The sequence below is a fragment of the Pantoea sp. Fr+CA_20 genome, assembly GCF_024520835.1.
GTDB classification, from domain to species: domain Bacteria; phylum Pseudomonadota; class Gammaproteobacteria; order Enterobacterales; family Enterobacteriaceae; genus Pantoea; species Pantoea allii.
In genome coordinates this window covers 57,672-115,342 of sequence record NZ_JALNPN010000006.1, presented here as the reverse complement: position 1 = coordinate 115,342, position 57,671 = coordinate 57,672, and the positions used below count along the sequence as shown (strand labels likewise).

The 57,671-nt window shown below is 50.5% G+C and carries 50 protein-coding genes (1 of these 50 only partly in view); 32 read left to right on the top strand and 18 right to left on the bottom strand.

The window, feature by feature from the left end:
* The 7 genes from sitC to NR177_RS10240 form a co-directional block, all read left to right on the top strand.
* Positions 1–269, top strand: partial view of an iron/manganese ABC transporter permease subunit SitC gene (gene sitC / locus NR177_RS10270; protein WP_096011668.1) — the end only. 589 nt of this gene lie to the left of the window's left edge; the window shows 269 of its 858 coding nt (coding positions 590–858); the start codon falls outside the window, past its left edge; it ends in the stop codon at positions 267–269.
* Complete coding sequence (locus NR177_RS10265) at positions 266–1,093, top strand: metal ABC transporter permease (RefSeq protein ID WP_370513222.1); 828 nt, start codon at positions 266–268, stop codon at positions 1,091–1,093. Before sitC ends, NR177_RS10265 begins: the two co-directional genes overlap by 4 nt.
* A 223-nt stretch (positions 1,094–1,316) precedes the next feature.
* On the top strand, positions 1,317–1,805 hold the full coding sequence (locus NR177_RS10260; RefSeq protein WP_096011666.1) for a (2Fe-2S)-binding protein: 489 nt from the start codon (positions 1,317–1,319) through the stop codon (positions 1,803–1,805).
* Positions 1,802–2,794 (top strand): xanthine dehydrogenase family protein subunit M, encoded by a 993-nt coding sequence (locus NR177_RS10255; protein WP_256852838.1) that lies wholly within the window; start codon positions 1,802–1,804, stop codon positions 2,792–2,794. Before NR177_RS10260 ends, NR177_RS10255 begins: the two co-directional genes overlap by 4 nt.
* A complete protein-coding gene (locus NR177_RS10250; RefSeq protein ID WP_082875121.1) occupies positions 2,791–5,127 on the top strand; it encodes a xanthine dehydrogenase family protein molybdopterin-binding subunit in 2,337 nt (778 codons plus the stop codon). Before NR177_RS10255 ends, NR177_RS10250 begins: the two co-directional genes overlap by 4 nt.
* 2 nt (positions 5,128–5,129) lie before the next feature.
* Positions 5,130–5,729, top strand: coding sequence for a nucleotidyltransferase family protein (locus tag NR177_RS10245; protein ID WP_306278015.1), 600 nt, complete (start codon positions 5,130–5,132; stop codon positions 5,727–5,729).
* A complete protein-coding gene (locus NR177_RS10240; protein WP_172896885.1) occupies positions 5,726–6,703 on the top strand; it encodes an XdhC family protein in 978 nt (325 codons plus the stop codon). Before NR177_RS10245 ends, NR177_RS10240 begins: the two co-directional genes overlap by 4 nt.
* Before the next feature lie 51 nt (positions 6,704–6,754).
* Here the strand turns inward: NR177_RS10240 and NR177_RS10235 are convergent, their stop codons facing one another.
* Both NR177_RS10235 and NR177_RS10230 read right to left on the bottom strand, forming a co-directional pair.
* Positions 6,755–7,891, bottom strand: a complete 1,137-nt coding sequence (locus NR177_RS10235) for an ABC transporter substrate-binding protein (protein WP_372340338.1) — start codon at positions 7,889–7,891, stop codon at positions 6,755–6,757.
* A complete protein-coding gene (locus NR177_RS10230; RefSeq protein WP_372340339.1) occupies positions 7,878–9,956 on the bottom strand; it encodes a TonB-dependent siderophore receptor in 2,079 nt (692 codons plus the stop codon). The genes NR177_RS10235 and NR177_RS10230 overlap by 14 nt, the downstream gene beginning before the upstream one ends.
* A gap of 552 nt (positions 9,957–10,508) precedes the next feature.
* Between NR177_RS10230 and NR177_RS10225 the strand changes: the two genes are divergently transcribed.
* The 5 genes from NR177_RS10225 to NR177_RS10205 all read left to right on the top strand — a co-directional run bounded on the left by NR177_RS10225 (position 10,509) and on the right by NR177_RS10205 (position 16,200).
* Positions 10,509–11,387: a MurR/RpiR family transcriptional regulator gene (locus NR177_RS10225; protein ID WP_241568038.1), complete on the top strand. Its 879-nt coding sequence runs from the start codon at positions 10,509–10,511 to the stop codon at positions 11,385–11,387.
* 295 nt (positions 11,388–11,682) lie between these two features.
* Positions 11,683–13,659 carry an autotransporter outer membrane beta-barrel domain-containing protein gene (locus NR177_RS10220; protein WP_256852835.1) on the top strand — a complete coding sequence of 659 codons (1,977 nt, stop codon included), beginning with the start codon at positions 11,683–11,685 and terminating at the stop codon, positions 13,657–13,659.
* A gap of 196 nt (positions 13,660–13,855) precedes the next feature.
* Positions 13,856–14,728, top strand: a complete 873-nt coding sequence (rluF, locus tag NR177_RS10215; RefSeq protein ID WP_063876980.1) for a 23S rRNA pseudouridine(2604) synthase RluF — start codon at positions 13,856–13,858, stop codon at positions 14,726–14,728.
* Between the two features lie 15 nt (positions 14,729–14,743).
* Entirely contained in the window at positions 14,744–15,256 is a 513-nt protein-coding gene (locus NR177_RS10210; protein ID WP_256852834.1) for a GrpB family protein, read from the top strand.
* Positions 15,257–15,528: 272 nt separating this feature from the next.
* Positions 15,529–16,200: a hypothetical protein gene (locus tag NR177_RS10205; protein WP_256852833.1), complete on the top strand. Its 672-nt coding sequence runs from the start codon at positions 15,529–15,531 to the stop codon at positions 16,198–16,200.
* Positions 16,201–16,262: 62 nt separating this feature from the next.
* On the opposite strand, the gene NR177_RS10200 is transcribed toward NR177_RS10205, so the two are convergent.
* Complete coding sequence (locus NR177_RS10200; protein WP_109717696.1) at positions 16,263–18,038, bottom strand: EAL domain-containing protein; 1,776 nt, start codon at positions 18,036–18,038, stop codon at positions 16,263–16,265.
* 692 nt (positions 18,039–18,730) lie between these two features.
* Here NR177_RS10200 and NR177_RS10195 point away from each other — a divergent pair.
* Complete coding sequence (locus NR177_RS10195; RefSeq protein ID WP_109717695.1) at positions 18,731–19,924, top strand: diguanylate phosphodiesterase; 1,194 nt, start codon at positions 18,731–18,733, stop codon at positions 19,922–19,924.
* 524 nt (positions 19,925–20,448) lie between these two features.
* The gene (locus tag NR177_RS10190; RefSeq protein ID WP_109717693.1) at positions 20,449–21,219 is read left to right on the top strand and encodes a DeoR/GlpR family DNA-binding transcription regulator; all 771 of its coding nucleotides are present in this window, start codon (positions 20,449–20,451) and stop codon (positions 21,217–21,219) included.
* 288 nt (positions 21,220–21,507) lie between these two features.
* On the opposite strand, the gene NR177_RS10185 is transcribed toward NR177_RS10190, so the two are convergent.
* A complete protein-coding gene (locus NR177_RS10185; protein WP_256852832.1) occupies positions 21,508–21,747 on the bottom strand; it encodes a hypothetical protein in 240 nt (79 codons plus the stop codon).
* 837 nt (positions 21,748–22,584) lie between these two features.
* Between NR177_RS10185 and NR177_RS10180 the strand changes: the two genes are divergently transcribed.
* The gene (locus tag NR177_RS10180) at positions 22,585–24,351 is read left to right on the top strand and encodes a sensor domain-containing phosphodiesterase (protein ID WP_256852831.1); all 1,767 of its coding nucleotides are present in this window, start codon (positions 22,585–22,587) and stop codon (positions 24,349–24,351) included.
* Positions 24,352–24,466: 115 nt separating this feature from the next.
* Here the strand turns inward: NR177_RS10180 and NR177_RS10175 are convergent, their stop codons facing one another.
* Together NR177_RS10175 and ascF are read right to left on the bottom strand one after the other, a co-directional pair.
* Positions 24,467–25,897, bottom strand: coding sequence for a 6-phospho-beta-glucosidase (locus NR177_RS10175; protein ID WP_256852830.1), 1,431 nt, complete (start codon positions 25,895–25,897; stop codon positions 24,467–24,469).
* Between the two features lie 29 nt (positions 25,898–25,926).
* Positions 25,927–27,375, bottom strand: coding sequence for a PTS cellobiose/arbutin/salicin transporter subunit IIBC (ascF, locus tag NR177_RS10170; protein WP_256852829.1), 1,449 nt, complete (start codon positions 27,373–27,375; stop codon positions 25,927–25,929).
* A gap of 312 nt (positions 27,376–27,687) precedes the next feature.
* On the opposite strand from ascF, the gene NR177_RS10165 reads away from it, so the two are divergent.
* Positions 27,688–28,695 carry a LacI family DNA-binding transcriptional regulator gene (locus tag NR177_RS10165; protein ID WP_256852828.1) on the top strand — a complete coding sequence of 336 codons (1,008 nt, stop codon included), beginning with the start codon at positions 27,688–27,690 and terminating at the stop codon, positions 28,693–28,695.
* Here the strand turns inward: NR177_RS10165 and NR177_RS10160 are convergent.
* Both NR177_RS10160 and NR177_RS10155 read right to left on the bottom strand, forming a co-directional pair.
* Complete coding sequence (locus NR177_RS10160; RefSeq protein WP_256852827.1) at positions 28,639–29,460, bottom strand: DNA-binding transcriptional regulator YciT; 822 nt, start codon at positions 29,458–29,460, stop codon at positions 28,639–28,641. The genes NR177_RS10165 and NR177_RS10160 overlap by 57 nt on opposite strands.
* Before the next feature lie 49 nt (positions 29,461–29,509).
* Positions 29,510–30,772, bottom strand: a complete 1,263-nt coding sequence (locus NR177_RS10155) for a DUF1479 domain-containing protein (protein WP_256852826.1) — start codon at positions 30,770–30,772, stop codon at positions 29,510–29,512.
* Positions 30,773–30,999: 227 nt separating this feature from the next.
* Between NR177_RS10155 and NR177_RS10150 the strand changes: the two genes are divergently transcribed.
* Positions 31,000–31,821, top strand: coding sequence for a Cof-type HAD-IIB family hydrolase (locus NR177_RS10150; protein WP_256852825.1), 822 nt, complete (start codon positions 31,000–31,002; stop codon positions 31,819–31,821).
* A gap of 290 nt (positions 31,822–32,111) precedes the next feature.
* On the opposite strand, the gene NR177_RS10145 is transcribed toward NR177_RS10150, so the two are convergent.
* Positions 32,112–32,798: a hypothetical protein gene (locus NR177_RS10145; protein WP_109717685.1), complete on the bottom strand. Its 687-nt coding sequence runs from the start codon at positions 32,796–32,798 to the stop codon at positions 32,112–32,114.
* A 170-nt stretch (positions 32,799–32,968) separates the two neighbouring features.
* Here NR177_RS10145 and NR177_RS10140 point away from each other — a divergent pair, with 170 nt between their 5' ends.
* Both NR177_RS10140 and NR177_RS10135 read left to right on the top strand, forming a co-directional pair.
* Positions 32,969–33,280, top strand: coding sequence for a hypothetical protein (locus NR177_RS10140; RefSeq protein WP_096011639.1), 312 nt, complete (start codon positions 32,969–32,971; stop codon positions 33,278–33,280).
* A gap of 204 nt (positions 33,281–33,484) precedes the next feature.
* Complete coding sequence (locus tag NR177_RS10135; protein WP_256852824.1) at positions 33,485–34,543, top strand: sensor domain-containing diguanylate cyclase; 1,059 nt, start codon at positions 33,485–33,487, stop codon at positions 34,541–34,543.
* 112 nt (positions 34,544–34,655) lie between these two features.
* Here the strand turns inward: NR177_RS10135 and map are convergent, their stop codons facing one another.
* Positions 34,656–35,441, bottom strand: a complete 786-nt coding sequence (map, locus tag NR177_RS10130; RefSeq protein ID WP_063876961.1) for a type I methionyl aminopeptidase — start codon at positions 35,439–35,441, stop codon at positions 34,656–34,658.
* On the bottom strand, positions 35,441–35,683 hold the full coding sequence (locus NR177_RS10125; RefSeq protein WP_063876960.1) for a ParD-like family protein: 243 nt from the start codon (positions 35,681–35,683) through the stop codon (positions 35,441–35,443). The genes map and NR177_RS10125 overlap by 1 nt, the downstream gene beginning before the upstream one ends.
* Before the next feature lie 486 nt (positions 35,684–36,169).
* Between NR177_RS10125 and NR177_RS10120 the strand changes: the two genes are divergently transcribed.
* From NR177_RS10120 to NR177_RS10110, 3 genes are all read left to right on the top strand, one after another.
* Positions 36,170–36,520 carry a hypothetical protein gene (locus NR177_RS10120; protein ID WP_082875119.1) on the top strand — a complete coding sequence of 117 codons (351 nt, stop codon included), beginning with the start codon at positions 36,170–36,172 and terminating at the stop codon, positions 36,518–36,520.
* Positions 36,521–36,636: 116 nt separating this feature from the next.
* The gene (locus NR177_RS10115) at positions 36,637–36,933 is read left to right on the top strand and encodes a hypothetical protein (RefSeq protein WP_063876958.1); all 297 of its coding nucleotides are present in this window, start codon (positions 36,637–36,639) and stop codon (positions 36,931–36,933) included.
* Positions 36,934–37,442: 509 nt separating this feature from the next.
* A complete protein-coding gene (locus tag NR177_RS10110; protein ID WP_256852895.1) occupies positions 37,443–38,492 on the top strand; it encodes a site-specific integrase in 1,050 nt (349 codons plus the stop codon).
* 59 nt (positions 38,493–38,551) lie between these two features.
* On the opposite strand, the gene NR177_RS10105 is transcribed toward NR177_RS10110, so the two are convergent.
* Positions 38,552–38,947, bottom strand: coding sequence for an H-NS family nucleoid-associated regulatory protein (locus NR177_RS10105; protein ID WP_063876956.1), 396 nt, complete (start codon positions 38,945–38,947; stop codon positions 38,552–38,554).
* Positions 38,948–40,124: 1,177 nt separating this feature from the next.
* Here NR177_RS10105 and fhuE point away from each other — a divergent pair.
* The 4 genes from fhuE (at position 40,125) to NR177_RS10085 (ending at position 44,371) form a co-directional block, all read left to right on the top strand.
* The gene (gene fhuE / locus NR177_RS10100) at positions 40,125–42,338 is read left to right on the top strand and encodes a ferric-rhodotorulic acid/ferric-coprogen receptor FhuE (RefSeq protein WP_256852823.1); all 2,214 of its coding nucleotides are present in this window, start codon (positions 40,125–40,127) and stop codon (positions 42,336–42,338) included.
* Positions 42,339–42,555: 217 nt separating this feature from the next.
* Positions 42,556–43,116, top strand: coding sequence for a non-canonical purine NTP pyrophosphatase (locus NR177_RS10095; protein WP_063876954.1), 561 nt, complete (start codon positions 42,556–42,558; stop codon positions 43,114–43,116).
* Complete coding sequence (locus tag NR177_RS10090) at positions 43,113–43,907, top strand: SIR2 family protein (RefSeq protein WP_063876953.1); 795 nt, start codon at positions 43,113–43,115, stop codon at positions 43,905–43,907. The genes NR177_RS10095 and NR177_RS10090 overlap by 4 nt, the downstream gene beginning before the upstream one ends.
* A gap of 137 nt (positions 43,908–44,044) precedes the next feature.
* Positions 44,045–44,371: a YebG family protein gene (locus tag NR177_RS10085; RefSeq protein WP_063876952.1), complete on the top strand. Its 327-nt coding sequence runs from the start codon at positions 44,045–44,047 to the stop codon at positions 44,369–44,371.
* Positions 44,372–44,709: 338 nt separating this feature from the next.
* Here NR177_RS10085 and NR177_RS10080 read toward each other — a convergent pair whose 3' ends face one another.
* A complete protein-coding gene (locus tag NR177_RS10080) occupies positions 44,710–45,048 on the bottom strand; it encodes a cupin domain-containing protein (protein ID WP_256852822.1) in 339 nt (112 codons plus the stop codon).
* A gap of 159 nt (positions 45,049–45,207) precedes the next feature.
* Between NR177_RS10080 and NR177_RS10075 the strand changes: the two genes are divergently transcribed.
* Entirely contained in the window at positions 45,208–47,139 is a 1,932-nt protein-coding gene (locus NR177_RS10075; RefSeq protein WP_256852821.1) for a methyl-accepting chemotaxis protein, read from the top strand.
* A gap of 58 nt (positions 47,140–47,197) precedes the next feature.
* On the opposite strand, the gene NR177_RS10070 is transcribed toward NR177_RS10075, so the two are convergent.
* Positions 47,198–48,472, bottom strand: coding sequence for a Glu/Leu/Phe/Val dehydrogenase (locus NR177_RS10070; protein WP_063876950.1), 1,275 nt, complete (start codon positions 48,470–48,472; stop codon positions 47,198–47,200).
* A gap of 903 nt (positions 48,473–49,375) precedes the next feature.
* The gene (locus tag NR177_RS10065) at positions 49,376–50,269 is read right to left on the bottom strand and encodes a LysR family transcriptional regulator (RefSeq protein WP_109717679.1); all 894 of its coding nucleotides are present in this window, start codon (positions 50,267–50,269) and stop codon (positions 49,376–49,378) included.
* A gap of 104 nt (positions 50,270–50,373) precedes the next feature.
* On the opposite strand from NR177_RS10065, the gene budA reads away from it, so the two are divergent.
* The 4 genes from budA (at position 50,374) to NR177_RS10045 (ending at position 54,333) form a co-directional block, all read left to right on the top strand.
* The gene (gene budA, locus NR177_RS10060; protein WP_256852820.1) at positions 50,374–51,156 is read left to right on the top strand and encodes an acetolactate decarboxylase; all 783 of its coding nucleotides are present in this window, start codon (positions 50,374–50,376) and stop codon (positions 51,154–51,156) included.
* A gap of 15 nt (positions 51,157–51,171) precedes the next feature.
* Positions 51,172–52,851, top strand: coding sequence for an acetolactate synthase AlsS (gene alsS / locus NR177_RS10055; RefSeq protein WP_063876947.1), 1,680 nt, complete (start codon positions 51,172–51,174; stop codon positions 52,849–52,851).
* A 31-nt stretch (positions 52,852–52,882) separates the two neighbouring features.
* Positions 52,883–53,656 (top strand): (S)-acetoin forming diacetyl reductase, encoded by a 774-nt coding sequence (locus NR177_RS10050; RefSeq protein ID WP_256852894.1) that lies wholly within the window; start codon positions 52,883–52,885, stop codon positions 53,654–53,656.
* A 224-nt stretch (positions 53,657–53,880) separates the two neighbouring features.
* Positions 53,881–54,333, top strand: coding sequence for a hypothetical protein (locus tag NR177_RS10045; protein WP_063876945.1), 453 nt, complete (start codon positions 53,881–53,883; stop codon positions 54,331–54,333).
* A 258-nt stretch (positions 54,334–54,591) separates the two neighbouring features.
* Here NR177_RS10045 and NR177_RS10040 read toward each other — a convergent pair whose 3' ends face one another.
* Both NR177_RS10040 and NR177_RS10035 read right to left on the bottom strand, forming a co-directional pair.
* Positions 54,592–55,065, bottom strand: a complete 474-nt coding sequence (locus NR177_RS10040) for a nuclear transport factor 2 family protein (protein ID WP_256852819.1) — start codon at positions 55,063–55,065, stop codon at positions 54,592–54,594.
* A gap of 87 nt (positions 55,066–55,152) precedes the next feature.
* Positions 55,153–55,587 (bottom strand): 6,7-dimethyl-8-ribityllumazine synthase, encoded by a 435-nt coding sequence (locus tag NR177_RS10035; protein WP_063876943.1) that lies wholly within the window; start codon positions 55,585–55,587, stop codon positions 55,153–55,155.
* Positions 55,588–56,019: 432 nt separating this feature from the next.
* On the opposite strand from NR177_RS10035, the gene NR177_RS10030 reads away from it, so the two are divergent.
* A complete protein-coding gene (locus NR177_RS10030; protein ID WP_063876942.1) occupies positions 56,020–56,727 on the top strand; it encodes a phage antirepressor KilAC domain-containing protein in 708 nt (235 codons plus the stop codon).
* Positions 56,728–56,776: 49 nt separating this feature from the next.
* On the opposite strand, the gene NR177_RS10025 is transcribed toward NR177_RS10030, so the two are convergent.
* Complete coding sequence (locus tag NR177_RS10025; RefSeq protein ID WP_096011626.1) at positions 56,777–57,574, bottom strand: MetQ/NlpA family ABC transporter substrate-binding protein; 798 nt, start codon at positions 57,572–57,574, stop codon at positions 56,777–56,779.
* Positions 57,575–57,671 lie beyond the last annotated feature (97 nt).

Below are 57,671 nucleotides of genomic sequence, written 5' to 3'. Positions count from 1 at the left end.
TTCTGGTCATCTGTCTGGTTGTCACACCGGGGGCAACGGCATGGTTACTGACCGACCGGTTTCCCCGTTTACTGGCTATCGCTGTCGCCATCGGTAGCATTACAAGCTTTCTGGGCGCGTGGGTGAGCTATTACCTTGATGGCGCGACGGGCGGAATCATTGTTGTAGCGCAGACATTACTGTTTTTGCTGGCCTTTGTGTTTGCGCCTAAGCATGGTCTGTTGGCGAACCGCCGTCGTGCCCAAACGCAGTCCATTCGGGAGGCATGATGATGTGGCTGGAACCGTTTCAGTTCGATTTTATGAATCATGCTTTACTCATTGCCGCTGTGGTCGCGGTGCCTTGTGCGCTGCTGTCCGTTTTTTTGGTGCTGAAGGGCTGGGCATTGATGGGGGATGCCATGAGCCATGCCGTTTTCCCCGGCATTGTGTTGGCCTGGATGCTGTCGTTACCTCTGGCTGTTGGCGCATTCAGTGCCGGTTTTTTCTGTGCTGTTGCCAGCGGTTATCTCAAAGACAACAGTAGAATCAAGCAGGATACGGTCCTGGGCATTGTTTTTTCCGGTATGTTTGCCGTGGGTTTGATCTTATATATTGCCGTGAAACCAGCGATCCACCTCGACCATATTTTATTCGGCGATATGCTCGGTATCAGTCGCAGCGACATATTCCAGACCCTGGGCATTGCCGCCGTAATTGTTGTCATGGTCAGCCTGAAGTGGCGCGATTTGATGCTGTTTAGTTTTGATGCACAGCAGGCGCAGGTCTGTGGTTTACCGGTGCGCTGGCTGCATTATGGGCTGTTATGTATGGTCTCTCTGACCATTGTGGCGACATTGAAAGCCGTCGGCATTATTTTATCGATTTCTCTACTCATCGCTCCAGGTGCCATTGCCGTTTTGCTGACCCATCGATTCTCCCATGCCCTGATGCTGGCGACGCTGATTTCGCTGATTGTGTCACTCTGTGGTGTTTATCTGTCTTTTTTTATCGACAGTGCCCCCGCGCCGACGATTGTCGTGTTGTTTGCGCTGGTCTTTATCGTCAGTTTTCTGATAACTAACCACAAACTACCGCGCTTACCCCATTCATGATGCTGATGAACGCGCTGGCCGCCGTGTAAACCCAGGCGGCTGGCGCGCCCTAATCACGCCAATCTTCGTATTTTTACCTCGCCTCCTGAAAATAAGTGCTAAACCTAATGACGTACATACGCATGTAAACATCAGGGTTATCCGACTTTCCCCGTTCTTATCTCGCCCGTTATGTATAAGCAACAGATCACCTAACCGGCTCTGCAATCATGGGAAACAGACAATGTCAGAAAAAATACCGTTAACGATGCAGGTCAATGGTCAGACCCGACAGGTAAACGTCGATCCTCGCGTAACCTTATTAGATGCGCTGCGCGATCATCTTAATCTGACCGGCACGAAAAAAGGCTGCGACCAGGGGCAATGTGGTGCCTGTACCGTCCTGGTAAATGAGCAGCGGGTGCTGAGTTGTCTGACGCTGGCTGCGCAGACGCAAGGTAAATCCGTGACCACGATTGAAGGTCTGGAACAGGCTTCAGGTGAACTGCACCCGGTGCAGCGCTGTTTTGTTGAGCATGATGGTTTTCAGTGCGGTTACTGTACGCCAGGGCAGATTATGTCTGCGGTTGCCTGCATCAAAGAAGGCCATACCGGCTCCGACGATGAAATTCGTGAATACATGAGCGGCAACCTTTGTCGCTGTGGTGCTTATCCTTTCATCATTGATGCGATTAAGCAGGCTGCGGCTGAAATGGCGGAGGAGGCACGATGAATGAATTTCACTGGCAGGTTGCGCATTCCATCGAGGATGCGGCAGGAGCCAAAAATCAACCCGGAAACCATCTTATCGCGGGTGGCACGACGCAGCTCGATTTAATGAAATGTGGTGTCTTTACGCCCTCACGCCTGACCGATATTGCTGGGTTATCCGGCCTGTCTGACATTGATTTCAGTCAGGATACCATCACGATTGGCGCACTGGTTACCATGAGTGACCTGGCTAGTCATCCGGCCTGTGAGCGAGAAGCGCCCGCGCTGTATGGCAGCTTATGGCAGGCGGCATCGCCGCAAATTCGTAATATGGCCACGCTTGGCGGTAACTTATGCCAGCGTACCCGCTGTGCCTATTATCGCGATCCGGCAACCTTCTCCGCGTGTAACAAACGCGTTCCTGGCTCTGGCTGCGCCGCGCTACAGGGCGTCAATACCAATCATGCCATTCTGGGAAACAGTGAGCACTGTGTTGCCGTCTATCCCGGTGATTTTGCTGTTGCCCTGACGGCATTCGATGCAACGGTGGTGGTGCAAAACAGCCAGCAACAGAGACGACGTATTCTGGTTGAGGATTTCTTTCTGCTGCCAGGGGACACACCGCATCATGAACATGCTCTCCTGGCTGATGAAATTATCGTGGCCATTGAAATCCCGCAGTCTGCCGCGCTGAAGCACTCCCACTATTTAAAAGTCCGCGATCGCACTTCCTACGAATTCGCCAGTGCCAGCGCAGCCGTTGGACTGACTCTCAATCAGGGCCGGATTGAAACGGTTCATATCGCTTTGGGTGGTGTGGCAACAAAACCCTGGCGCGCACGCCGCATTGAGCAGGCGCTGGCAGGTCAGCCTTTCGAGCAGCAAACGCTTTATGCGGCTGCCGAGTTGATTACTCAGGAAACCCAGGCGCTCTCTGGCAATGCGCACAAAATAAAGCTTACGCCACGGGTCATTGCGCGCGCCTTGATGGCGGCAGGAGAAATGGCATGAAACATGACAAAAACGACCTGCCAGGCAATGAGAAAGATGTCTCCGCAGCGGGCGAGCATAACGATCACTATCGCCGCGCGCCCGCCAGCCTTTCGGGCCTGGGGACGCCACGATCCCGCGGTGATGGCAAGGTAAAAGTGACGGGAAAAGCCCGTTACGCGATTGAGCATAAACCTGAGAATGCTGTGCACGGTGTTGTGATTCAGTCCACTGTCGCCAGTGGGCGAATCAAACATATGGATACCGCCAAAGCCGAACGCGCTGATGGCGTTATTGCGGTCTATACGCACCTCAATACTTTAAAGATTAACAAGCCAACGCCCATCGCCGACGGTGGCGCTGCCCAGACAACTTATACGCCGATCCAGGATGATGTCATTATCCATAATGGTCAGAATATTGGCCTGGTCGTGGCCGACACGTTCGAGCAGGCAACATACGCAGCCTCACTGATCGAGATTGCCTATGAGACGTCGCCTGCGCTGATATCCCCGACAGATGAGGGTGTAGAACCTAAACCACTGACGTCCCAGGATATTAATCTGGGCGACGCGCAAGCGGCAATGCGTAACGCCGAGGTCCGTATCAATCAGCGTTACACCACACCACGTGAATACAATATGCCCATGGAGCCTCATGCCTGTATTGCCCAGTGGGATAATGGCCACATGACGGTCTGGGAACCCAGCCAGTGGGTGATGGGTGCCCAGGTGGAAATTGCGGAATGGATGGGCATTACACCAAAGCAAGTGCGTATCATTTCACCCTATGTTGGCGGCGGCTTTGGGTCTAAACCCGTGCCCTATACGCATGTCGCGCTGGCCTGTGTGGCATCACGCGCGCTTAATCGCCCGGTTCGTGTGTCACTGACGCGTCCACAAACCTTTACCGGTCTGGGCGGGCGTCCGGCGACCTCACAACAGCTTGAAATGGGCGCGACGCGGGAGGGTAAAATCCAGTCCGTCATCCTGCGCAGTTTCAGTGAAACGTCACTTATCGATGTGTTCGCCGAAAACTGCAGCAAGGTGACCGGCCGCATGTATGCCATCGAAAATCTCTCTGCCCAGCATCAGGTCAGGCCTGTCAACATGGTGACGCCAGGCTGGATGCGCGCGCCCGGTGAAAACCCGAGCGCATTTGGTTTGGAAGTAGCGATGGATGAGATGGCCTATGAACTCAATCTTGATCCGTTGGCTTTTCGTCTCCTTAACTGGGCCGATCGTGATTACCAGAAGGATCTTCCGTGGAGTTCGCGCCGCCTGAAAGAGGCGTACCAAAAAGGCGCTGAGGCGTTTGGTTGGGACAAGCGCATCATGGCACCGCGATCGATGCGCGAAGGCCGAGAACTCATTGGTTGGGGAATGGCTTCGGGTACCTATCCGGTGAATACCATGCCGGCGGAAGCAAAAATTCTGCTGTCTTCTCAAGGACAGCTCGTGGTGCAGTGCGCCGGCGCGGATATCGGCACCGGCACCTATACCATACTGGCGCAGACCGCCGCCGATATACTGGGCGTTGATTCACAACGCATTGACGTTGAATTAGGGGATACGCAACTGCCTCGGGCGGGCGTGGCGGGTGGATCTCAGCTGGCAGGAAACCTGACCGCCGCCGTAGACGATACCGCGAAAAAGCTGCGTGCGCGTTTACTGGCGCTGGCCAGCCAGACCCAGGGTTCTCCACTTGCCGGCGTACCACAGGATCGGCTCACGCTGGCGAACGGGGGGATACAGCTCACCGCCAAACCTTCCCAGGCCGTTAGCTTTAGTGAACTGATTAAGCTGGCTCACCTGGACGGGCTCAGCGTAGAAGGTGGCACCTTCTCTCCGGAGATGTCAGCGCAGGAGCGGGACAGCGTCACCGGTAGCCTGAATGAAATGAGTCGACCACAGGACGTGTCGGCTCACAGCTGGAGTGCGCAGTTTGTTGAAGTGAGGGTAGATGAAGATTTTGGCACCATACGTCTAAAGCGCATGGTCGCGGCTTTCGACAGTGGCCGGCTCTATAATCCCAAACTCGCCCGAAGCCAGTGGGTGGGCGGCATGATTATGGGCGTAGGTCAGGCATTACTTGAAGGCGGAATTATTGACCCGCGTAATGGCAGAGTGATTAACAACAACCTGGCCGACTACCTGATTCCAGTGAATGCAGATATTCCCGCCATCACCACCATTGATGTTGGCGAACCTGACTACAAAGCCACCAGCATGGGCGGCAAAACGGTGGGTGAACTGGGCATCGTGGGCGTTGCTGCGGCCATCAGCAATGCGGTTTATCACGCTACCGGTAAGCGAGTCAGGGATTTGCCCATTACGCTGGACAAGATCCTTTAAGCATGCACGGCGATGTTGGCAGGAGTGCGGATGTGAAAACGGCGATTGTGCTAACGGCGGCGGGAATGAGCCGCCGGTTTCGACAGGGAAATGGCCACCACAAACTGCTGGCGATGCTGGAGGGAAAACCCGTTTTGCAGCACACGCTGGAACAGGCAAAGGCAAGCGGTATGGATGTCATTGTCGTCACGCGTCCGGAAGATAAGGCCATTCATGCGTTACTGCACAACATAAGACCGGTATTTTGTGTCAGTGGCGGTTTGGGTGAGTCGATAGCGGCAGGCGTCAGAGCCTGTCTGGACTATGATGCGGTCATCATTGCACTGGGAGATATGCCTTTTCTCACCGCTGAAAGCTATCAGGCGGTGAATCAGGCTTTGCATTTTTATCCGCTTGCGCGCCCGCAGGTTGAAGGCCAGCCCGGTCATCCGGTTGGCTTTCAGCGATCGTTTTTTCCCGCGTTGCAACAGCTGACAGGCGATGTGGGTGCACAAAGCGTGCTTAAACATCAGCAAATCCGCTATGTGCCGCTCAGCGATCGGGGTTGTCTCGACGATATTGATTACCCGGATGACTTACGGCACGTCAGGAGCCACTTATGATTACATTGGATCAGCGGGTTATCGACACGGCCTTGCGCTGGCATCATGCGGGGCAGGCGGTCTGGTTGTGTACCGTACTGCGTACCTGGGGCTCTTCGCCCCGGGCGCCCGGCACGATGATGGTCATCAACCAGGAGGGCGAGTGTTGTGGCTCGCTTTCGGGTGGCTGCATTGAAGAGGATTTTTTGGCGCGTCTGGCAGAAGGACATTACCGGGTAAACAGCCAGGTCATCCGCTATGGCGAGGGTGGACGGCAAACCCAGGTACAATTGCCCTGTGGCGGCAGGCTGGACGTGCTGGTGGAATACCTGCTCCCTGATACTGTCAGCGGCGCGCTGTTACAGGCCATGCATCAGGCGCTCATCGGTAAATCCCGGCTGATAAAAACCTTGTCTGCAGGCGAACGTGCATCCTGGGACGTTGTGGCCCTCTCGGCCGTGTTACCTGTGCTCAGCTATCAGGACCCTGACATCGTGTTGCCCGTGGGCGCCATTCCCGAACTGTTGGTGGCAGGCTATTCTGCCGTCGCGTTTGAATGCATTCGTTTTGGCCAGCTGTTGGGTTTTCATGTACGGGTCTGTGAACATCGTCCGGAGATGTTAAGTGAGCTGGAACGCCACTTTACGGGTGAAGATAACATCACGATTGTGCCGCAGCATCCTGCACGCTGGCTGGAGTTAAACGGTGCCCATGCTTCAGTCGCCATCGTATCGTTAACACACGATCCCCGTATTGATGAGTTAACCATGATGGAAGCGGTCAACACGCACGCATTTTATATCGGCATCATGGGATCGGAAAAAAACAGCGCTAAACGAAAAGCTCGCCTTCAGGCGATAGCGGGATTTGATCAGGAGGAACTCGCCAGGATTAGCGCGCCGATTGGCATAGCCATAGGCAGTAAAACGCCTGCGGAGATTGCGTTGTCGGTGATGGCAGATATCGTACGGATTAAAAACCAACACGGAGCTTAGGTCAGCAGAGGGGCCGGCGGCGCTACGTGCAGCTTGCCGCCGGTTCGCAGGTTACTGCGACTCTTTCTTCAGCGAGTAAAAATAGGTGCCTGAATAGGGAACGGGAAGGAAGTCGCTAAAGATCTGCCGCAGGGTTTGTTCCGGATTAACGTCATTAAACAGGTCTGGATAAAGGGTTTTGGCAAAAAACTCTGCTGCGGCAACATGCCAGGGGCTGAGATAAAAATTATGCCACATTGCCGCGGCATGACCGTTATGCAGCGCACGCAGCTGTTTCAGGCCATTTTGTTGCGCGGTGAGCTGCTGCAGGGACGCACGCGTTTCCGACTGACTGATGGCGGGACCGATACGAAGGTCTGAAGCATCGTCGCTACCACCGCTACCGGTCGCGAAATAATAATCCGGATTCGCGGTAATCACCGTTTCTTCATTCAGCCGACCGAACACGCCAGGCACCTTCTTACTGGCAATATTGTCTCCGCCCGCAAAGGACAGCACATCGCCAAGGCTTCCATTCACGGCGGTCACGCAGCATTCATTTCGGCGGCCCAGGTGAAGCTGTAACAGCACGGTGGGTTTATGGCCCTGAAAACCGGCAAGGCGCTGCTGAATAGTCTGCATATGTTGCTGATAAAACTGATTGAAAGCCGTTGCCCGCTGACGCTGATTCAGCACCTCTCCCAGAATGGCAACACTGCGCGTCGTGTTTTGCAGGAGATGTACCCGTAAATCGATTTTCACCACGGTAATATTGGCTGCTTTTAATACCGCTTCCAGCCGTTGCCCCGCCTCACTGCTGCGAGCCAGTTCGGGCAGGATCACCACGTCCGGTTTTAACGCAATCACCCGCTCAGGATTGATATCATTGGTGCCATCTAACCCTATTGACGGTATGTTCAGCATCTCGGGAAACTGGTGCGCGAAAATATCCCAGGTCTGCCGGTCGTACTTTTTCAGGTCCTGCGGCCAGCCAACCAGCCTTTTGAAAGGATTGCCGGCCTCCAGCATGGCAAAGGTGTACAGCATCCTGCTCTCACCCAGGACGATTCGCTGGGGATGATCGGGCACAGTAACCCGAGTGCCATTGATATCGGTAATCGTTTTGCCCCAGGCGAGCGTGCTGATTGTCACGGACAGCAGCAGGAGCGTGCGCAGCCAGAACTTCATAAAAGAATCAGAATTCAACACGGGCTTGTACCATCAGGTTGCGGGTTTCACCTTCACGTACGCGCAGGTTACCGCCGCTCGACGTGTAATAGTGTTTGTTAAACAGGTTATTCAGATTAAGCCTCAACTGGGTTTTTTTGCCCAGCAGGTGGTTGTTCCAGGCAATGAAGCCGTCAGCGACAACGTAATCCGGTAAAGTAAAGCTGTTGTCAGGATCGCCCGCACGACTGCCGACATAGCGTGCACCACCACCGACACGAAAATCGCCGGGCAAACCCGGTATGACCAGGTTATGACTCAGGTAAAGCGCACCGGCATGTTCAGGCGCATTTTGTAAGCGGTTGCCGTTGTTGGCCGGATTAATCGTGTCATCGACGATCTCGGCATTGTCATAACTGTAATTGGCACTGATATCCCAGTCGGGCGCAACTTCGCCATTCAGCTCAACTTCCACGCCCTGAGAGCGCGCTTTGTTAACAGGACGAGTCGTGCCATTAATGCTGAGTGACATCTGCTTTTCATCAATTCTGTAAAGCGCGACGGAAGCGAACAGGCGAGGGGAGATTTGCCATTTGCTTCCTACTTCCCAGGTCGTTCCCTGCTCGGGCTTGCTGACATTCCCTTCGTCATCCACATCCGTTGAGGGCGTGAAGGATTTACTCATGCTGGTGTAAAGCGAAATATCAGGTGTTAGTTTATAAATCAGCCCGGTTTGTGGCAGGAATTTATTCCCTTCATCATCCAGTGTCTGAATCACCGGGTTGAAACCTTTCGAAGCCCGTTGCTCGTAATGTTGGTATCGCCCGCCAACCACCGCGATCCAGTCGGGACTCAGCGAAATGCTGTCTTTCAGATAAACCGAACGGCTGTGAATACGGTTCAGGTTGTTGGCATTCGCGCTATTTTCAGTGGTGCTGTCGGTTACGGGAGACAGCATGTCATAAACCGGATTGAAATAGTTGAAGCGCCGGTCATTCTTGCCCTGATACTGATGCGCACGATAGGTTTGATTCATTTCATAATCTGTGCCGAATACCAGCGCATGTGTCATGCCAAAAAGTTCTGGATTACCCAGCACATCCCACGACAGGTAGTTGGTTTTTTGATTAAATCCGCGGTTGGCATCGGCACGCCGCGTAACCACGCCGCTGGCAGGATCAATCGCCGTCACCCGCACTTCATTATTGTCATAACGGCGCTGATTCCAGCCAAGGGTCAATCGCGTACTCCAGCTGTCATTAAACTGCCAGTCGTAATGAGCGTTGAGTGCCTGATTGCGTCCCCAGGCATGATTGGCTTTGTCATCCAGTCTCTGCTTGTAGGGCAGGTCGACAGGAGAGCCGTTAATAAAGGCGGTGCCGCGGTCGTAGGGAATGTCATAACGATAATCGCTGTAACTCACTAACAGGCTGGCTTTTTCACCATACCATTGCAGCGACGGGGCCAGCAGCGAGTGTTCATCACTGCCAAAATTACGCCAGTAATCCTGACGTTGTTTTTCTGCGATCAGCCTGAAGGCAAAGCCATTGCCCAACGGCCCCGTCACATCCAGCGTACCGGCACCGCCGCCTTCACTCGCGTAGCGACCGCTTACCGAGGATTGCCATGAATATTGAGGCTTTTTGCTGATGACGTTGATAATCCCACCAGGATTCTGAATACCGTAGAGCAAAGACGCCGAGCCCTTGAGCACCTCAACGCGTTCCGTCGTGGCATCCAGATTCAACCCCTGGCTGCTGCGGATGCCATCACGATAAATGGAACCATCGGAATTGCTACCGAACCCACGGCGGACAAAACCATCTTCTGTTCCCGCCAGTGTGTTTGCCTCAGCAACGCCACTGACAAAACGCATCGCGTCGCTCAGGCTGCTGGCCTGGTAGTCGTCGAGCTGTTGCTGTGTCACGGTACTGACAGATTGCGCCTCATCCAGACGAGACACAGGGGTTTTCGTGCTAACGCTGCTGGTGGAGGCGGCATAGCCGTCATTGCTGTTAGCGTCGCTGGTTACTGTCACCGTATCATCACTGGTCGCCGCCAGGCTTTCACCCGGTGCAAGCAGCGCGCCAGAACAGATCGCCAGCATCACCGCCTGCTGGATTCCCAGGTGTTTAATATCGTTGGAACGTTTTTTCATTATTTGTTTTCGCTGATCATCAAAGAGAGAAATAAAGTAAATAACCACATTGACTGCGCGTATTTATTCAGCGACGAAGGAAAAGCATAAAGGATCTGTTCACGCGCTGATTTGTAATTGATAATCATTCAACCATTGCACGATGTAGTAGTAAACAGAAATACCGGAATTTTTACTACATGCTAAAATGCACGCCGCAATGCGTTGTCCTGGCTGGTTTTTGCTTGTTACTTAATGAAATTAAAGGTAATTATCCCTTTTCCAAAACGGATTTCGGCAGGCGATGGGTGGTAAGCAGACGGCTGCTTTCCGCATTGCTGGCTTTCTGACTACAGTTTGCAGGTTTACTATCTGTGGAAAGCGAAAGAGTAAACCGGGTCCTTAAAAGCTTTACTGAGCCTCAGGCAAGGGGATTTTCTCACCTGTGCTTAGTTAACCGGGAAAACGAAAAGGGTATGTCGCAGTGTTTTTGCTATTTAAAAAAGGCGGACGATCATCGGAATGCAAGCTAAAAGCCGCGTTGACATATTGGGTGAGCGTTTACGCTCACGTGAGCAACAACTCTCTCCACGCCTTCTGGTGGTCGCACATTATATAAATGACAACCGGGAAACGGTGATTGACAGTACGGCAATGGAAATTGCTACTGCTAACCATACGTCTGACGCCACCGTTATCCGTGCCATCCAGGCGCTGGGTTTTTCAGGTTTGCGCGATCTCAAAAAAGTGCTGCAGGCCTGGTTCGGGCCTGGCATGTCTTCTGAAGAGAAGATGATCACCACGGTGAATGACGTGACGCGTGATGTCTCCTCCTCAATAGACTTTGTTTTGCAGGGACATCTTCATGCGTGCCACGTTTTATCTTCTGAGCACAACCGTCAGGCGCTGGCTGATGCGACTTCATTGATGATCGAAGCCCGTCAGGTTGCCATTTTTGGGATCAATGCCTCAGGCATCCTCGCTGATTACAGCGCCCGGTTGTTAAACCGCATTGGCTTACCGGCGTTTTCACTTAATCGTGCAGGCATTGCGTTGGCGGAGCAAATGTTGGCTTTGCAACGGGGCGATGTACTGGTGATGATGGCGCAGAAGTCAGCGCATCGTGAGGGCAGTACCGTGATACGCGAAGCCAAAAGGCTCAGCATTCCTGTTATTTTACTCACCAATGCCACCGACTCGTTTTTTGCCCGGGAAGCTGACGTGGTGATCCACGTTCCGCGCGGGGGAGAAAATGGCCGCATCCCACTACATGGCACCGTCATGGTTTGCCTGGAGATGATGATTTTATCGGTTGCCTCTTCCCTGCCAGACCGCACAGTGAAAACGATGAAACGTCTGCAGGATCTCTACAGAGGGCTTAAGCCTGCGACGAAGAAATAGCACATCCGTTTTGATGTAACAAAGCTGGACGATAATCTGGCAAATCCCGCGTTGCCACGGCCCAGGGCTGAACAGTCGCCCTCAACCGTTAAGGCGCATTTTTGAACGTATCCCGGCATCAGCGATGAGCAGGGGGCTGGCATTTTTCGGAATTTTAAAAAAAATTTCTGTTTTTGCGAGCGCACGCCTGCTTTCGCCTGGAGCGTTCTTCAATCAACGGCTATTACTCTGCCGTGACGTTATTTGCTGTTCTTCGATTTATCCATCCTTGTTACGTCCCTGAACGGAGCTAATCATGAAGAAAGATCGTGCATGGTTTCCTGTGTCGCTAGTGGCCCTTGCCACCATGAGTGCCCTGATAACCCCGCTGCCGGTAATGGCATGGGACAGTCTTACCGTATTTGGTGACAGCCTGAGCGATACAGGAAACGTCGGCCGGTTTACGTATAATTCCGCAAATAATCTGCTTTATGATGAAATTATCGCTCGCGAAGCAGGGCTGACATTGCAACCCTCTTCCGCTGGCGGTAGCAATTACGCAGCAGGAGGCGCCGTTGCTGTGCCTGCCCTTAATCCACAATTTAATACTCAGGATCAGGTTGCCCGTTATCTGGCTTCTACCAATGGTCGGGCCGATCCCAATGGCTTGTATATTCACTGGATAGGCGGCAACGATCTGGCGGCGGCGGTTGCCCTTCCGCCATTGGCCACATCGATTGTTGATAACAGTGCAGGCGCGGCAGCCAGCCAGGTCAAGGCGCTACTTGATGCTGGCGCGGGCACCGTGATTGTGCCGACGGTACCCAATGTGGGGGCGACACCCGCATTAATAGAGGCGATTCTTCAGCCGTTCAGTTCCGCTGCCGTGACTGCTGCGTTTCAGTCTCTGGACGCGGCAGCCACGCCTGATAATGCAGCGCGACAGCAGGCCATTCAGGCTGCGTTTAATCAGGCCGCCGCGCAACTTTCAAGTGTACCCGCCGTTCGCGACCTGATTGCGCAACAGTTATTTGCAGCATGGCAGCAGCTGAGCGGTCAGGCGGCAGCACTGACCGCGCGGTATAACCAACTTGAAGAAAACGCACTGGCAACCACCCAGGGAAATATTGTTCGGGTGGATATCAATGGACTCTTCAGTGAAGTCATCCAAAATCCCGCCCTGTACGGGCTGAGTAATACGGCAGGCATGGCCTGTCCACCCGGCACTTCTTCCGTAAACTGCACCTCAGCAACAGCGGGTTTTTCATCCCAGCAAAATTATCTGTTTGCCGATCGTCTTCATCCCAGTCCTGCCGTACATGCCATTATCGCTGACTACATCCAGTCGATTCTGGATGCGCCCGCCCAGGTGGCTGTGCTGACCCAGGCACCCCTGGCCATGCTGCATGATATGCACAACACACTGGATGGTCATTTACAGCAACAGCGCAAGCAAGCTTCAGAAGCAGGTCAGTTCACAGTGTTTGGCGGTTATGCCGGTCAGCACGCCCGCAACAAAGATGATGTTTTTAACGATGGCGACACCGATACCGCTAATCTGTCTGTTGGCATCGGTTATCAGCTCACTGATAACTGGCAGGCGGGGGCATTGCTGTCGACTGCCAGTCAACGGCAGCAGCCCTCTGATCGTTATGATTACCGGCTTCGTGGCAACATGGTCGCGCTCTGGAGCCAGCTTCAGCTATTGGATCAGCTGTGGGTGAACGCCGATGTTCACTATGCGGATCTGGATTATGACGGGATAGAACGTCAGATTAAACTCGGGCCCGCTACCCGCACAGAACAGGGAAGCAGCGCAGGAAAACTCATGGGGATGCGGCTGCAAACGGGCTGGGATTTACCGTTAGGCGATGTGGTCACCACCGGGCCCGTTGCCAGCTATGCGCTGGACTATGTTAAGGCGGACGGTTACCAGGAGCTCGGCGGCAGCAGCAGTGCGATGCGGTTCTCCGGGCAAACCCGGCACTCACAAGTTGGCGCAGCAGGCTGGCGTGTCGACACCAAAGGCTTATGGATCAATCCATGGGCGCAGGTGAGTTATAACCATCAGTTTGGAGATACTGACTCCTCAGTGAGCGCAGGTTTAAAATCGACCCGTACTGCCTTCCGACGTACCAGTGCTGGCCAGGATAAAGACTGGGTGGATATGGCTGTTGGCGCGAACGTACCCTTCGGCGATACGGTAACCGCTTATGCCGCCGTATCGACGGTGGCGGGTGCCAGTGATTATCATGAAGTCACATGGAACCTGGGTCTGAGCGCACGCTTTTAGAGTGAGTGATTCGCAGGGACGCGAGACATTTCAGTCTTACTTATCAGACTAAGCCGGATCAATTCATCCATTGCAATGACGTTATTGCGTGCAATGATGACTTCCGGCGTGACGGGGCAGGTGGCACAGAAAGTTTGACGCCACCCGCTTCGCAAGCGTGTTTTGGTAAGGTATAGTTCGCGTTTTTGGAGGAACCATGCTGACCAATTCATCTACACGGCTCAATAAATACATCAGTGAGAGCGGAATATGCTCTCGTCGCGATGCCGATCGCTTTATCGAACAGGGTAACGTTTTCATCAATGGCAAACGCGCCGCGGTGGGCGCCCAGGTTTTTGCCGGCGATGTCGTAAAAGTGAATGGTCAGTTAATTGAGCCACGTGATGAAGATGATTTAGTGCTGATTGCACTGAACAAGCCCACCGGGATTATTACCACCATGGAAGAGGGTGAGCGCGATAATATAAGTGACTTTGTTAATCACAGCAAACGCGTTTTTCCTATTGGTCGTCTTGATAAAGATTCTCAGGGCTTAATTTTTCTGACCAACCATGGCGACCTGGTCAATAAAATTTTACGTGCCGGCAATAACCACGAAAAGGAATATGTGGTTACCGTCGATAAACCTGTTACCGATGAGTTTATTGCGGGCATGGCGGCAGGCGTTCCTATGTTGGGAACGGTGACCAAAAAATGCAAAGTAAAGAAAGAAGCGCCTTATGTGTTTCGTATTACGCTGGTTCAGGGTCTTAACCGGCAAATCCGTCGCATGTGTAAACACTTTGGCTATGAAGTGACGAAGCTTGAACGCACGCGCATCATGAACGTCAATCTCAAGGGCATTCCCTTGGGTGAATGGCGCGATCTGACGGATGATGAATTAGTCGAGCTGTTCAAATTACTGGAAAACTCATCCTCGGATGAAAAACCAGCGAAGAAAACATCACAAAAAAGTCCGGCGGCGAAAAAGCCGATGAAAAGTGCACCTAAGCAGGGTGATAAGACCGAGGATAAATCTGCGTCGCGCAAGCGTTTCAACCAGCCCGGCCGTAAGAAAAAAGGGCGTTAACACAGGTACCTGTCAATGCGTCCACGTCCGCTAATTATCAGTGAATACCGGCCTGAATGGGCAGATCACTTTTTAACTGAAGCTGCCGCTGTTGCGGCGGCGCTGGGCGACACGCTTGTGGCAATCCATCACATTGGCAGTACAGCTGTGGAGGGCTTAGCGGCAAAACCCGTCATCGATATGTTGACAGAAGTGTTAAATCATGACTCCCCGACTGCTGAGACGCTAATACAGATGGGCTACCAATCGCGCGGAGAAAACGGGATGCCGGGGAGACGCTATTTCACGAAAGGTGCGGAGGCGCGGACCCACCACATTCATGCTTTTATCTCTGGCAGCCCCGATATCAGGCGGCATCTCGCCTTTCGGGATTATTTACGCCACTCTCCAAAGGTACGGGATGAATATGCGGCGGTTAAACGCGCTGCACAACTTGCCTGTCAGGGCGACATCAAGATTTACGTTCAATTGAAACATGATTTTATTGCCTGTCATCAGCAACGGGCATTAGCCATATTCCCATTCTGATTTATCCGCTCAAATTTTAACGCTATATCCGCTGACGCCCGACAACCGTTTCAGCCCTGCGTGTGCTTGCCTGCTCAGGAAATAAGCGCGCCTGAAATCCGTAGCCTCATACAAAAACAACGGACAGGATGGGGTGAAGATACCTGTGTAGCGCGCGCGAGTGATTAAAGCATTACTGAAGCCGTGCTTAACGCCGCACAATCAGAGGACGCCACCTTTTCAGGATGAAAACGGCATGGCAGGATAAGCCAAATAACAAAGGAGTGGGCCTGATGTTACTGAAAGGTATGAATGATCCGTTGCTTAAGGCGTATCAGAACCCGAAATCAAGGTTGATGATCAGCCGTTTCAGAGGATTAGCCGGGGATCGACGGCTCAGTGACTGGCAGGTATTTTGTATTCTCGTGAATGGATTTACTAATTACTGGTATGTGCACTCAGGTCATTTCACCATCAACGTTGAATTAACTAAAACCCGACAGTTCGATTTCATGCAGGATTTTTTGCATTTTTCCGTCACGCTGGAAGGCTTATTGAGTGATGAGAATTTTCGCTGTCCCGATTTTATTTTGCCGCATTATGATGTGCCTTATGAATTTTGCCGTTGGCGCAACAAGCGTGGCTACGATTCACAGGTGACGTATGTGGGCAACCACGGTGTAAAAACACATAAAGGCCTGTTTATTGCCACCCATGATGTCGCCCGAGATGAATATCATATGAAATGGGAAGGTACTATTACCGTTTTTGATAAAGCCTTTTTTAAAATGGGAAGTTTCAATACTACGAGCGACTTTTTGGTCAATGACATCACCAAAAACATTCGTGAAGGCGTGATTAAACATCTGGGCCTGTATCGTGACCTGTTTAATTATATTTTCCCTTCGCCAACGGCCGCGCGTATTCAGGCTCGTGACAGTAAACGTTACCTTGCGAGGAAATAAAAAAACGGTGAGCGCGGAGTGGGCAGAAACCTGCTCTGGTTAAAACGTCATTATCCAGGATCTCAGCCAGGCAGCTTCCATTTAAGCCAGGTATCAAGCTCTGTCTCAGCCATTGGCTTTATATTAAAATACTCACGTGCAACATCGTCACGGTCTTCTAAAGGCGGAGAAACCGATGGCGGGTAATCTTTTCCATCGGCCAGCACGAGGGTATTGAGCGCTTTTAAGGTAGTAAAGATGCTGTGGGCAATCAGACGTGACGTGATCCTGGCATTAAGTTCTTTTGCCAGTACGTTATCAAGTTTTATGACTTCAGGCGGGCTCTGTCGTAGGTAACGTATTTTGCTGTAGCCCTTAGCCGTATCTTCCCATGACATGCTGAAGCCTGAAAGCCTGAGCATTTCCAGTCCGAGCATAGCGGTTGGACTGTCAATCATATGCTCGGTTTTCAATATGTTGATGATAAGCATTGATGTGGGAAGGGCTGCCTTGAGCATTTTTTCAGCCAGTTTTTCTGCAAACGTGCTGTCAGCAATATCTCGCTCATTAATACTGATTGTTATTGGCAACTGGACAGGATGATGTCGTAAACGTTTAAGACGGGAAATGGCGCTGTCGACCTGCCAGGTTGTCAGTTGCGTATCAAGTTCCGTTCCTTTAGCCAGAGCGACAAAGTGATCTGCTAACAGCTCACCGCGTAACGGATGATGCCAACGCACCTGTGCTTCAAGACCAACGGGTTTACCACTTTTAATACAGACTTTGGGCTGAAAAACCAAGAATAAGCCGTGATTGTGCCGTAAGGCTTCTGCCAGGTCGCTCATCAAGGTGACATCAGTCGCACAGCTTATGTCGCTGATTTCATCAAAACGAACCTGCGATAATGTCTGTCCGCTGATGTACTCCAGCGCATTGACTGCCCGCCGGAGGACTTCATAAGGCGGCGCATCGCTGGCAATAAAATCAGTTTGCTCCGTATAGGTCGTCAGCGCCATGGTCAGACCGTCGCCCATATCAGCGCTAATCGCTCCCAGCCGCTCAGCCACCCAGGTTGCACTCACGGGGCTGTCAGCCTGGGTTAAAATGGCAAAACGTCCTGTTGCGATAGTGTAAAACTGGCAGCCATTAGTTGGCCGAAGGCGTAACAGCAATAGTGTCGCGACATCTTTCAGCAGTGACTCCAGCGCGGCCATGCCCAACGATCGGGATAACTCAAACGCGCGTGACATATCGATACAATCAATCAACACCAAACGGCGCAGCGATTTATCCTTTTGGGTGGCAAGGTGCTGTATATCGCGAATAAGACGTTCGCGGTTGGCTAACCCGGTAACCGGTTCGATGAAAGCTGCGGAGTGCCAGGCATCAAGAAAAGCGATGATTAACCCAGCCAGGGATTCTGTTATTTTTTTTTGCTGGTCATTGAAAGGGCGCGGCACCGTATCCGTCAAACACAGCGTGCCCAGTATCTGGCCATTGCGGTTTTTTAGCGGCGTACCTACATAAAAGCGGATGAAAGGTGCATGCCTGATCAGTGGATGATGGGCAAAACGTGAATCGCAGGTGGTGTCCGGTACAATGACCGTTGCGCCGCCTTCCACAACATATCGGCACAGCGCTTGCTCGCGTGACGTATCCTGCAGCTCAATATTATAGTTGGCGCGAACAATATGCTGGTCATCGTTCAGAACAGTAATGTAACTTCCATTGATACCCAGCAGTTGACTGGCCAGACGCAAGAATTTTTTCAGCACCTCATCCCGGCCCCGATCGGAAAGACTAAGTGCTTTTGTTGCACTGGTGCGGTGATGTTCCTTGTCGCTAGATTCCGTAGACATTTCCGCTCCTGCCCGTTTGCTCAATGAAACTGCAAAAGAAGAGTGTACGATAAATAGCGAAAATAAAGCCCAATCATTATAAAAGGCAAAAGCAATTAAATTAATTTTTCTTTAGAAGGGTCAAGGCGTAATTATTTTTTTATCCCTGCCCACTTAACGCAAATTAAAATTATCATTGGCGTCAGTGTCATTTTTAAAAGGTTTTTTCTGGCCAGTAAGGTTAAATAACATTGCAGTTATTTAATTAAACAGGGTCGCGTTCACTTAATATTGTGCGCTAAATTAAATTAACTCTATAGTTTGCTTTTGTTAATGTATGATCGGGCGTGAGAATAACCGGGTAAACGTCATAAGTTAGTGTACCACATCGCCGCATTCTGGGGTTTTTGTGAAATTAGCTGGTAATACAAGGGATTAATCATGATTAACAGCGGGCAGGGGGTTATGAACAGCCCTGAGCCGCAGCATTATCTCTGAATGCGTGAAATGGGAAATGCGACATTAAATAAATAAAATTAATCATTGAGGTGATAACCTTTTTACAGGGCCAACCTGTGCGTTGTCTTACTTGAGAATCATTTCTGTTGCATATTAATGTAAATTATCGTGCTCATCTCCCAACCGATACCTGCATATCAGGACAATAACTGATAAGCTAACAGCCTCAATCACGATGACGTTGGAGCTGCCCTTTGCTGACCACAATTATTTATCGCAGCCACATCTCAGATGACGTGCCCGTTAAGACGCTTCCTGACATGGTGGACGATGCCAGCATATTCAATGCTTCCCATGAAGTGACCGGCATTTTGCTCTTTAATGGCACCCATTTTTTCCAGTTACTGGAAGGCCCTGAAGAGGGCGTGCTTGCCGTTTACCAGCGCATCTGTGCCGCTCGCCGCCATCACAACGTGGTTGAATTGATGCGTGACTACGCACCATCCCGTCGGTTTGGTAATGCCGGTATGGAGCTGTTTGATTTACGCCAGCACGATCGTTCAACCGTGCTTCAGGCTGTACTCGATAAAGGCACGTCTAAGTACCAACTGACCTACGCTGACAGGGCGTTGCAGTTTCTGCGTACCTTTGTCGAAGCGCGTGAGAAAGAAAACTATTACGAGGTTTTGCCATCCGAATACTGGGAGTTTATTCCCGATCGTCCTGCGGTGAGTACGGCAAAACCCGCTTCCTCCGGTATTAGTTTCCGCCCGGTGGTCGATCCCCTTGCCAGACAGGTCACAGCGATTGAGGCAATCACGGATACGCGTCATCGTGGCACTGACCAGAACGGCTCCGAGCAAGCGTTACATGATGCTGACCTCGAGGCGGTGATCAAGGCTTTCGATATGGCGGGCAGGGCCTGTCCGGATGAAATGACCCTGTATGTGAGCCTGCTTCCCATGACGCTGGTGGTGGTACCGGATGCGGTTGCAAAGATTGTCTCGACAATCAATGCGGCCGGATTAGTCCCGGAACAGGTGGTGCTTGGCGTGAGCGAAACCGAAGTCATCTCCAGACTCGAAGCGTTTTCCGTTGCCGTCAGGCAGCTCAAAGCCGCAGGTATCAGTTTGTCCGTCGATAACTTTGGTGCGGGATCGGCTGGCCTGTCGTTACTGACACACATCCAGCCCGATCGCATTCGTATCGATTCCAGTATTACAACGGATGTTCATCGGAGCGGCCCTAAGCAGGCGGTTGTCCAGGCGATTATCAAATGCTGTTCTGCCTTAGAGATCACGGTGATCGCAGCTGGTATCGTTAAGGCCGAGGAGTGGATGTGGCTTGAAGCGGCGGGCATTATCAACTTCCAGGGCAGTCTGTTTGCCTCCGCAGGTTCGGGTCATGCCGATGCGGTTGCCTGGCCTGAATATCGTGATGCTATGTAGTGTTGCCCTATCGCCTCGCGGCGAATAGCGCAGCTATTAAACGCTTTGCGATATATCAACAGCAGCATGGATCGCTGCTCTCATTCCCCTTTGACTTCAATCATGATGCTCCCCACGTTGTACGCGCTACATTCCCCTTTGATACCCAGATAAAACCTGCTCTGGATATAACGTTCGCCCGCCTGTTTACCGAGATAGCTGTCTTTATTCGTGCGTTATAAGCGTTATAGGAAAAGACATACAGCTGAGAAAATACCGGACTTTTAAACGGCAAATAAAATTAGCCAGGCGCACCGACATTATTTACGGGATTAATTTTCCTGAAAAGAGCGGGATGTTTTCTCTTCGCTGCACCTAATGCCGTCTTTCGCATTTTGCGAATGAGCCGTTGTGCCAAAACAACCATTCACACTTACAAATGCGTCGGCGTAATCCTCTTTTCCGAGATTGCCTGGACAGAAAAAGCACAGTTTGCGATCATAGCGGCATTACGGAAAATAAAAACCTTATCGGGCATTTATAATATGAAAGAAAACAGCCGTTTAGAATCGATAATGAATTACCTCAAAGGGAATAATCTGGTCACAGTTGAGCAGCTTGTTACGGTAACGGGTGCCTCACCGGCAACGATCAGACGCGATCTGATTAAACTCGATCACGAAGGTGTTGTCAGCCGAACACATGGCGGTGTGACACTGAATCGGTTTATCCCTTCTCAGCCGACCACGCTGGAAAAGTCCTCGCGTAATCTGGTGGAAAAACATGCTATCGCGCGCGTGGCGGCCAGCTTTGTTAAAGCCGGCGATGCTGTCATTCTGGATGCGGGCACCACGATGTTTGAACTGGCCCGGCAAATTACCCATATGCCTTTGCGCGTGATTACCAATGACTTACACATCGCCCTGTTTCTCTCAGAGTTCAAACAAATCGAAGTGACAATAATCGGTGGGCGCATTGATGAGAGCAGCCAGTCCTGTATTGGCGATCACGGGCGTAAAATGCTCAACAATATTAATCCTGATATTGCGTTTCTGAGTGGCAACGGCTGGGACCTCGCTAAAGGCGTAACTTCCCCGACAGAAGAAAAAGCGGCACTGAAACACGATCTGATAATGAACGCTCATCGCCGGATTTTACTGGCGGACAGCTCAAAATATGGGGCATGGTCACTCTTCAATGTGGTGCATTTAAATGAGCTCACCGATATTGTCACCGATGCTAATCTGGACGTTGAGATCAGGCAAGCACTGCAGTCAAACCTGACGCCGACGCTGACCATCGCAGATCCGTTATAAACAGCCTCATTGTGCTAATCAGGCAGCCTGCGCAACAGGTATTCGGGTAGCCTGAAGCAGTGACGGCTCTCTTGCGTGAATGTCGCTGAAACCTTCGCGCCCTGGTGTAATCCTCGTCTGTAAAAGCGAACGGCAGCATAGCGCAAGGCGTGAATGGTGATGGTGAAATTAATGGGCAATCTGAAAGATGCATGCCTTCTCTGAGCCTGAAATAAGCCATCTGTCATGGCTACTCTGTCCTGACGTACGTGGCGCATAGGTACAACGATCAGCATCGCAGTGTCACCACTAGGCTTCGATACGGGGTTTCAGATACAGACAGGTGTCACCTTCTTCAACATGTTTTGGATGCCAGACCATCGCCGCATTTTCGTCGCCAATATAGGTCATTCCCAAAGGCTCTATGACCGCGTAAGGATGTGCAAAAGCGGCACGGTACGCGAGTAACTCTTTCGCCATTGCCACAACCTGATGTGAAACATCATCCGGGTGACTGACAATATCATTCAACTGTTCTTCGGTAAGCATACTTCCATTCCTGAACAACCCTGACCAGCAACCCTGAGGAGGCGCTGGGGGTTTAAATCAGTTAATCGTGGTCAAACAGGCGCCCGTGAGTATTCGTCGTTGCAGAACGGTCAGGGGAAGATAGCCCATGTTGGCTGTAAGGGCGTAGCTTACTACGTGAAGGGAAGATTTCGAAGTCTGTTCACACAGAGATCTAAAGGAAAGTGAGGGGCGATGACAGAAGGGCTGCTACAGTCTGCATCGACAACCGCCGCCGCGCACAATGGAAAAGCCGCCTTAAGCGGCCAGGCCTTGCTCCATCCGCAAATTATTTATGCAGCTATGCACACACAGGGACGCGGTTATGGATGTTGGCTTCACTGATCCTTTACTGCGCGTTGTGATCGTGTCACTGAGCGACGATTTTGACTTCAGCAACGCAATGAAGATGTAACGGTAACAGGTTGGGCAACACGACCCAAAGAGATCAATTGCACAGAATTAACAACTTGAATTAAAAGGATTCTGGTATTATTTCTCAGGCCATCAGGATTAGCGGCAGCGCCTTTAAGGGATTGATGATAACCATAAGAGTAATAACAATTGTTATTATTTGCGCGATTATTTAATTACCGCTTTTAGGGGTTATTAATCGCTCCTGTTGTTCAGAGAAACGACAAACCCGATGCTGGCAGCACGGTATCATGTTAAAAATTTCTGAAAACAGTTTCGCGCATGTTATACAGTCGCACATGGCCCCTGTTTGCTATAAATTGTCGGTTAATATGGCGCTAAATATTTAAATTTAAGCTAAATTGTTTTTCTGCGTTTTTTGCACCCGCACAAGGGGAGGCTGTTGTGCACGATAATCAAAGTGGCAATGACGAAAATCGTCTTAAAGCGGTTAAAGCACTTTTGTCACCTGATATTACCAGGGATGAGGTGCTGGAAAAATTTGTTCATCTTGCCGCGCAGGCGCTGGGTATTTCAGGCAGTTTTATTTCAATTATTGATGATAAAAATCAGTATATTAAGGTTTCCCGCAACTTTAACCTCAAAGAATCAGCACGCGAAGTTTCCTTGTGTCGTCATGTTATTGATGGCGACGGGCAGCTCGTTGTACAGGATACATTGCAAGACAGCCGCTTCACTTTTCATCCCTTAGTTGAGGGTGAACCTCACATTCGGTTTTATGCGGGCGTGTCGTTATCCAATCTGGAAGGGCTGGTGTTAGGGACGCTTTGCGTGACCGATACGCAGCCTCATATGTTTAGTGATGAGCAGTTGGAAACACTGAAGTCGCTGGCAAGACTGGTGACATCCTTTCTGGATGCATGGAATCTTGCCAGTTTCACCGATCTGATTACGCATCTACCGAACCGGCCACGCCTGATTCGCGACATGCAACAGCTGGCCGTCAGCAATCCCGATCGTCGTTTTCGCATGATCCTTATCGACTGTATTGATATTCCCCAGGCATATGAGTTATCACGTACCTTTGGCATTGCGCCAGTGGAAAACTTACTCAGGCAAATTGCCGGGCTGGTCAGCGCTCGTCTTCAGCTTCAGCCAGATGACATGCTTTATTCATTTGCACCGGGGCGCTTTGCATTAATCCAGCCTTATTTTGGCGGCTATAGCGCGCAAAGTACCATTGAGGTGTTAACCAACCTTAAAGCAGATTTAGCGGATAACATCACCATTGATATCGACGTTTATGCAGGCGAGACCGAGTTTGTTTCCCGCGATATTGATGCAAATGAAGTTGTCCGTCAGGCGGTCAGTGCGTTGCACGAATGTATTCACCAGAACGGTGGTGCTATGACGTTCGATCATGCATACGATTCGCGGCGCACGGAAGATTTCTTGATTATGAACGATCTGGCCCAGGCGCTTAAAAAAGACGAAGGCCTGTACCTCGCGTATCAGCCAAAGGTGTGCTTAAAGACGGGAAAAACCGTTGGGCTTGAGGCATTAATTCGCTGGCACCATCCGGAAAGAGGCGAGCTGTTTCCCGTCGACTTTATACCGTTGGCCGTAAAAACCAACCTGATTTCGGTGTTGACTGACTGGGTTATCGATCGCGTCATCATTCAGCTAACGCAGTGGAATAAAGAATTTGAATTAATCCCAGTATCCGTCAACGTCAGCGAACGTGACTTTTCCAGAGCGGAGTTTGCTTCCAGTTTAGCCAGTAAGATGCAGGCTGCAGAATTGCCAACATCATTAATGGGCGTGGAGTGTCTGGAAAATGAGCTGATAACGGAAAGCGATGTGGCGATTAATGGACTCGAAGCGCTTAAAGCCCACGGGTTTATTATCTCACTGGACGATTTCGGTACAGGCTACAGCAACATTAGTTACCTGCAGGAAATTCCGTTAGATGTGATTAAGGTCGATATGTCTTTAATCAGTCGGATGGATAGCGATTCTGCCTCCAGAATTATCGTCAGAAGCATTATCCAGATGTTGAAGGAGTTGGACTATACGGTGTTGGCAGAAGGTGTAGAAACAGAAGCCACGCTGAGTTTGCTGAAGCAATACGGCTGCGATCAAATCCAGGGCTACTTCTTTTCGAAACCGCTTCCAGCCAGCGATATCGAACACTGGTTACTGCAGAAGTAAACGCGATAAAGGCGACAGTATCTGTCGCCTTCTCAGTGCGGTCAGTCAAGCTGAGTACAGCGCGTTTTGCACAACGCGCACTCGGGCAGCAATAAGGTGAATGCGCGTTGTGCCGTCAATCCAGATCGCTGCCGTTACTGGCAATCACTTTTTTATACCACCAGAAGGATTTTTTTCGCCGCCGGGCCAGCGTGCCTTGTCCACGATCGTCACGATCGACATACACAAACCCATAGCGTTTACTCATCTCACCCGTTGAGGCGGCAATCAGGTCAATACAGCCCCATGTGGTGTAGCCGATTACGGGTATCCCATCACCTATCGCCTCTCCCATCGCCCGAATGTGCTCACGCAAATAGCTGATGCGATAATCATCAATAATTTCGCCTTCATCATTGACCTCATCGCGTGCGCCCAGGCCATTCTCCACCAGGAAAAGCGGTTTCTGATAACGGTCGTACATCATATTCATAGTGATGCGGAGTCCAAGCGGATCGATGCCCCAGCCCCATTCACTACGCTGAATATGCGGATTCGTAAGGGATTTCACCACGTTTGCCGCGCTGCTGTTCTGCTCATTCATATCGGCGGACGCACAACGGGAAGCATAGTAACTGAATGACACGAAATCGACGGTGTTCATGAGTACATCAGCATCATCTTCTGCCATTTCAATCTGGATGCCTTTCTCGCGGAAAAGGCGAGCAGAGTAGGCGGGATAGGCACCCCGCGCCTGAATATCAATGAAAAACAGATTCTCACGATCTTTTTGCAGCGCCGCCCAGACATCGTCAGGTTTGCTCGACCAGGGATAAAAATTGCCGCCAGCCAGCATGCAGCCAATCTGATTATCCGGGTTGATTTCATGAGCTATTTTTGTCACCCGCGCGCTTGCCACCAGCTCATGGTGAGCGGCCTGATATTTAACCTGCTCACTGTTTTCACCCGGTTCAAATACCAGTCCTGCGCCCGAAAAAGGGCTGTGCAGCATGATATTTATTTCATTAAAGGTCAGCCAGTACTTCACTAAACCATCAAACGCCTCAAAACAACTGTGTGCATAACGGGCAAAAAAATCGATCATTTTACGATTGCGCCACGAACCGTATTGCGTAACCAGATGCATAGGTACATCAAAATGGCAAAGCGTCACTAAGGGTTCAATGCCGTACTTGCGACATTCGGTAAACAGGTCGCGATAAAAAGCCAGCCCCTCTTCATTAGGCGTGACTTCATCGCCACGCGGAAAAATACGGCTCCAGGCAATCGACGTGCGAAAAACCGTAAAGCCCATTTCTGCCATTAAAGCGATGTCTTCACGATAACGATGATAAAAATCGATCGCAGTGTGGCTGGGATAGAATTCATCGTCCCGCAGTGCGTCACGTTTTTCCTGACCCAGCTTGACCGGCATACGTGCAGGCCCGATGGGGAGCATGTCAACGGTGGTTAATCCTTTCCCGCCTTCAAGAAAAGCGCCTTCTGACTGATTTGCGGATAAGGCACCGCCCCATAAAAATCCTTGCGGGAATCGTGATTCAGACATGAAATCCTCTTTAACACAGTCATTAATGATCAGCTAGCGTTAGCCGCTTTTGCTTTTTCAGGTGAAACCTTAGGTTGTGATGCTGCCAGGCTGGTGATTTCAGGAATATCGTCAAAGCCCAGAATCAGGGTAAGAATAAATGACAGCACCACAGAGAGCACCATGACCGCGACAACCCAAACAATGGACATCGGGTTGGCTGGATCAAAAAACTGAACGCTGGTAAACAATCCGGGTGATGCCATCGAATGGCTGGCCAAACCGCCTATGCCGGCGACGGCACCACAAATAAACCCACTGATCATACTGGCAATCAAAGGGCGTTTTAAACGCACAGCGACACCGTAAAGGGCCGGTTCAGAAATGCCGGCCACAATGGCAGAGGCTGCTGCTGCCAGTGCGGTTTGACGTAATTCCGGGTTTTTCGTTTTATAGGCGACGGCGAGCGAAGAGCCGCCAAGGGACAGATTAGCGCCAATTTCCGAAGGCATAACCATGCCCTCTTTACCTGTTTCAGCAATGGTCTGGATAATAGTGGGTGTGAAAACCCGATGCATGCCGGTCATCACCAGCAAGGGCCAGAGCGCGCCCATAATCGCAACCGAAAGCCAGCCCAAATAACCGTGAATGGTGTAAACCACGGCGGAGATTCCACTGCCGATCCAGATACCAATCGGGCCAATCAAAACAATCGCAATCGGTGCGGCGATCAGCACAATCAACATCGGCTTCAGAAAGTTTTTTGTTACCGCAGGCGTAATACGATCCACACCACGTTCAATGTGAGACAAAATCCACGTCATCACCAGCGCCGGTATTACCGTATAGGTATATTTCACCGCCGTTACCGGGATAAAAGCAAACTCGACGGGTTGTCCCTGCGCCGCTTTAGCCATCAGGTCAATAAAGTTGGGATGCACCAGGACGCCAGCGATGGCTATCGCCAGTGACATGTTCGTCTTGAATTTAAGCGCCGCTGACGCAGCCACCATAATGGGCAAAAAGAAGAAAGCACCATCTCCAATCACGTTCAATATGACCAGAGTCGATGAGCCTTTCTCAAACACACCGGCCATATCCAGGATCATGGCCAACAGCTTGACCATTGAACCGCCGATAATGGCGGGAATCAGCGGTGACATGGTGCCGACCAGCGCATCCAGAATACCGGCCCCCACGCTTTTTAGCGTGAGTCGCCGTTTCCTGGGCGCAGTACCGTCTGACTGCGGATCGCCCAATGCCAAAACTGCCTCATAAGCTTTCGACACATCATTGCCAATAATCACCTGCAACTGTGTATCGGTATGCACAACGCCCATAATGCCATTGAGGGTTTTTAATCCGGCAAGGTCAACCAGGCTATCGTCTTTCACCACAAAACGCAGGCGAGTCATACAATGCGTGACGGCACTGATATTGTTCAGACCGCCCAGCTTATTAACGATAGCCTGTGAAATCTCTGCATAATTTCCTGGCATGATTTTATCTCGTAGGGTAGAGGAAAATGCGCTCGGGTTTCCGCTGGAGCCGCCGCTTTATTGTTATACGCCTTCAGTCAGCCTGACTCAGGTTGCATCTGACCGAAGGGGCAGCTAAATAGGAAACCGGTTTCACAAAATCATGAAGATGTTTTACTGTTTAAACAAGAGCGTAAAATGACCATCTGTTATTTTTGTGATGGCAATCACTTGAAGTGGAAAAGAGCGCTATGCCGGGCTAAGGGCAAATATTTCAAATAATGAAAGGCTTAGGTAGACTGCATTTACTCTGAGGACACGGGCAGCGAGAACATGACAACAATATCTGAAGTAGCAAAACGCGCCGGCGTCTCAAAAGCGACAGTATCGCGAGTGTTGTCGGGCAATGGTTATGTGGGGCAGGAGAAACGAGATCGCGTATTACAGGCCATTGCAGAGACAGGCTATCGGCCAAATCTGCTGGCACGCAACCTGGCGAACAAAAGTAGCCAAACCATTGGGCTGGTGGTCACCAACACACTTTACAGCGGTAATATTTTTAGTGAGCTGATGTCGCACTCTGCCAGAATTATGGAGCAGCAAAATCGTCAATTGATCCTGGCCGATGGTAAACACACCGCGGAACAGGAGCGTGCGGCTATCCAGTTTCTGCTCGACCTGCGTTGCGATGGCATTATTATCTATCCGCGCTTTCTCAGCATTGACGAGCTGGACGCGATGATCTCGCAGCACAAGCAACCTGTCATGGTCATTAATCGTCGCCTGCGTATCAATGACAGCTTCTGCGTTTATAGCGATCAGCACATGGCCAGCCAGATGGCCGTCCGTTATCTGATGGAGCAGGGCCATCGTAATATCGCGTTTATTACGGGATCACTGGATTCACCTACCAGTCAGGAACGGCTTTCGGGCTACCAAACCGCGCTACGCGCGCAGGGAATCGCCATCAATCCGCAGCTTATTGTGCACGGAAAGTGGACCGCGCAAAGCGGCATGCTGGCGGTGAAAACCTTGCTCGCAAGGGGGCAATCCTTCAGTGCCATCGTCGCCAGCAACGATGAAATGGCTATTGGGGCCATCAAACAGCTGACGGAAAATAATATCGCTGTGCCAGGGACAGTCTCCGTGATTGGTTTTGACGATATCCCGCTGGCGCCCTACATTATTCCTGCGCTTTCCAGCGTGAAATTTCCCGTAACCGATATGATTAACGAGACCATTAACCGGCTGGTTTCGATGCTGGATGGCGGCGAGTTAACGACGTTAACGCCTTTTAAGGGAAGCCTTGTCCTGCGCGACTCCATCACTGTTGCCCCCTGACGTCTCTGCCTGCAAGGCGGCGATCCCGACCTGCATCAGCGCGATACCTTGCTCAGAAAGCCGGGCCACCACGTCCGGGGAAAGCCCATCCTCTGTAATAACGTGGCCAGGCTGATAACCGGACGACAAGGGATAAGGATGTATTTGCCCGAATTTAGATCTGTCGGTCAGAACATAACTGTCTGCGCCTTTCGCCAGCACGGCGTCAACCACATCACATCTCTGCATATCGCGACCGGTAAAGCCGGTTTCCGGATGCCAGCCATCTGCGCCAACAAAGGCTTTGTGAAAGTGAATCTGCTGAATACAGTAGCGGGTTAACGGGCCGGTTAAGGATTCGCTGCTCTTTTGCAACATGCCACCCAGAATAATCACGTCACAAGCCGCATCTTTAAGCAGGTGACCGATATAGTGGCTCACCGTGATTAACGTCAGGCTTTTGCGGCTGGCCAGTATGCGCGCCAGCAGGGCATTGGTGCTGCCGCCTTCAATCAGTACAGACTCGCCATCGTTGATCAGATCAGCGGCATAGCGGGCGAGAGCCAGCTTAATACCATAACGGGTGTTCATGCGCGTGCCAACATCGTCGCTGTCCAGCGCCTGGGCCGCGCCATGAACCCGACGCAGAACCCGCTGTTGCGCCAGTTGGTTGAGATCCTGACGTACCGTGACCTCTGAAACACCGACAAGCTGAGCCAGCTCACTGACGGCGACGCTGCCACGTGAATTAACCAGTTCAATAATTTGTTGCTGACGCGTATTCATCGTAGTTCTCTGCATCCATGGATTAAGCTGACATTAAGCGATACGGGTTTCAGGCTAAACCCAGCCCCCGTTTTCCGTTGAGATTAAGATCGGCGAGGGTAAAGCGATTTTTCCAGCCAGCTTCGTAGTGCTCAGGAGGAAAATCAGCAGGGGAATGGCCTTGCTCAAGTGCGCGCGCGACAAGATGCGCGTAGGCCCGGTTTTTATCACACATGGGCGCAGCGGGAATATACATAACATTGCCCCAGCCCTGCTGGTTTTCAACCGGTGCGACGGCGTGAATGAGGTCACAGTGCCACCAGACGGAGTCGCCCGCCGTTATAGCCGGTACCGAGCATAATCCCTTTATCAAATGTGGGTGCCATTTTTCATTTACTGCAAGCACGCGCCCCGGCTCAACGCCACACAATTCATCGTCAGCCACATCCGATAATAACGGTCGAAGCAGGACATAGGCGATGGCTTCCGGCACGGGAACCACGTGCAGTAAGCCCTGACCGGGCATCATATCGGAGAGCGCAGTCCATCCCTGAAACGTGCGGAAAGCCGAGCATTTTGTGGTATCGGGAACATCAAACTCGTTCACTTCGCTACGATGGGCTGCATTCCATGGGTCGTAACGCTCAACATTGCCGTCAAAAAGCGAGCGAAAGACGCGTTGATACGCGGGCAACAACCAGCGTTCAAGCGCACCGGAATCCGTATGCGCCCCCAACCCTTTCGACGTTGTTCCCGGCGGACGTCGGCGAATTCGGTCCGGATAGATAAGATTCACATCCGGATCGAACCATTGCTGACCTTCGGATTCGAATCGCCACAGGCGATTTAGAAACGACTGCACCTGTGCCATTTCATGACTCTGGCGCGCCTCCATTTGCGCCTGAGACCAGTAAATTGGATAAATTTCAGGCCGGGAGGCTTCGAGACTTCCAAAAAAATTGTCCCCGGGACCGCGATACTGTGCATCGAACTGATTGTCATCCAGATAACGCAACATGGCGGCATCCCATGCCAGCGCCTGTTCTCGGGGAAAATGCTGCTTTACGACCACACAGCCACGACGTTTTATTCTTTCTCGTGTCTCAGGGGGCAGCGTGCCATCTGTAATCTGTTCGGGTGAAATCACCGGCCAGGCACTGCCGCTCTGTTGTTCTTCCGCTTTGGCCTGGCTTATGGCCTGCTCGATTTTATTGCAAACCTCACTGAATAAGCCTTCAACATCGCCGATCTGCTGATGCACCTGCTGCTTAAACTGACGGATCGCTGCTGAAATATCGTGGGGTAACGGTGTGTGTTGAAGCTTCACAGTCATAATTGTGGCCCTTAACAGATAGTTTATATTTCAGATGAAGATTTTTTTCATTACATTCGAAAGATGAACTTATGTTTAACAGATTGCTGATGGGTAAAATCGCGACTGGCGCACAATGTGAGCTAACAGAAGGATATTTAATGATTGGAATTCTCATTAATCCCTGCAGCGAGTAAGCTTGAAGCAACAGTCAGCCTATTCAGGCCGGGAGACAAGGGGGAACGACAATGGCAGTAAGGATGATTGCAGTTGATATGGATGGGACTTTTCTGGACGAAAATAAGCAGTACAACGTTCAGCGTTTTTCACGCCAGTACGCCCTGCTAAAACAAAAAGGCATTCGCTTTGTTGTCGCCAGTGGCAATCAATATTATCAGCTACAGCGCTACTTTCCTGACATCAAAAATGAAATCGCCTTTGTCGCCGAAAATGGCGCGTGGGTGTCAGAAGGCGACCAGGAAATTTTTTGTGGTGAGCTGGCCAGGGAAAGCATGCACCGCGTGTTGGATATACTGGCAAAAGAGCCGGATATCAGCACGGTCGTTTGTGGACGTAAGGGCGCTTATGTTCATTCTTCCATGCCTGAAAGCGTTATTCAGATGCTCAATAACCATTATTATCGGCTCGAAAAGCGCGATAATCTTTATGATATTGACGACACCATTTTTAAATTTTCGCTTAATCTGGCGCACGAAGGCATTGAAAGCCTGATGGATCGTTTGCATAACAAACTCGGCGAGATCGATCATATAATGCATCCCGTATCGAGTGGCTATGGTTTTATCGACCTGATTATTCCTGGTTGTCAGAAAGCACATGGCATTGCTTTGCTGCAACAAAAATGGGGCATCAGCGATTGTGAGGTGGTGGCGATTGGCGACAGCGCGAACGATATTGAAATGCTGCGTCAGGCCTGTTTCAGTTTTGCGATGGCCAATGCCGTAGAGCCGGTATCCGCCGTGGCGCGTTTTAAAACTGAAAGCAATCAGGATGAAGGGGCGCTAAACGTAATTGCCCGGATTCTGGCGCGCGAGTTTCCCTTTGAATAACGCCTTAACGCCGGGATTTGTGCTGTGCCCATAAAGGCAAATGCCGTGTATTAGATCGGTGTGACAGTGTCACATCAATGATGTTATTAAAGGTGTATGATTAGCTTTTCACGACGCTGGCAGCGTAAGGTGCCAGCGTCGTGGGTGTACCAAAGCATCATAAAAGTTGTCGCTTATAGTTACAACATACTGTAAGTGACAGTAGTAAAAGCCCAGAGTCAGCATCCGCGTAGTTTTCAGGTCTTGCAGAATAGCGATCCACAGCCCGGCTTACACCGGGCTGATGGGGATTATTTGTCGGCTTTCTTCTCTTCTTCGGTGCCTGACGGTTGCGTTTCAGCATCCGATCGCCAGGGCTTCAGCAGCTGAATATCCAGAATCACATAAACCATCGTGCTGATAAACAGGGAAATCACGCTGCCAAATACGCCGCTGGTGGTGAAGGTCAGATAGTTATAGATAATCAACCAGGTCAGACAAATGAACATCGACAGGGCTAGCATGATGGACGAGAGCGAGTAGTTACTGGTGCCGGCACCTTGCTGATGCGTCAGTTTAAACAGGTTTCCAGTCGTGTATCTTTCTAAAATCAGGATGGTTTTTTGCCAGTTACGACGTTGTCGTGAACCCGTGCGTACAATAAACAGATACAGGACGGAGATAAAAAAGCCTGAAAACGCAATCAGGACTGGAACGGCTTCCAGCGCATACTCAATACTTTTATGGCTCGCCCCGGCTGGGCTCAGGTCCAGCGTCAACGAGGCACCCAGCGCGGCATAAAGGAACACGAACAACGCTAAAAAGGTTATCGTGCGTTTCCAGTCTGCCTCGGCTTCGCGGTTCTTTTGCTGAAGCGCAACGGTGAAAGCGCGTTCGATATGTTCAGCCTGGGGCGAGTGCATTTCAATCGCGTCAACCTTTTCATCCAGCAGGGCTTCGATAAAAGGCTTGTGGTCACTGTGCAGGGGAATATTCATTACGTGGATTCTCAGTAAAATTTCCGCTTATTTTAGTCTGCCTGAGAGGAAATGATACAAGCTTCACACGTTAAAAATCTTCAGGCTGAGTCAGTTAAGTATCAGGTAATGCGTTTTACGACAGCCGCATGATGTACACTGCTAGTGAACTTACCACGAGGAAAGCGATTATGAATGACAAGAAGATGATTTCCATCGATCAGTTCAGTGATGAAGAGCGACTTGCCGTTAACGAAGCCCTTCAAAATCTGATGGAAAAGCACCGTCAACGCACCGGCAAAGAGCCTGACAGCAAAAAAGAAAAAGAGCTTAACACTGAAGCCCGCCAGCAGGTGATGGCCGATAAACTGCTTAATGAAAAGTTAAAAGCAGAAAAAGAGAGCAAAAAACCGGTCAGGAAAAAGAAACCTTCATCAATGGCCGCGAGTGAAGTTAGCGACTTTAACTGGTCTGCTTCAGTCGCAAAAGGCCGCAGAAGATAACGACAGAATAATGATGCTGACGCCTGACGATATAATTCTGTTTATCGTTGGGCTTATGCCACTCTCACTAAACTGCCTGTACAAAATCAGCGTCGAGCAAAGTAAAAACAATAATAAATAAAGCGGTAAAACGCTTAAAAATTTATGCGGTTTACATTTTTTATGGATAAACTGCGCTGAATATACCGTCAATTACGCTTGCGAATGACTTATTACTCCCCCGAAGATCATCATCTTAAGATGCGATCCACGCGATTTGTCCGTCGCATGTTCGCCATGCGCCAACTGGGTACAATTTTATGCGCTTTACCGATTGCATCCGTTTTGATGGAGCTGGGCAAAAAACCCGCCATTTTGGTCTTACTGATTAGTAACGTTATTATCTGGCCCTGCCTGGCATATTGCCTTGCCATTACATCACGTGATTCAACCGCCAGAGAGCGAACCAATTTAACGCTCGATGCCGCCTTCGGCGGTATTTGGGTAGCACTCATGGCCGTGAGCCCGATGCCATCCTTTGTCATTATGGCGGTACTGGTCTCTGACCGTTATGCCGCCGGAGGCTGGCCACAACTTCTCTCTGCACTGCAGGCGTTTCTCTTTGCCTTTATCATGGTATGGACAATAGAGGGCGCGCCGGTTTTGATGGAATTTAGCATCCGTTCGGCATGGCTTACGATACCGCTGGCCACGTTTTATCTGTTGGCGCTAAGCGTGGTATCCCATAATCTGACGTTTAATCTGCGCCAGAAGAACCGGGAGCTGGAAAGGATCGCCTTGATGGACCCCAGTTTGCAAATTCCTAACCGACGCCTGTTTGAACGGCGGCTTGAAAGTGAATTCCTGCGCACCCGGCGTGGAGACAGCAAGGCATACCTGATACTTATTGATGTCGACCATTTCAAGAACGTCAACGATACCTTTGGTCATGAAGCAGGGGATTTTCTACTGGCTGAAATTTCCGGATTGCTGCGTGACAGCGTAGGCATGAAAGATATCCCGGCGCGCTTTGGTGGCGATGAACTGGGCGTGATCGTACGTGACTCAAATGACGTTGACATCGTCAGGCTGGCCGAAACCATTCAACGAAACATTGCGCAATTACGCTTGCCTGCTTCTGCAGAGTTCAGATGTTCAGTCAGCATTGGTATTGCCTGTGCGGAAAAAGCCAGCTCTATACATGAATGGCTGCGACGCGCTGATGAAGCCCTGTATGAGGTTAAGCGATCGGGGCGTAATGATCTCAAATTATGGCAGGCCTGAGGTTACATGAAGCGGTGTAGCACGGGCGCTTTTTTACTGGTTTAACATCAGCTTACCGATACTGTAATCAGCCGGAAATTAACGCCGCCTTATCTCAAGGCGGCTTTTGCTATCAGATTGCAGGATAGTCGCCAGTGCCTTCAGGCCAGGGCGTAAGCAAATCAAACCCTGTCTCAGTCACCGCCACCGTATGCTCCCACTGGGCTGAAAGCGATCGGTCTTTCGTGACCACAGTCCAGCCATCAGAGAGGACGCTGGTGCCGGCTTTGCCTGCGTTGATCATGGGCTCGATGGTGAAAATCATCCCTGCCTTCAACGGCATCCCTTCGCCTGGGGTACCATAATGAAGAACCTGTGGATCAGTATGATAAATCTCGCCCACGCCATGACCACAATATTCCCGCACCACCGAAAAACCGGCGTTTTCAGCAAGGCGCTGAATGGCGGCACCAATATCACCCAGGGTTGCGCCGGGCTTCACCGTTTTAATGCCCGCGACCAGGGACTGATAAGTAATATCGACCAGGCGTTTGGCGCGTACGGACGGTGTGCCAACAAAATACATTCGGCTCGTATCGCCATACCAGCCATCTTTAATAACGGCTACGTCGATATTCACAATATCGCCGTCTTTTAATTTCTTGGCAGCAGGGATACCGTGGCAAACCACATGATTCACAGAGGTGCAGGTTGTGCGCGTGTAACCGTGATAGCCGATGTTGGCTGGCGTAACCTTAAGTTCATTCACGATAAAATCGTGACAGATATCGTCCAGTTGTTCAGTCGTGATTCCCGGGCGCACATGCGGGGTAATCATTGCCAAAACCTGGGCTGCAGCATGTCCGGCAGCACGTGCTTTTTCAATTTCTTCTGCGGAATGGATCTTAACGGTCCCCATTACACTTCTCCTTGTGAGGCTAAATCGGCGTTATGTAGCACCTGGCGAATATCCGCGCCGCCGTTCATTTCGATACGGATCAAAGTTTGAGCCAGCTCATGTTGTGTCAGTTGAGGATACAGCTCGGCCAACATACCGAGTTTTAACCAGTGCTCAGCCTGAGCGTTGATCGAGCGGCTCATTGCCTGGCTGGCAATGCGCAGGTTTTCATGCATCAGATCGGATATTTTGACAATGCCCATACGAAGCCTATATGGAATATATACGTTTTGTATACAGGCTACGCGTTATGAAGGGAGAGTTAAAGAAAAAAATCACAGCGGGTCCGAACGTTTCAGTAATATTCATCCGCCAGCGCACCTGTGTCAGGCCCGTTTTCCAGATTGCGATTTTTAAGCCCTCTGGCAGATCCTGAACCATACTCTACATCTGAAAATCGGCAACAGAGACGCTGAGTGCATTATGTCAGCGGTACAAAGGTTATCCGTGAAGGCTAAATTTTTTATCACCGCTGGCCATACTGTCTGATTCGGCCAGGTCAGTGCTGGATAACGGTAACCGTCTTTTCAGCAATGGGCCGACTCCTGAGAATCCGCCTTCATTCGGCACATCAGTTAAAAAAGAAGCGGTTCAGATTAGTCAGGATGATTACGATAGGTGAGATGTTTAAAGGCAGATGATGATATTTTAATGACGGGCACGAAGGTGCCTGAACCGCATAAAACGGCATGATGAAACGGTCACGCTTATCCACTTCTTACTTCGTAATTACCGGGAACAACGTTATGAGAGCATTCTTCATCACAGGCCTGATGTTCGCGTTAACAGCATGCTCTAACTCAGTGGGACATAATTTTGATACAGCCACCGTTCAGAATATCAGGCCAGGTCAGACAACACGTGCGGAACTGATCGCGATGTTTGGCCCGCCTGATACGGAAACACCTTACCCCAATGGGCAGCAGTTACTGATGTGGAAATACAGCAAAGCCAGAGCGCTGGATACCTCTGCAGGTGAAACACTCACAGTGCAGACAAAAAATGGCAGAGTGTTTAACTACACATTTAGTAAAAGTTGACGTCCTTTTAGGGAGATATCAAGTCGCCTGACAGAAGCATGAATTTTTACTTTGTTCGAACGATTGCGGATTCACATATTGATTTACGCTATCCCTCTTAATTCAGGAGGGATGTGATGAAAAAACATTTCATTTTTACCTCATGCCTTATGGTGATGAGTTTACTGTGGGCCGAGAGTTCTGTCGCAAAGGCTCTCCGGCAGACGGATGACCAAATTCGTCAGCTGATTATTGAGGATTCAATCGCGTCCTATCCCGGTGTTTGCGCGTGCCCGTTTAATTCAGCGCGCAACGGTAGCAGTTGTGGCAAGCGTAGCGCATGGAGCAAGCCGGGCGGCTATTCTCCCCTCTGTTATAAAAAAGACGTGTCCCGGGAAATGGTGGAGGAGTGGCGTAAAAGTCATGGTGCCTGATGGCGTCCTGGATTATCGGTTCGCTTTGTTGTTTAAACGACATTTACCGTTGAGCATTGCTGTTCAGGTCAAACAGAGCGCGAGATCTTTTCTGACCTCGCCAGCGTCTCCTCAGTTTGGCACTCAGCGTCATAACTGAGAATGCAAAAACCGCATTTAAGAACGGGTCATCATAAAACGCGGTGATGATGACGTCTGTGCATCTAACAGGCGTGGTATGTGCGTATGTTAACTTCCTGTCGTTCAGTATTTAACGGGCATTTTTTCGTTTCCTTCTATCTTGTCAGCGTTGATCCGCTATTGCCATTCAGGGCTTATATCAGCAGCGCAAAATATCCCCTGCTTTTTTATCAGAATCCGCGTAGCGGCGTTATTGTGACTCCAGACTTAATAGGTCTGGAGTCACAATCATCTGAAGAGTAGAATCCGCGTTTCAGCTTTATCATCAGGGAAGGGCAGTGACAGAAATCCGCACAAAAACCGTTTCGCCCCATGTCGGGCATCACGTCATGGCGTGGCTTGATCAGGTCAGAAGTGCTTCATTATCTGAGGTAGATAACTTTGGTGATGAAGGTACGGTTGAGCAGGTTATGAAAGTGTGGGTAAAACTGTCATTACTTGTGACGCGTCGTCGTCCCGAAATTGCGGTGTCCTCCCTGCTCAGACATGTATTGCCGAATATCGGTGCGCTGCCGTTAAAAGATCTGACGCGGCTGCGGCTAAATCGTTTGTATAACATACTGATTTCAGAGGGTAAAAAAGAAGAGGCGCGCCGGGTCTTTGCTCTAACGAAACAGTTTTTATCCTGGGCTGAAATGCAGGGTTATCTTGAACATTCTCCCGTTGCGTCAATGAAGAAACGCGATATTGCCGGTCGCGCTGCGCCGCCGCGAAGCCGGCAGTTGTCGGATGCGGAGATCTGGGTGTTCTGGCATGGTCTGGACAACTGGGCGCTTTCTGAGCAGGCACGGTGGGCACTGCGCCTTTGCCTGGTCAGTGCGCGACGTCCTGATGAAATCGTCCAGGCACGCAAGTCAGAATTCAATTTGCAGTCAGGGCTCTGGAAACAGGGAACGCGTAATAAGTCTCATCGCGAACATACTTTGCCCGTCTCGGCATTAATGCGACTGTGCATCGAATCATTACTGAATGCCAGCGATCCCGCTTCGCCCTGGCTGGTGCCGGCACCGCGCGACGTGATGCAGCCACTGTCTAAAGGCGCATTAAATCAGGCTTTGCGTCGTATGCTGCGCGCACCGCGTGGGTTGGGGCTGGAACACTTTACGCCACGAGATTTACGTCGAACGGCACGCTCGAAATTATCTGCGCTGGATACGCCCAATGACGTGGCAAGAAAAATTATGAATCATGCGTTAGAAGGGATAGACCGGGTTTATGATACTCACGACTATCTTGTGCAAATGCGGGCTGCGCTGGACAACTATTCGGCATCGTTAGAATTAATTATAAACAGTGATGATTACCATTGTTTACGTCATCGTTTTGAGGGCGAACCGCTAAAATTAGACGGCTCATCTGTTATGGCTATGAGCCCGTAAAGCATGATTGATACGGTTTCCAATAAAAAGCGGTGTTGTTATCAACACCGCTTTTTTTATCAGATCAGGAAGTCATCAAGAGAACCGCCTGCATCCAGCGCCTTTTTAATTGGCGATGGTGTACGACCCTGACCTGTCCATGATTTAGTTTCACCGTTTTCATCGGTATATTGGTATTTAGCCGGACGTGGTGCACGTTTAGCTTTTGTTTTCGTTTCTGTTGGCAAATCCACCAGCTCAGAAATATCAATGCCGTCATTCATCAGCATTTCTTTATACTTAGCCAGCTTGTCTGCTTTTTCACGCTGCAGGGCTTGCTCGGCTTCTTCTTCTTCACGGCGTTCAGCGACAACGACAGAAAGCTTTTCGAGCATCTCATTTAACACATCAAGCTCAATTTCCCGGGCTTGTGCGCGTAAAATACGAAGGTTATTTAATGCTTTGAGCGCATCCATTGATTAATCCTTAAATTACAGCGAATATTTAAACAGGGTCATTCTACGAAAAATATTCCAGGAAGGAAATATCTCTTCAGTCTGAAATGTACAAATTTGTTACTGTTAGGATTATTACGACTTCTTTGAGGCGCAAACAGACATAACGTATTAAAAAAACATTGATGTTATAAACCCTATTTAGGCAGCACAGCCATGCTCAGGAGTGAGCATCTTCTGCGCAAGACGTATTATAAACTTTATTTATAAATAGAAAAATCAATTAAATCATAACCTAAAGCTATCTTGCCTCTGCCAATAGTAGTGCAGATCCCTTAAGATAACGGTTTTCATCGGCGCCGCAGAAAAATGATAACGTATAGTGAATAATATCTGCCATTTAATAGAAAAACATTCGCATCGTCAGAATGCACCAAAATGCCTGTCGCTGACAGTGACATTTGTCATAAGTAAACCCTGATATTCATGTTGGAATGTGCTTCAAATTTGCTTAGCCCATTGGCTCTTTTATCGCGGCTTTTTTTGAACAAGGTATAAACGTCTCATCCAGCCGGAACCCAATATCAATACATTTTTTGTGCCTAACAGAGGCGTCAAACGTGACATACATGACGTCTTATGCTGGCCTGACAGTTAATCACACTGTATCACAGCCATAAGTATGGCGAGCTAAATCATAAGCGAAGCGCCAATAAGCTTAAGACAGAATAAAAATTCAATCACTAATAACCGCTTTAGATAACGTTATACCTATATGGCAGCGGAAACCGGATGGGATTTTTCCTGGCATTTACCCAGGCATTCTACGGGGGATTGAAATCAAAACAGGAGTGGAACCCGGCAATCATTTTATTCATAAGATGACATCACTCGCCGTACAATAAATTACCAGCCTTTTAAAAACGCCTGTGTTGTTGTGGCCTTTGTCTGGTGACCCTACACCTCATCTTTCAGCAAAACTCCCGCGTTATCAATGCCGTACTCCTTTCAGCTTTTCTGGAATCATTACTTATAAATATTAACAATAACTTGCAATGATAATCTAAATGCGTATATTTCTCATTTGCTTTTGTGTTTGATGGCTTTTGACCTTATTCATTATGCTCAGGCTGTGCGGCAGTTTTTGGGGACTGATTCGCTGCAGCGGCAAATAAAAAACGAAAACGAGGCGTTTACAATGCTTTTGAGTACACTTCATGTTCAACGGGATCGCCTGCAGTCGATTTTCCCTCTGGTTCCCTCTCGCTATTCACTTTTGACGACGTTAATTACTGGGATCGTGTCACACAACGTGTTTGCAACGACAGCGCCTGTTTCGGCAGTGAATAACCAAACACTCATCGTCACGGCTGCTGAACCCCCTGTCGTCGAAAACACAGCATCGGATTACAGCGTTCCGGTAACCCGGGCGGGCAATAAATTGCTTTCGACAGTACGTGATATCCCCCAATCCGTCAGCATTATCAGTGAGCAGCGGATGAAGGACCAACAGCTCCAGTCACTGAATGACGTTCTGGATAATACGACAGCCATTCAGACCAGCACCGCGGATATGGATCGCAAGACCTATTATTCTCGCGGGTTTTTAATCGACAATTATCTGATTGACGGTATTCCCACCGTATTTGAAGAGCGCTGGAATCTGGGCGATGCACAAACCGATAGCGCACTGTACGAACATATTGAAGTGGTCAGGGGCGCAAACGGGTTATTAACCGGGGCAGGCAATCCTTCAGCGGCCGTTAATATGGTGCGTAAACATGCTGACAGCCGTCAGCCAGAGGGAGAGGTGTCTTCCAGTTTCGGCAGCAGGAATAAGCAGCGTTACGTCATGGACGTACAGTCACCGTTGACAGCGTCAGGCAATGTGCGGGGCAGAGTTATTGCCGGTTACCAGGACAATAACAGTTTTGTTGAGCGGTATGGCGCGGAAAAGAAATTTATCTATGGTGTGGTCGATGCGGACCTGAATAATGCCACCACCGTCTCTGTGGGCTATGAATTTCAGCAACTCAATACTGACAGCCCAATGTGGGGCGGACTGCCTCGCTGGTATACCGATGGTACAAAAACTGATTACCGTCGCGGCTTTAATACCGCGCCTGACTGGACTTATAACGATAAAGAGAGCAGAAAGCTCTTTGCCCGGCTGAAACACACCTTTGACAGCGGCTGGCAATGGACATTAAACGGAACGCACGACCAGTCCACGCTTAACAGTAAAATGATGTATATCGCTGGCTATTTCGACAAAAATACTGGCGCAGGCGTTTCGCCTTATGCGGATTATCCTGTCGTAGGCGGCACGGGATATAATTCGGCAAAACGTAAAGTCGATGCCGTCGACACCTTTGCCAGTGGCCCTTATCAACTCTTCGGACGTAACCACGAATTAATGCTGGGTGTCAGCTACAGCAGGCAGAAAAACACCTATTACGGTACCTTTGCCAATATCTCTTCAGCGGAATTAGGTGACTTCAATCTCTTTGATGGTCAGTTCCCGGAAACAGACTGGGAGCCACGCACGCTATCCCAACAGGATATTACCCGCCAAACTTCAGGTTACCTTGCGACACGTATTTCAGTCGCCGATCCGCTAAATCTGATACTGGGCGCGCGTTATACCCGTTGGAGCAAAAACACCCTGACCAATGATATGGAAAAAAATAATATCACGCCTTATGCCGGTTTGATTTATGACATTGATGAGAACTGGTCAACGTACGCCAGCTACACCTCTGTGTTTCAGCCACAATCCTATCGTGATATCTCAGGCGCCTATCTGGCACCCGTTATGGGTAAAAATTATGAAGCGGGCGTCAAATCTGACTGGTTCGACAGCCGTTTAACGACGTCGCTATCGGTGTTTCGTGCCGAGCTGGATAATGTCGCGCAAACAACGGGGCGTATTATTCCGGGCACCACTGAGTCAGCTTATGAAGGTAAAAATGGCACGGTCAGCCGCGGGGTCGAGTTTGAAATTAATGGCGCAATAACCGATAACTGGCAAATGACATTGGGTGGAACCCGTTATATTGCAGAACAGCGAGAGGGCACGGCGTTAAAGCCCGATCTGCCACGAACGCAGTTGAGCGTCTTTACAAGCTACCGTTTATCCATGCTGCCTGACCTGACGGTAGGCGGCGGTGTGAAATGGCAAACCCATGTCTGGAGTGATAACTCCGCACCAGAAGGCAAGGGGACATGGCGTGCAGAGCAGGGGAGTTATGCCTTAGTGAATGTGTTCAGCCGCTATCAGGTCACTAAAAATTTTGCTGTCCAGGGCAACATCAATAACCTTTTTGATAAAACCTATGACACCAACGTTGCGGGAGACATCGTTTACGGCGAACCTCGCAACGTGTCTGTCACCGCCAGCTATCGCTTCTGAACAGTCTACAGCCTCTTCAATACGCGCCTCATGCGAGGCGCTTTCAGCAATCGGTGTTTTGCTCGCCTTTGCCAACTGCAAATCCATGATCCATCACGTTTTGATGCAATCTTCACGTCAGAAAGCCACGGATTTGCGCTACACTGACCAGCGTTAACCCTGTGTTCTGCCGCTATCATGGTGCTGTTTGAGGCAAACTAATTAACCTGGAAGAAGTATGAAAATCAGATTCCTTTCGGCCAATGAACAAAAACTGGCAGAGGTTCGCGGAATACTGGAGCCAGTGGGCGTAGAAGTATTACCGATCGCACGTCGCATAGAAGAAATTCAAACGGAGAACGAGCTGGATTTAGTCCGCGATAAGCTGACCAAAGCTTTTTCTATTATAGGACGTCCTCTTTTCGTCGAGCATACCGGGCTTTATCTGGATGGTCTGAATGGCCTGCCAGCCGGTCTGACGCGTATTTTCTGGAACCGACTGGATGCCGACCGTTTTGCCTCCCTGGTTAACGGGCTGGACAGCCAGGGCGTCACGGCCAAAACGGTACTTGGCTATTGTGATGGGCGCAAAATGTATCAGTTTTACGGTGAATTGCGTGGGACGATAGCGCCAAAGCCTGCGGGTCCCCGGGGATTTCAGTGGGATTGCGTCTTTATCCCCGAAGGTTACGACCAAACCTTTGCTGAAATGGGCGACAAGAAAAACGAAATTTCAAACCGTCGCATTGCGCTGGACCGCTTCGCGTCCTTCCTGAAAACCGCACGAGGCGTGGCATGAAACCTGAACTAAAACGGGCTTATGATTCCGGTAAGCTGATACTGTTTGCCGGTGCGGGCCTTTCCCGCAATCTCGGCCTGCCGGAATGGCATGAACTCATCGCCCATCTGGCTAACGAGCTGGGTTACGATCCCAAGATTTTTAATACCTATGGGACGCATCTCTCTCTGGCGGAGTACTACAAGCAGAAAAAAGGATCGCTTGGCCCGTTAAGAAGTTGGATGGACCGCGAATGGCATCGACCGGATATCGATGTCCGTAGCTCTGAAATTCATACCATGATTACTCAGGGCAATTTCTCCCGTATTTATACCACCAACTATGACCGGTGGTTAGAGGCGGCGCACGAGGCGCACGGCGTACCCTATTTTAAAGTGGCTAACGCGGCTGACTTGGTCTCATTAACGGAAGACAAGCGCCATATCATCAAACTTCATGGTGATTTCGACGACGATACTTCCATTGTTTTAGATGAAAGTAGCTATTTTGAGCGCCTCTACTTTGATTCGCCACTGGATATCAAGCTGACGCATGATGTGATGGGCAATTCCGTATTATTTGTGGGTTACAGCATCAGTGATTTTAATATTCGTCTGTTGTTTTATCGCCTGACGAAAATGTGGGGACGCACCGGGCTGGCCACCGCGCGCCCTAAGTCCTACCTCTTTACTAATCGCAATAACCCGGTAGCAAAAGAGGTCTTGGGTCAGTGGGGCATCGAAATGATCGTGTCAGAAGAGGACGATCCCCGCAAAGCCCTGGCTGACTTTATGGAAGAGTTACTGGCTTGATAACCCAGACCGCTTCAACCGGTGCACGGTAAAAACGGCGGACGACCTCCGTCTTAGCGGTAGTGTTTATTCTTCTCTGGAAAACGCGGACTACTGTGATAGACTGTATAAATACACAGTACCTGAGGGCAAAAACTATGGCTGTCGAAACAAAATTTGTAGTGGTCAGAAAAGGTGAAGAGAAGATGACATTTGCCAATAAAAAAGAGGCTGATGCCTACGACAAGATGCTGGATATGGCGGAAGCCTTCACCGACTGGCTGCTGACGCATCAGGCTGATATGGACGAATCGCAGGCTGAATCATTAGGCTTGTTGCTGGCAGAACAAAAAGAGGCGGTGCAACATATCCTTCGCACCAGTAAGTTACCCGAGTCCGTAACGGTCGACAGCGCAACGGATGTCGCGGATGCTGATTCTCCTGCTCAAAACGACAAAAAGGTGCGTGCCGTTAAAGCCGCCTGACACTTACGCTGGAAGTCAGCTTCCAGCGTACCGCTTTACGTCTCTCGCGTTCTGATATCATTCGTAACTCGCTTCCGCGAAAATGTGTTGTATGCCAGTCATTAGCGTATCAAGTGCGTCACAGCAAAAGCATAGTGATGAAGATATCTGGCAATGCACGTCAGGCAAAGCGCATAGCCATGAAACCTGCCTGGTTTGTTAAGCATGGTCAATTTCCGGTTCAGGTATGTCCTGTCAAAGGGGTGACGTAAACTGACATATTATTCCTGATGCGGTATTGTTTCACATCAATACTATCGATGTTAGTAATGGATTGATGCGCATTTCCTGTCAGTAACTCAGGTTAAATCTGTGCGATCGCCCCGCGTGGTAGGGTGGGAGATGACTAAAAAAGTGACGCTGTCACTGCTATCGTTTCGCGCCTGGTGCCGGGCTCCCGGCGGAATTTCAATCCCCTGCTGAGCCTGCAGGCGATGTACAACGCCCTCAATTTCCATCGTCAGCTGGCCCTCAAGGATAAAAAAGAACTGACGGGCGCGGCTGTGAACGTGCCGTGTTTCAGAGGTGGCGGGCGGCATATGCTCATAAATAATGCTCAGATCCTGGCTTTTCACAAAATGCCAGCCATCACAGTTATTTCCCCACACATAATGTTCCGCATTGTCTTTTGAAATCATACTTCCTCACGTTACGTTCGATGGGCTATGTGATCCGGCGCGGGTATGCATCAATCTTATTAAAGTTCATTTATGACACGCCGATAGTTCTTCCAGGGACACGACAGATTGTATCTGACAGGGTGGTCAATTTAGCCGGTATATTCCAGGGGAATCAGTATGACCACTCAACCCGTAAAAAAAACGATGAGTACCCGCACGCAGATGCTGCTGGCGGGCGGCTTAACCATCACGCTTGGATTTACCGTCACAATTGGTGTTCTGAGCTGGCAGTCGGCGAAAGAACAAAAAACGCTGGCGGAAAAATATCTGCAGCAGATTGCGCAAAGTCGTGGACTGCAAATTCAGCAAGAGCTGAGTTATGCCCTTAATATGGCGCACAGCTTAGGGCAAAGCCTTATCGCATTACCGAAAGCGGGCGTTAACGATCGTAAAATTGCCGACAAAATCATGGAATATACACTCAGGGCCAACCCTGACTATCTCTCCATGTCCGTTATTTTTGAACCCAATGCTTTTGATGGTCGGGACGCAGATTTTGCCACGCAGAAAGGGCAGGCGCCTCAGGGGCGATATGCCTGGTTTGTCGACCACGATCAGGCCGGTAACTATTCTATGCATCCGTTACTTTCTTTTTTGACGCCGGGCCAGGGCGATTATTATCTGGTGCCGCAGCAGACAAAGAAAGACACGCTGATTGAACCCTACAGTTATGCCTATAACGGCGTGCCGACGTTGTTGACCTCGGTGGCCTCGCCCATTGTCGATCAGGGCAAACTCTATGCGGTCGTTACCTCCGATATATCCCTGGCCTCGTTACAAAAGAAAGTGAATCAGATTAAGCCGTGGCAGGGTACTGGTTATGCGTTACTGCTTTCCAATAGCGGTAAAGTGGTTTCCTCACCAGATAAAGATGAGGCTGGTAAAGCCTGGAAAGGTGAGAAAGACAATTTCACTCAACAGATCGTGGAGCATGACGATCCGTTGCTGGGTGAGAAGGCCATGTACACCTGGTACCCGGTAACGGTGGGTAACAGCGATAAGCCCTGGTACGTCGGCATTGTGGCACCGGTCAGTCAGGTGATGGCGGCGGCGAATCGGCAACGCTACTGGGCCATCGGACTGATGCTGGTGAGCATTCTGCTGGTTGGGGCTGTCCTGGGGTTATTGTTCAATCGCAAAGTGATGCGCCCGCTCGGCGGTGAGCCAGCCGAAGCGGCCAGAATCGCGCTGGCCGTTGCGGACGGTAAGCTGAGTAACGCCATCACGGTGGCACCCGGCGACAATGCCAGCCTGTTTTATGCTCTGCATACGATGCAACGTCAGCTGCAATCTATTGTGGGTCAGATTAAAGATGCCAGCGCATCGGTACGAGAAGGTGCAAGCGAGATCGCCAGTGGTAACCTCGATCTGGCATCGCGCACCGAACAACAGGCGGCAGCCCTGGAAGAAACCGCGGCCAGCATGGAGCAAATCAGTGCAACGGTTCGGCTGAACGCCGACAATGCGCAGCAAGCCACCAATCTGACCGAAAATGCTACCTCTATCGCCAGCCGGGGTGAAACGCTGGTTGGGCAAGTGGTGCAAACCATGTCGCAGATCGATGACAGTTCGAAGAAGATTGGTGATATTACGACCATGATCAACAGCATTGCCTTCCAGACTAACATCCTTGCGCTCAACGCGGCAGTTGAGGCGGCGCGTGCCGGCGAGCAGGGCCGTGGATTTGCTGTCGTTGCCTCGGAGGTTCGTAATCTTGCGCAACGCAGTGCGAGCGCGGTTAAAGATATCGCGGCCCTTATTGAAGAATCCAGCGTTCGCGTACAAAGCGGTGTGAAACTGGTCAACGAGGCGGGGAAAACGATGCACGAGATGACGAAGGCTGTCTCTTCTGTGCAAAGTATTATTGATGAGATTGTGTCGGCCTCAGATGAACAGGCGCGCGGTATCGGTCAGGTCACTATCGCGGTTAACGAGATGGACGGCACGACACAGCAGAACGCCGCACTGGTACAGCAGATGTCCGCGGCAGCCAGTTCACTTGAAGACCAGGCTCAACAGCTGGCGCAAACGGTAGAACAGTTCCGTTGATAGCTGGCAAAACAGAAAAAAACAACCCGCGCGCTGCGGGTTGTTTTTTTAGAGGGGATTAGCCTGGATAGATACCGCGATCTTTACGTGCCATGAGAATACGTTCACAGGCGACGATATAGGCTGCGGTACGCAGAGAGCAGTCTTTCTCTTTTGCTTTTTCCCAAACGTGAACCATGGCTTCCGTCATGATCTTGTCTGAACGTTTGTTAATTTCGTCTTCGCTCCAGAAGAAGCTGGCCATATCCTGCACCCATTCGAAGTAACTGACGGTTACCCCACCGGCGTTACAGATTACGTCGGGCACCACAATCACACCGCGGTTGGCCAGAACATCATCGGCGTCCGGATAGGTCGGGCCATTAGCGCCTTCAAGCACCAGCTTACAACTCAGAATCTCCGCACGTTCACGGGTAATTTGACCTTCAAGGGCGGCAGGAATCAGAATATCCATTTCCGTGTGCCAGAAGGCATCTTTCTCAATGCTTTGCGCACCCGTAAAACCTGCAATCTGCTTATGTTCAATCTGCCATTGTGTCAGCGCATCCATATCAATACCGTCGGCATTGAACAGCGTAGCGGTATGATCCTGAATCACCACCACGCGTGCACCGGCCTGGCTGAACAACCGCGCGGCCTCACTGCCTACATTACCAAAGCCCTGCACGGCAACGCGTGCGCCTTCAATTGGAATACCTGCACGGCCTGCTACTTCACGGCCTGTGACAAATACACCGCGACCTGTGGCTTTTTCACGACCCAGAGAGCCGCCCAGGTGAATCGGTTTGCCTGTGACCACGCCGGTCACGGTGGTGCCGAGATTCATGGAATAGGTGTCCATCATCCAGGCCATGACTTTACCGTTGGTGCCCACATCCGGTGCCGGAATATCTTTCTGTGGCCCAATGATGATGCCAATTTCACTGGTATAGCGGCGTGTTAATCGCTCAAGCTCGCCTTCAGACAATTTGAACGGATCAACGCGAATGCCGCCTTTTGCGCCACCATAGGGCAGATTGACGGCGGCACATTTGATGGTCATCCAGGCTGAAAGGGCCATCACTTCATTTAAATCGACATCGGGATGATAGCGAATGCCGCCTTTACCCGGACCGCGTGACAGGTTGTGCTGAACACGATAACCCTCAAAATGGCGAATAGAGCCGTCATCCATTTGCAAAGGAATATCAACGATTAATGCACGTTTAGGATGACGTAAAGTGTCAATCCAGCGAGTGAGGTCGCCTAAATAAGGCGCAACGCGATCGATTTGTTGTAGGTAGGTGGACCAGGCTGAAGTACTACTGTCAGACGCGTAAGATAACTTATCCATACAAAACCTTTCTTATCGAAGTTATTTATTGTGTTGAACCGTGGAAACGACACGCGCTTGAGCGCGCCGACATAATTTATCACCACCAGAAAAAATTTGATGTCGACCAGACGGGGATTATCCCCATGCTATTTCGATTCCTGGTGAATAAGAGTGAATAATAACGCCCATTACCTGCCTTAAGGTCGGCTTTTTTGTGCATAAAGAATGCATAATTAATGCATAAATTAAAAATTTGACGATTTATCAGTTCTTTGAAGAGGGTCAAAAAGTTAAGGAATTGTTTCAAATGATATTGACTTTGTTGCACCAGTAAGGTGCATAAATAAAAGTAATGCGAAGCGTTGTTTCGCTAATGCGAAGAGGCGCATGAATAACACAACGTGATTTGTTTTACGCCGTCATCTATTCAATTAAGTCTCCAGCGCACCCTTTTACATTAAGCGCAGGACAGGGCGAAGGTTCTCTTCAGCTGAACTGGAATACAGGTTTTAACGTTAAAAATGAATCTCGCTGACGCGCGGTGTTGTCCAGGCTGTGCACGGTTTACGCCGGCAGTGAAGACTACGCGGTGCCTCAGCCTGTTTACAGCGATGCATACCAAACCGGCATAAATACCCGCACAGCGCACTCTTTGTTCATGCGTTAAATAATGTGTAACCTGCACATCTTGCGTTTTTAATAAAGCGGTAGGGGGTTTATGGTTCGTAAAAGAATGCCCGCGACCGTCTCTGCTGAAAAATGGCGCAATGCGCAACAACGACCGGGAAGATAAAACAGAGTGATATTGCTAATGGTGTTTTCATCCGGGTTCACTCATATGTTTAAACGGATAAAGACAACGCTATCCGCCTGTATTCAGGGATGGTTAACCAGCAACCTGGCGCTCTGTTAACGCCTCCATCAGCCTGTTTTTTCGCCCTCGGACATCAGAGACAACAGGTGGTTGACCGCTTTGGATGTATGATTACGTCGCCACGCAAAAGCAACATCCGTGAACAGGGTATTATTTTCAATTTCGCGAAAGCACACCTGTGGATTCTGAACGCAAACCATCGATTCCGGGATAAGCGCGATACCGCAACCTGCGCCCACCATGCCAAGAGAAGAACTGATTTGCGGCGCCTGCTGGAAAGATGAAGGGGTGAAACCTGCGCGTAAACAGGCACTGACGATAAGCTCATAAAGGCTGGGTGAAACGTCGCGCGGGAAAATAATTAAGGTTTCCTGTGCCAGCTCACTCAAGGCAATACAGGGATTTTGCTGCAGGCGATGCGTCGCCGGTAAGGCCAGCACCATCCGTTCGGTAGAAATAACGCGTAAATTAAAGGGCTTACTGCTTTCGCAGGGGAGACGAATAAAGGCCGCGTCCAGTAATCCTTCCTGCAGATCCTGAATAAGTAATGACATATTCTCCTCCCGCGTCATTAATTCCAGCGCGGGATAACGCCCTTTAAACCGCCGTATAATCTCAAAGACGCGAGGATTAAACGCCACCGAACTGGCAAAGCCCAGCGACATTTTGCCGCTAATTCCCCGGGCAACACCTTTCGCCTTCTCCAGCGCATGATCGGCGAGTTGAATGATTTCAATCGCATCCGTCAAAAACGTTTTTCCTGCATCCGTCAGTTCCACGCCGCGCGTCAGCCGTTTCAACAGCGGTGTACCGATTTCATGCTCCAGTCGCTGAATTTGCTGGCTCAACGGTGGCTGCGAAATGCCAAGCAGTTCGGCCGCGCGGGTGAAATGCAGCGTCTGTGCGACAGCAACAAAATAACGAAGGTGGCGCAGTTCCATATTAAAAACGTCTCAAAGTTAACAGGTTTTGCTATTGGATTCTGTCATCAAACAGGGCCACCATTATGTTAACACGGCTTAACAGTTAACCTATGAGGCATCCGATGAGCAATTTTGTAACTGATTGTTCCTGCGAGGATCAACTAAAAGATACTGTCCAGAGACTGCAGAAAAACATGCCAGCAAGCGTTATGTATCAAACCTCTCTGATGAGTGCGCTACTGAGTGGGGTTTATGATGGTGAAACCAGAATTGCGGACTTATTGCGTAAAGGCGATTTTGGCCTGGGAACCTTTAATCAGCTGGATGGCGAACTGATTGCTTTTGACAGCAACGTTTATCAACTGCGCGCCGATGGCAGTGCCCGGCCTGCTGATCCCGATCAGAAAACCCCCTTTGCGGTAATGACCTTTTTTCAGCCGCAGCATAAACATGTCTTTGAACGTGCGGTGCAACGCGATGAGCTGCATCAGCTTATTGACAGTGAAATCACGTCAGATAATCAGTTTTGTGCACTGCGTGTAAGTGGACATTTTTCCTCAGTCCAGACGCGAACCGTTCCGTGCCAGTGCCGCCCCTATCGATCGATGCCTGAAGTCCTGGGCAATCAACCCGTATTTGAATTCACCCACCGCAGCGGTGAACTCATTGGTTTCCGCACGCCGCAGTACATGCAAGGTATCAATGTTGCGGGCTATCACGAACATTTCATCACAGACGACAGAACCGGTGGCGGCCATATCCTGGATTATTTGCTGGAGCAGGGCACGCTGACCTTTGGTGCCATCAGCAAACTGGTCATCGATTTGCCAGAAAACAGCGACTTTCTTAATGCCAACCTGACGCCAGAAAACCTGGATGACGCAATCCGTTCTGTCGAAAGCTAATGACGAGGTCTGAATATGAAAACTCTCTCTGATACGAATCTCTGGACCTGCGGTGCCGACCTGGTTGTCGCACAACTTGAAGCGCAGGGCGTCAGCCATGTGTTTGGCATTCCAGGGGCAAAAATCGATAAGGTATTTGATTCTCTGCTGGATTCGACTATTCAAACAATCCCCGTGCGGCATGAAGCCAATGCGGCTTTTATGGCCGCTGCGGTGGGCCGACTGACGGGTAATGCGGGCGTGGCGCTGGTGACATCCGGTCCTGGCTGTTCAAACCTGGTTACCGGTATGGCTACCGCCACCAGTGAAGGCGATCCGGTGGTGGCCATTGGCGGCGCGGTCAAACGTTCCGACAGCGCCAAGCAGGTTCACCAGAGCCTGGATACCGTCTCCATGTTTCGCCCGGTGACAAAATATGCGGTCGAAGTGACAGATTCTTCTGCGCTGGCGGAATGCGTGTCGAACGCGTTCCGTCATGCAGAGCATGGACGCGGCGGCGGCGCATTTGTCAGCCTGCCGCAGGATATTGTTGATCAGCCGGTAACGGGTAAAGTGCTCACCAGTAAAGGCCGCATCACCTTGGGCGCGGCACCTGACATCATGATTGATGCGGTCAGCCGTGAAATCGCCAACGCGAAAAACCCGGTTATTTTACTGGGCCTGATGGCCAGCCAGCCTGAGAACAGCGAGGCGATTCACGATCTGTTAAACCGCAGCCATATTCCGGTCACCAGTACCTATCAGGCCGCAGGTGCCATTCGCCAGGAACACTTTTCCCGTTTTGCCGGTCGCGTTGGGCTTTTCAACAACCAGGCCGGTGACAAGCTGCTGCAACAGGCGGACCTGATTATTACCATCGGTTACAGCCCGGTTGAATATGAGCCAGCGATGTGGAACAGCGGTAATGCGACGTTAGTCCACATTGATGTGGTGCCCGCAGAAACGGATAACCGCTACCTGCCTGATGCGGAACTGGTCGGCAACATTGCCGAGACTCTGCGTAAACTGGCTGAACGTATCACTCATCCTTTACAACTCAGCCATGAAGCTGCAAGCGTACTGGATGATCGTCAGCAACAGCGGCAGTTACTTGCCTTGCAGGGGGCAAGCCTCAATCAGTTTGCCCTTCATCCACTGCGCATCGTTCGCGCGATGCAGGACATTATTAACAGCGATGTCAGTCTGACCGTCGATATGGGGAGCTTCCATATCTGGATTGCCCGCTATCTCTACAGTTTCCGTGCACGGCAAATCATGATCTCCAACGGACAGCAAACCATGGGCGTTGCTCTACCCTGGGCGATCGGCGCCTGGCTGGTCGATCCACAGCGCAAGGTCGTCTCGGTTTCGGGAGACGGCGGCTTCCTGCAATCAAGCATGGAGCTGGAAACCGCGGTCAGGCTGAAAGCGAATATTTTGCACATTGTCTGGGTCGATAATGCTTACAACATGGTGGCGATGCAGGAAGAGAAGAAATACCAGCGTGTTTCAGGAGTGAACTTTGGCCCAATCGACTTTAAAGCTTATGCAGAGGCATTCGGTGCAGCAGGGTTCGCGGTGAACAGTGCATCTGAACTTGAGCCAACGCTACGCAAAGCGATGGATGTGCAGGGGCCGGCTGTGGTGGCGGTGCCGGTGGATTATGCCGATAACCACTTGCTGATGGGTCAGCTACACCTCAGTCAGTTGCTTTGATTTCAATGGAAAAGGGAATAAGGAAACGATGATGAAAAAGCGAGTTGCGCTTGTTACAGGTGCGGGTCAGGGCATTGGTGAAGCCATTGCCTTACGTCTGGCTAAAGACGGTTTTGCGGTTGCAGTGGCTGATTTCAATATCGAAACCGCTTCACGGGTCGCGGAAAAGATCGAAAAAGAAGGCAGCCGTGCGCTGGCCATCAAGGTTGATGTGTCAAAACGGGAGCAGGTGTTTCATGCGGTAGAAGAAGCACGCCGCGTTTTGGGTGATTTTAACGTCATCGTCAATAACGCGGGTGTCGCACCCTCCACGCCGATTGATGAAATCACCGAAGACGTCATCGACAAGGTTTACAACGTTAACGTCAAAGGTGTGATTTGGGGCATTCAGGCGGCGGTAAAAGCGTTCGCATCGGAAGGGCACGGTGGGAAAATCATTAACGCCTGTTCTCAGGCCGGGCACGTAGGCAATCCCGAACTGGCAGTGTACAGCTCAAGCAAGTTTGCTGTTCGGGGCCTGACACAAACTGCCGCACGGGATCTGGCACCGGTGGGGATCACCGTGAATGGCTTTTGTCCTGGTATTGTTAACACGCCAATGTGGGCAGAAATTGATCGGCAAATTTCCGAAGCGGCAGGCAAACCCGTGGGTTATGGGACTCAGGAGTTTGCAAAACGCATCACGCTCGGCCGCCTGTCAGAGCCTGAGGATGTGGCGGCCTGTGTCGCCTTTCTTGCCGGCCCGGACTCTGATTACATCACCGGTCAGTCGTTACTGGTAGACGGTGGCATGGTGTTTAGCTGATCGGATAAAAGTCTGGCGCCAGTGCGCCAGACTGCCCGTAGTCCACACGAGCCTCAGCCCGAAACGCGCATTGCTGCCGTGATTTATCCTGCCATGACCACTCTGGTTACCTTTCCCATAGTTTCCTGACAATTTTAAGAGCATACCGAGCGTTTGCGGGCTTCCATCATGCGCTGAAACCGCTAAAATGATGCGCTCATTTGCCAGGGAGTCAGACAGTCATAATGCGTTATCGTAATCTTTTTGCCGCACTCGCGGTCGCCACCACATTAGCCGGATGTGCTAAACATCCTGCCGCCAATACCACTGCTGATGCTGCCGTTGCTGCCGATGATTTTACAACCGGTCCAACGCAGATTGATGTTTCACACGTCATTACGCGTGCTGATGACGGATCGCATATTTATCTGACGGTAGATGGCAAAGATGCAGGCGAACTGCCAAATGGTGAAAGCAAGATTGTTCATGTTGCTGCGGGTAAACACGAAGTCGGTGGCTATGTGCGCACCCTGTTTGGCCTGGGACGTGTGACTATCGATCCACTTGAGGTGACAACGTCACCTGATGATGTCAAAAAGGTGGCTTACACGGTGACCCGTAATAAGGCGACTTTTGTTGAACAGCCGAAACAGACTGAACAGCCGCAACCACAGCCGCAAGAGCAGGAACAGGGCTGATTCAATCTTGAGGGGCAGAGAGAGCTTAGGGCACCCAGCAGAAGCCTGATGTGTAAATGAAGACAGATAATTTCAGGTTGCTGTCGTCATCATGCTGATCGCTCAGCAACCGCTTCCAGCGCTTCTGGCCACCTCATTCTGTAACCGTTCTTATCATCTGCATCAGACCGCCCTGTGACGACGATTGTTCTTTTTTTAAAGAGAATAATCTGCTCATGTGGCGTTCCGGATAACAGAAACAGCATCAGGGATGCGTGGCTAAAGCCCCAACTCGCTGAGTGAAGGATGATCGTCCGGCCGACGGCCCTGAGGCCAGTGAAACAGTCGCTGGCTGTCGGTAATAGCTACATCGTTAATGCTGGCATAACGTTTCACCATGAAACCATTCTCATCAAATTCCCAGTTCTCATTGCCGTAGGAGCGAAACCAGTTGGCCTGGCTGTCGTGCCACTCATAGGCAAAACGCACGGCAATACGATTCGCGTGAAAGCTCCATAACTCTTTAATCAACCGATACTCGGCTTCGCGTTGCCATTTGTCTTGTAAAAATGTCACGATTTCGGCCCGGCCCGTGATGAAGGTATCTCGGTTGCGCCATGTGCTGTCGGGTGAATAGGCCAGAGAAACGCGTTCCGGATCGCGGCTGTTCCAGGCGTCTTCTGCCAGGCGAACTTTCTTTATCGCATCCTGTACATCGGTAAACGGCGGTAACGGCTGACGTTGTGCTTCCATTGTGTCTCCTGAAATCCTGACAGACTCAGCGGCACCACAAAAGCAGGGTGCCGGCTGAATAGCGGGGCTGACGAAATAGCGCCTGTTTTAGAGCGAAATGGCGTGAACCTGACAGACCGCGCGTGCCGCTTCTTTACCTTTTTTCACGAAATGCGCCGTGTAGAAATCAATGAAGTCGTCGGAAGGCTGAAAATTATGGGGCGTCAGTGAGACAGAAAATACCGGCACATTCGTTGCAAGCTGTGCCTGCATTAAGCCACTGACCACGGCCTGAGCAACAAAGTCGTGGCGGTAAATTCCACCATCTACCACCAATGCCGCACAGACGATGGCGTCAAACTGACCTGTTTGCGCCAGGCGCTGTGCCAGTAACGGCATTTCAAAGGCACCAGGCACATCCCAGGTTTTGATCGCGTAAGGCGTGCCACTGTTCTCCATTTCCTGATTAAAGCCAACCAGGGTTTGAGAAACAATGTCGCTGTGCCAGTTTGCCTTGATAAAGGCGACTCTTAACGGTTGCATAACTTACTCCAGTAAACGTGACATCCGGCTCCCGTGAAATCGCAAAACGATCGCCTTCTCCCAAATAAAAAATAAAGCTGTCTGATGAGCAGCACGACAGATTCGCTCCGCACTTCTTAATAAACCTGGCCGCCTGAGGGCGGAATGCAGGTGAAGTCACTAACGTAAGGGCGACATTATAAGCTGATGTCAATAAACCCTGCTTACCTTTAATGAGCTTTTACAGCCATCCACTGTTGCAATAGCCAGGGGCTTAGTGCAGCAAGGGGTGCTTTTGCAGCAGCCTTAACAGTGATGTCGTAACGCCCTTTTTGCGTAACGCTTTCCACTTATGTGTCTGCTTAAAAATACTACTGGATATTTAAACAGGTAATTGTATAATTATTCCACTGCCCGTTGGGTGTTGTCTGGAATGATTAGGGGGTAAAGCCCATGATGATGTCGACAGAAATCTTCAAAGCAACGGATCATGCCATTACCATGACCAGCCGTGAAATTGCCCAAATGACCGGGAACACGCACGGTGAAGTCAAACGTTTAATCAAAAGCCTTGAAACGGCGCAGCGCCTGTCCCAGCCGCTTTTAGTCAATCTCTATGAGCGCCAGGGTGAGATGCGTCAGGAGTTCTGCCTGAATAAACGCGACTCCCTGCTTGCCGTCGCCCGGCTTTCGCCCGGTTTTACTGCCGATGCGCTTGACCGTTGGCAAGCCCTGGAAGAACGCATTCATCTGCCTGACTTCACCAATCCCGCTGAAGCGGCGCGTGCCTGGGCTGAACAGTTTGAACAGCGGCGGGCCGCAGAGAAGCAGTTGGCGGAGTCAGCACCTAAAGCCGCTTTTTTTGACGACTTTGTTAACGTCGAAACCTCTCTGGGTTTTCGCCAGCTGTGTAAAATGCTGAAAGCCAAAGAGGCTGATTTCCGTCAGTTCCTGCTGGAGCGTAATATCATGTTCCGTGACAAGGGAACCCTGACGCCTCAACATTATCATCTTCAGGCGGGTTACTTTACGCTGCATTCAGGCACGGCGGATAATCAGCATGCTTTCTCTCAGGCGCGTTTTACTGCTAAAGGCGTCAGGTGGATTGCCCACCTGTGGGCCGGGCATCTGTCGACACAAACCAAAGGTGCGGCGGCTTAGCACTTGCCGGTACAGGCCGCCAACTAAGCGGCCTGCTCCGGCAGGCTGTTTACCAGCCCTTAATAGCATCACCTTTGTAGACTTCTTCAGCCTTAGCCGCGACTTCTGGAGACTGTAAAGCAGACTTCAGCTTTTGAATCTTATCGCTGTCTTTATTGTCCTGGCGTGATACCAGCGCATTGACGTAAGGCGATGAGGCGCTCTCCATAAACAATCCGTCGCGATGGGCTGACAGGCCCGCCTGAGCAGAGAAGTTGGTATTGATAATTGAAAGTGTGACGTTCGGGTCGTCGAGAGTACGGGTTAACTGCGGCGTATCAACTTCAACCAGCTTCAGGTGCTTAGGGTTCTCGGTAATATCCAGCGAGGTGGGCAAGTAACCAACGCCCTCTTTGAGCTTAATCAAGCCCTGCGCCTGCAACAGCAGCAGACTGCGGCCCAGCGTCGTGGCTTCATTAGAAAGGGTAATGGTATCGCCATCTTTAAGTTCACTGATGTTTTTAATTTTGTGAGAATAAGCAGCGATAGGGAAGACAAAGGTTTTACCTACGACGGCAAATTTGTAGCCACGCTCTTTGGATTGTTCTTCAAGATAAGGAAGACTCTGAAACGCGTTGGCATCCACTTCTTTATTATTGAGCGCTTCGTTTGGCAGCACGTAATCGTTGAAGTTAAGGACTTCAACATCCAGCTGATACTTGTCTTTAGCAATTTTCTGTACTTCCTGCCAGATCGCTTCATCGGGACCGGTGTTTATCGCGACTTTAACTTTATGATCATTATCAGGTGAACAGGCGGACAATAATAATACCGAACTGGCGATTAGCGCCGTAAATAAACCTTTCATTAGTAGCTATTCCCATCAGTAAAAGATGTCAAAAGCCTAATACAAATTCTCAGCCTTGCGTACTGACGTGGAGATATAAGATATAACCATTAGTGCC

Excerpts from the sequence above, each read along its gene's own strand:
- NR177_RS10265 (WP_370513222.1), top strand. The coding sequence starts at position 266 with ATGATGATGTGGCTGGAACCGTTTCAGTTCGATTTTATGAATCATGCT.
- NR177_RS10260 (WP_096011666.1), top strand. The coding sequence starts at position 1,317 with ATGTCAGAAAAAATACCGTTAACGATGCAGGTCAATGGTCAGACCCGA.
- NR177_RS10255 (WP_256852838.1), top strand. The coding sequence starts at position 1,802 with ATGAATGAATTTCACTGGCAGGTTGCGCATTCCATCGAGGATGCGGCA.
- NR177_RS10250 (WP_082875121.1), top strand. The coding sequence starts at position 2,791 with ATGAAACATGACAAAAACGACCTGCCAGGCAATGAGAAAGATGTCTCC.
- NR177_RS10245 (WP_306278015.1), top strand. The coding sequence starts at position 5,130 with ATGCACGGCGATGTTGGCAGGAGTGCGGATGTGAAAACGGCGATTGTG.
- NR177_RS10240 (WP_172896885.1), top strand. The coding sequence starts at position 5,726 with ATGATTACATTGGATCAGCGGGTTATCGACACGGCCTTGCGCTGGCAT.
- NR177_RS10230 (WP_372340339.1), bottom strand. The coding sequence starts at position 9,956 with ATGCTGGCGATCTGTTCTGGCGCGCTGCTTGCACCGGGTGAAAGCCTG.
- NR177_RS10225 (WP_241568038.1), top strand. The coding sequence starts at position 10,509 with ATGCAAGCTAAAAGCCGCGTTGACATATTGGGTGAGCGTTTACGCTCA.
- NR177_RS10220 (WP_256852835.1), top strand. The coding sequence starts at position 11,683 with ATGAAGAAAGATCGTGCATGGTTTCCTGTGTCGCTAGTGGCCCTTGCC.
- rluF (WP_063876980.1), top strand. The coding sequence starts at position 13,856 with ATGCTGACCAATTCATCTACACGGCTCAATAAATACATCAGTGAGAGC.
- NR177_RS10210 (WP_256852834.1), top strand. The coding sequence starts at position 14,744 with ATGCGTCCACGTCCGCTAATTATCAGTGAATACCGGCCTGAATGGGCA.
- NR177_RS10205 (WP_256852833.1), top strand. The coding sequence starts at position 15,529 with ATGTTACTGAAAGGTATGAATGATCCGTTGCTTAAGGCGTATCAGAAC.
- NR177_RS10200 (WP_109717696.1), bottom strand. The coding sequence starts at position 18,038 with ATGTCTACGGAATCTAGCGACAAGGAACATCACCGCACCAGTGCAACA.
- NR177_RS10190 (WP_109717693.1), top strand. The coding sequence starts at position 20,449 with ATGAAAGAAAACAGCCGTTTAGAATCGATAATGAATTACCTCAAAGGG.
- NR177_RS10185 (WP_256852832.1), bottom strand. The coding sequence starts at position 21,747 with ATGCTTACCGAAGAACAGTTGAATGATATTGTCAGTCACCCGGATGAT.
- NR177_RS10175 (WP_256852830.1), bottom strand. The coding sequence starts at position 25,897 with ATGTCTGAATCACGATTCCCGCAAGGATTTTTATGGGGCGGTGCCTTA.
- ascF (WP_256852829.1), bottom strand. The coding sequence starts at position 27,375 with ATGCCAGGAAATTATGCAGAGATTTCACAGGCTATCGTTAATAAGCTG.
- NR177_RS10165 (WP_256852828.1), top strand. The coding sequence starts at position 27,688 with ATGACAACAATATCTGAAGTAGCAAAACGCGCCGGCGTCTCAAAAGCG.
- NR177_RS10160 (WP_256852827.1), bottom strand. The coding sequence starts at position 29,460 with ATGAATACGCGTCAGCAACAAATTATTGAACTGGTTAATTCACGTGGC.
- NR177_RS10155 (WP_256852826.1), bottom strand. The coding sequence starts at position 30,772 with ATGACTGTGAAGCTTCAACACACACCGTTACCCCACGATATTTCAGCA.
- NR177_RS10150 (WP_256852825.1), top strand. The coding sequence starts at position 31,000 with ATGGCAGTAAGGATGATTGCAGTTGATATGGATGGGACTTTTCTGGAC.
- NR177_RS10145 (WP_109717685.1), bottom strand. The coding sequence starts at position 32,798 with ATGAATATTCCCCTGCACAGTGACCACAAGCCTTTTATCGAAGCCCTG.
- NR177_RS10140 (WP_096011639.1), top strand. The coding sequence starts at position 32,969 with ATGAATGACAAGAAGATGATTTCCATCGATCAGTTCAGTGATGAAGAG.
- NR177_RS10135 (WP_256852824.1), top strand. The coding sequence starts at position 33,485 with ATGACTTATTACTCCCCCGAAGATCATCATCTTAAGATGCGATCCACG.
- map (WP_063876961.1), bottom strand. The coding sequence starts at position 35,441 with ATGGGGACCGTTAAGATCCATTCCGCAGAAGAAATTGAAAAAGCACGT.
- NR177_RS10125 (WP_063876960.1), bottom strand. The coding sequence starts at position 35,683 with ATGGGCATTGTCAAAATATCCGATCTGATGCATGAAAACCTGCGCATT.
- NR177_RS10120 (WP_082875119.1), top strand. The coding sequence starts at position 36,170 with ATGATGAAACGGTCACGCTTATCCACTTCTTACTTCGTAATTACCGGG.
- NR177_RS10115 (WP_063876958.1), top strand. The coding sequence starts at position 36,637 with ATGAAAAAACATTTCATTTTTACCTCATGCCTTATGGTGATGAGTTTA.
- NR177_RS10110 (WP_256852895.1), top strand. The coding sequence starts at position 37,443 with ATGGCGTGGCTTGATCAGGTCAGAAGTGCTTCATTATCTGAGGTAGAT.
- NR177_RS10105 (WP_063876956.1), bottom strand. The coding sequence starts at position 38,947 with ATGGATGCGCTCAAAGCATTAAATAACCTTCGTATTTTACGCGCACAA.
- fhuE (WP_256852823.1), top strand. The coding sequence starts at position 40,125 with ATGCTTTTGAGTACACTTCATGTTCAACGGGATCGCCTGCAGTCGATT.
- NR177_RS10095 (WP_063876954.1), top strand. The coding sequence starts at position 42,556 with ATGAAAATCAGATTCCTTTCGGCCAATGAACAAAAACTGGCAGAGGTT.
- NR177_RS10090 (WP_063876953.1), top strand. The coding sequence starts at position 43,113 with ATGAAACCTGAACTAAAACGGGCTTATGATTCCGGTAAGCTGATACTG.
- NR177_RS10085 (WP_063876952.1), top strand. The coding sequence starts at position 44,045 with ATGGCTGTCGAAACAAAATTTGTAGTGGTCAGAAAAGGTGAAGAGAAG.
- NR177_RS10080 (WP_256852822.1), bottom strand. The coding sequence starts at position 45,048 with ATGATTTCAAAAGACAATGCGGAACATTATGTGTGGGGAAATAACTGT.
- NR177_RS10075 (WP_256852821.1), top strand. The coding sequence starts at position 45,208 with ATGACCACTCAACCCGTAAAAAAAACGATGAGTACCCGCACGCAGATG.
- NR177_RS10070 (WP_063876950.1), bottom strand. The coding sequence starts at position 48,472 with ATGGATAAGTTATCTTACGCGTCTGACAGTAGTACTTCAGCCTGGTCC.
- NR177_RS10065 (WP_109717679.1), bottom strand. The coding sequence starts at position 50,269 with ATGGAACTGCGCCACCTTCGTTATTTTGTTGCTGTCGCACAGACGCTG.
- budA (WP_256852820.1), top strand. The coding sequence starts at position 50,374 with ATGAGCAATTTTGTAACTGATTGTTCCTGCGAGGATCAACTAAAAGAT.
- alsS (WP_063876947.1), top strand. The coding sequence starts at position 51,172 with ATGAAAACTCTCTCTGATACGAATCTCTGGACCTGCGGTGCCGACCTG.
- NR177_RS10050 (WP_256852894.1), top strand. The coding sequence starts at position 52,883 with ATGAAAAAGCGAGTTGCGCTTGTTACAGGTGCGGGTCAGGGCATTGGT.
- NR177_RS10045 (WP_063876945.1), top strand. The coding sequence starts at position 53,881 with ATGCGTTATCGTAATCTTTTTGCCGCACTCGCGGTCGCCACCACATTA.
- NR177_RS10040 (WP_256852819.1), bottom strand. The coding sequence starts at position 55,065 with ATGGAAGCACAACGTCAGCCGTTACCGCCGTTTACCGATGTACAGGAT.
- NR177_RS10035 (WP_063876943.1), bottom strand. The coding sequence starts at position 55,587 with ATGCAACCGTTAAGAGTCGCCTTTATCAAGGCAAACTGGCACAGCGAC.
- NR177_RS10030 (WP_063876942.1), top strand. The coding sequence starts at position 56,020 with ATGATGATGTCGACAGAAATCTTCAAAGCAACGGATCATGCCATTACC.
- NR177_RS10025 (WP_096011626.1), bottom strand. The coding sequence starts at position 57,574 with ATGAAAGGTTTATTTACGGCGCTAATCGCCAGTTCGGTATTATTATTG.